The sequence below is a fragment of the Microbacterium xanthum genome, from assembly GCF_034531355.1.
GTDB lineage: Bacteria > Actinomycetota > Actinomycetes > Actinomycetales > Microbacteriaceae > Microbacterium > Microbacterium xanthum.
Window position 1 is genome coordinate 449,751 of record NZ_JAWHUE010000001.1, and the last position, 57,348, is coordinate 507,098.

Annotated in this window: 49 protein-coding genes (2 of these 49 running past the window's edge); 17 read left to right on the top strand and 32 right to left on the bottom strand. The window is 69.4% G+C overall.

Annotated elements, in window-relative coordinates:
- The 7 genes from treY to RZO50_RS02270 form a co-directional block, all read right to left on the bottom strand.
- Nucleotides 1–1,963 carry the 5' portion of a malto-oligosyltrehalose synthase gene (gene treY / locus RZO50_RS02240; protein ID WP_322598073.1) on the bottom strand. The gene continues 413 nt to the left of window position 1, outside the view, so only the first 1,963 of its 2,376 coding nucleotides appear in the window; it begins with the start codon at nucleotides 1,961–1,963; its stop codon lies off the left edge, out of view.
- 29 nt (nucleotides 1,964–1,992) lie between these two features.
- Nucleotides 1,993–4,236: a glycogen debranching protein GlgX gene (gene glgX / locus RZO50_RS02245; RefSeq protein ID WP_322598074.1), complete on the bottom strand. Its 2,244-nt coding sequence runs from the start codon at nucleotides 4,234–4,236 to the stop codon at nucleotides 1,993–1,995.
- Between the two features lie 83 nt (nucleotides 4,237–4,319).
- Nucleotides 4,320–4,808, bottom strand: a complete 489-nt coding sequence (locus tag RZO50_RS02250) for a glutaminase (protein ID WP_322598075.1) — start codon at nucleotides 4,806–4,808, stop codon at nucleotides 4,320–4,322.
- Nucleotides 4,805–6,007: a cation:proton antiporter gene (locus RZO50_RS02255; protein ID WP_322598076.1), complete on the bottom strand. Its 1,203-nt coding sequence runs from the start codon at nucleotides 6,005–6,007 to the stop codon at nucleotides 4,805–4,807. The genes RZO50_RS02250 and RZO50_RS02255 overlap by 4 nt, the downstream gene beginning before the upstream one ends.
- A gap of 40 nt (nucleotides 6,008–6,047) precedes the next feature.
- Complete coding sequence (locus RZO50_RS02260) at nucleotides 6,048–6,803, bottom strand: GTP pyrophosphokinase (RefSeq protein ID WP_322598077.1); 756 nt, start codon at nucleotides 6,801–6,803, stop codon at nucleotides 6,048–6,050.
- 22 nt (nucleotides 6,804–6,825) lie between these two features.
- Entirely contained in the window at nucleotides 6,826–7,671 is an 846-nt protein-coding gene (locus RZO50_RS02265) for a transposase (RefSeq protein ID WP_322598078.1), read from the bottom strand.
- Nucleotides 7,672–7,721: 50 nt separating this feature from the next.
- A complete protein-coding gene (locus RZO50_RS02270; protein ID WP_322598079.1) occupies nucleotides 7,722–8,615 on the bottom strand; it encodes a siderophore-interacting protein in 894 nt (297 codons plus the stop codon).
- Between the two features lie 74 nt (nucleotides 8,616–8,689).
- On the opposite strand from RZO50_RS02270, the gene RZO50_RS02275 reads away from it, so the two are divergent.
- The gene (locus RZO50_RS02275) at nucleotides 8,690–9,343 is read left to right on the top strand and encodes a ThuA domain-containing protein (RefSeq protein ID WP_322598080.1); all 654 of its coding nucleotides are present in this window, start codon (nucleotides 8,690–8,692) and stop codon (nucleotides 9,341–9,343) included.
- 13 nt (nucleotides 9,344–9,356) lie between these two features.
- Here RZO50_RS02275 and xylB read toward each other — a convergent pair whose 3' ends face one another.
- On the bottom strand, nucleotides 9,357–10,676 hold the full coding sequence (gene xylB / locus RZO50_RS02280; protein ID WP_322598081.1) for a xylulokinase: 1,320 nt from the start codon (nucleotides 10,674–10,676) through the stop codon (nucleotides 9,357–9,359).
- A gap of 91 nt (nucleotides 10,677–10,767) precedes the next feature.
- Nucleotides 10,768–11,958 (bottom strand): xylose isomerase, encoded by a 1,191-nt coding sequence (gene xylA / locus RZO50_RS02285; protein WP_322598082.1) that lies wholly within the window; start codon nucleotides 11,956–11,958, stop codon nucleotides 10,768–10,770.
- 106 nt (nucleotides 11,959–12,064) lie between these two features.
- Here xylA and RZO50_RS02290 point away from each other — a divergent pair, with 106 nt between their 5' ends.
- Together RZO50_RS02290 and RZO50_RS02295 are read left to right on the top strand one after the other, a co-directional pair.
- Entirely contained in the window at nucleotides 12,065–13,243 is a 1,179-nt protein-coding gene (locus RZO50_RS02290) for an ROK family transcriptional regulator (protein WP_322598083.1), read from the top strand.
- Between the two features lie 55 nt (nucleotides 13,244–13,298).
- Nucleotides 13,299–13,910: a DnaJ family domain-containing protein gene (locus RZO50_RS02295; protein ID WP_322598084.1), complete on the top strand. Its 612-nt coding sequence runs from the start codon at nucleotides 13,299–13,301 to the stop codon at nucleotides 13,908–13,910.
- Nucleotides 13,911–13,913: 3 nt separating this feature from the next.
- Here RZO50_RS02295 and RZO50_RS02300 read toward each other — a convergent pair whose 3' ends face one another.
- Complete coding sequence (locus RZO50_RS02300; protein ID WP_322598085.1) at nucleotides 13,914–14,915, bottom strand: LacI family DNA-binding transcriptional regulator; 1,002 nt, start codon at nucleotides 14,913–14,915, stop codon at nucleotides 13,914–13,916.
- A 135-nt stretch (nucleotides 14,916–15,050) separates the two neighbouring features.
- On the opposite strand from RZO50_RS02300, the gene RZO50_RS02305 reads away from it, so the two are divergent.
- The 4 genes from RZO50_RS02305 to RZO50_RS02320 all read left to right on the top strand — a co-directional run bounded on the left by RZO50_RS02305 (nucleotide 15,051) and on the right by RZO50_RS02320 (nucleotide 20,580).
- Entirely contained in the window at nucleotides 15,051–16,334 is a 1,284-nt protein-coding gene (locus tag RZO50_RS02305) for an extracellular solute-binding protein (RefSeq protein ID WP_322598086.1), read from the top strand.
- A 10-nt stretch (nucleotides 16,335–16,344) separates the two neighbouring features.
- Nucleotides 16,345–17,361, top strand: coding sequence for a carbohydrate ABC transporter permease (locus RZO50_RS02310; protein ID WP_322598087.1), 1,017 nt, complete (start codon nucleotides 16,345–16,347; stop codon nucleotides 17,359–17,361).
- Nucleotides 17,358–18,242, top strand: coding sequence for a carbohydrate ABC transporter permease (locus RZO50_RS02315; protein ID WP_322598088.1), 885 nt, complete (start codon nucleotides 17,358–17,360; stop codon nucleotides 18,240–18,242). Before RZO50_RS02310 ends, RZO50_RS02315 begins: the two co-directional genes overlap by 4 nt.
- A 100-nt stretch (nucleotides 18,243–18,342) precedes the next feature.
- Nucleotides 18,343–20,580 (top strand): beta-xylosidase/alpha-l-arabinosidase, encoded by a 2,238-nt coding sequence (locus tag RZO50_RS02320; RefSeq protein WP_322598726.1) that lies wholly within the window; start codon nucleotides 18,343–18,345, stop codon nucleotides 20,578–20,580.
- A gap of 57 nt (nucleotides 20,581–20,637) precedes the next feature.
- On the opposite strand, the gene RZO50_RS02325 is transcribed toward RZO50_RS02320, so the two are convergent.
- Genes RZO50_RS02325 through RZO50_RS02335 form a run of 3 tightly spaced genes read right to left on the bottom strand, consistent with a single transcriptional unit; the run spans nucleotide 20,638 to nucleotide 23,593 of the window.
- Entirely contained in the window at nucleotides 20,638–21,723 is a 1,086-nt protein-coding gene (locus RZO50_RS02325; RefSeq protein WP_322598089.1) for a Gfo/Idh/MocA family protein, read from the bottom strand.
- Nucleotides 21,702–22,400, bottom strand: coding sequence for a ThuA domain-containing protein (locus RZO50_RS02330; RefSeq protein WP_322598090.1), 699 nt, complete (start codon nucleotides 22,398–22,400; stop codon nucleotides 21,702–21,704). The genes RZO50_RS02325 and RZO50_RS02330 overlap by 22 nt, the downstream gene beginning before the upstream one ends.
- The gene (locus RZO50_RS02335) at nucleotides 22,397–23,593 is read right to left on the bottom strand and encodes a Gfo/Idh/MocA family protein (RefSeq protein WP_322598091.1); all 1,197 of its coding nucleotides are present in this window, start codon (nucleotides 23,591–23,593) and stop codon (nucleotides 22,397–22,399) included. The genes RZO50_RS02330 and RZO50_RS02335 overlap by 4 nt, the downstream gene beginning before the upstream one ends.
- Nucleotides 23,594–23,689: 96 nt before the next feature.
- Between RZO50_RS02335 and RZO50_RS02340 the strand changes: the two genes are divergently transcribed.
- From RZO50_RS02340 to RZO50_RS02355, 4 genes are all read left to right on the top strand, one after another.
- Nucleotides 23,690–24,685, top strand: a complete 996-nt coding sequence (locus tag RZO50_RS02340) for a substrate-binding domain-containing protein (RefSeq protein ID WP_322598092.1) — start codon at nucleotides 23,690–23,692, stop codon at nucleotides 24,683–24,685.
- A 63-nt stretch (nucleotides 24,686–24,748) separates the two neighbouring features.
- A complete protein-coding gene (locus RZO50_RS02345) occupies nucleotides 24,749–25,585 on the top strand; it encodes an NAD-dependent epimerase/dehydratase family protein (RefSeq protein WP_322598093.1) in 837 nt (278 codons plus the stop codon).
- A gap of 243 nt (nucleotides 25,586–25,828) precedes the next feature.
- On the top strand, nucleotides 25,829–26,428 hold the full coding sequence (locus RZO50_RS02350; protein WP_322598094.1) for a TetR/AcrR family transcriptional regulator: 600 nt from the start codon (nucleotides 25,829–25,831) through the stop codon (nucleotides 26,426–26,428).
- 18 nt (nucleotides 26,429–26,446) lie between these two features.
- Nucleotides 26,447–28,126 carry an MDR family MFS transporter gene (locus RZO50_RS02355; RefSeq protein ID WP_322598095.1) on the top strand — a complete coding sequence of 560 codons (1,680 nt, stop codon included), beginning with the start codon at nucleotides 26,447–26,449 and terminating at the stop codon, nucleotides 28,124–28,126.
- Here RZO50_RS02355 and RZO50_RS02360 read toward each other — a convergent pair.
- Entirely contained in the window at nucleotides 28,096–28,929 is an 834-nt protein-coding gene (locus tag RZO50_RS02360; protein WP_322598096.1) for an amidohydrolase family protein, read from the bottom strand. The genes RZO50_RS02355 and RZO50_RS02360 overlap by 31 nt on opposite strands.
- Before the next feature lie 100 nt (nucleotides 28,930–29,029).
- Here RZO50_RS02360 and RZO50_RS02365 point away from each other — a divergent pair, with 100 nt between their 5' ends.
- Nucleotides 29,030–30,082 carry a LacI family DNA-binding transcriptional regulator gene (locus RZO50_RS02365; RefSeq protein ID WP_322598727.1) on the top strand — a complete coding sequence of 351 codons (1,053 nt, stop codon included), beginning with the start codon at nucleotides 29,030–29,032 and terminating at the stop codon, nucleotides 30,080–30,082.
- Nucleotides 30,083–30,093: 11 nt separating this feature from the next.
- On the opposite strand, the gene RZO50_RS02370 is transcribed toward RZO50_RS02365, so the two are convergent.
- From RZO50_RS02370 to RZO50_RS02385, 4 genes are all read right to left on the bottom strand, one after another.
- Nucleotides 30,094–31,137 carry a hydroxyacid dehydrogenase gene (locus RZO50_RS02370; RefSeq protein ID WP_322598097.1) on the bottom strand — a complete coding sequence of 348 codons (1,044 nt, stop codon included), beginning with the start codon at nucleotides 31,135–31,137 and terminating at the stop codon, nucleotides 30,094–30,096.
- Nucleotides 31,134–32,039 (bottom strand): carbohydrate ABC transporter permease, encoded by a 906-nt coding sequence (locus RZO50_RS02375; protein WP_322598098.1) that lies wholly within the window; start codon nucleotides 32,037–32,039, stop codon nucleotides 31,134–31,136. Before RZO50_RS02375 ends, RZO50_RS02370 begins: the two co-directional genes overlap by 4 nt.
- On the bottom strand, nucleotides 32,036–32,989 hold the full coding sequence (locus RZO50_RS02380) for a carbohydrate ABC transporter permease (RefSeq protein WP_322598099.1): 954 nt from the start codon (nucleotides 32,987–32,989) through the stop codon (nucleotides 32,036–32,038). Before RZO50_RS02380 ends, RZO50_RS02375 begins: the two co-directional genes overlap by 4 nt.
- 90 nt (nucleotides 32,990–33,079) lie before the next feature.
- Nucleotides 33,080–34,357, bottom strand: a complete 1,278-nt coding sequence (locus RZO50_RS02385; RefSeq protein ID WP_322598100.1) for an extracellular solute-binding protein — start codon at nucleotides 34,355–34,357, stop codon at nucleotides 33,080–33,082.
- Between the two features lie 121 nt (nucleotides 34,358–34,478).
- Between RZO50_RS02385 and RZO50_RS02390 the strand changes: the two genes are divergently transcribed.
- On the top strand, nucleotides 34,479–35,090 hold the full coding sequence (locus RZO50_RS02390; RefSeq protein ID WP_322598101.1) for a hypothetical protein: 612 nt from the start codon (nucleotides 34,479–34,481) through the stop codon (nucleotides 35,088–35,090).
- A gap of 10 nt (nucleotides 35,091–35,100) precedes the next feature.
- Here the strand turns inward: RZO50_RS02390 and RZO50_RS02395 are convergent, their stop codons facing one another.
- From RZO50_RS02395 to RZO50_RS02405, 3 genes are read right to left on the bottom strand one after another with little or no spacing between them, the layout of a single operon-like run.
- Nucleotides 35,101–37,098, bottom strand: coding sequence for a DUF2264 domain-containing protein (locus RZO50_RS02395; protein ID WP_322598102.1), 1,998 nt, complete (start codon nucleotides 37,096–37,098; stop codon nucleotides 35,101–35,103).
- Entirely contained in the window at nucleotides 37,095–37,877 is a 783-nt protein-coding gene (locus tag RZO50_RS02400; protein WP_322598103.1) for a sugar phosphate isomerase/epimerase family protein, read from the bottom strand. Before RZO50_RS02400 ends, RZO50_RS02395 begins: the two co-directional genes overlap by 4 nt.
- A gap of 11 nt (nucleotides 37,878–37,888) precedes the next feature.
- Nucleotides 37,889–38,968 carry a hydroxyacid dehydrogenase gene (locus tag RZO50_RS02405; protein WP_463605616.1) on the bottom strand — a complete coding sequence of 360 codons (1,080 nt, stop codon included), beginning with the start codon at nucleotides 38,966–38,968 and terminating at the stop codon, nucleotides 37,889–37,891.
- 39 nt (nucleotides 38,969–39,007) lie between these two features.
- On the opposite strand from RZO50_RS02405, the gene RZO50_RS02410 reads away from it, so the two are divergent.
- The 3 genes from RZO50_RS02410 to RZO50_RS02420 are packed head-to-tail and all read left to right on the top strand — an operon-like array spanning nucleotide 39,008 to nucleotide 43,029.
- Complete coding sequence (locus tag RZO50_RS02410; RefSeq protein ID WP_322598105.1) at nucleotides 39,008–40,381, top strand: sulfatase-like hydrolase/transferase; 1,374 nt, start codon at nucleotides 39,008–39,010, stop codon at nucleotides 40,379–40,381.
- 55 nt (nucleotides 40,382–40,436) lie between these two features.
- The gene (locus tag RZO50_RS02415; RefSeq protein ID WP_322598106.1) at nucleotides 40,437–41,576 is read left to right on the top strand and encodes an ROK family transcriptional regulator; all 1,140 of its coding nucleotides are present in this window, start codon (nucleotides 40,437–40,439) and stop codon (nucleotides 41,574–41,576) included.
- 19 nt (nucleotides 41,577–41,595) lie between these two features.
- Nucleotides 41,596–43,029 carry a sulfatase family protein gene (locus tag RZO50_RS02420; RefSeq protein ID WP_322598107.1) on the top strand — a complete coding sequence of 478 codons (1,434 nt, stop codon included), beginning with the start codon at nucleotides 41,596–41,598 and terminating at the stop codon, nucleotides 43,027–43,029.
- A 69-nt stretch (nucleotides 43,030–43,098) separates the two neighbouring features.
- Here RZO50_RS02420 and RZO50_RS02425 read toward each other — a convergent pair whose 3' ends face one another.
- The 8 genes from RZO50_RS02425 to RZO50_RS02460 all read right to left on the bottom strand — a co-directional run bounded on the left by RZO50_RS02425 (nucleotide 43,099) and on the right by RZO50_RS02460 (nucleotide 51,494).
- A complete protein-coding gene (locus tag RZO50_RS02425) occupies nucleotides 43,099–44,364 on the bottom strand; it encodes an extracellular solute-binding protein (protein WP_322598728.1) in 1,266 nt (421 codons plus the stop codon).
- 144 nt (nucleotides 44,365–44,508) lie between these two features.
- Nucleotides 44,509–44,838 carry an L-rhamnose mutarotase gene (locus tag RZO50_RS02430; protein WP_322598108.1) on the bottom strand — a complete coding sequence of 110 codons (330 nt, stop codon included), beginning with the start codon at nucleotides 44,836–44,838 and terminating at the stop codon, nucleotides 44,509–44,511.
- Nucleotides 44,835–45,584, bottom strand: a complete 750-nt coding sequence (locus RZO50_RS02435) for an SDR family NAD(P)-dependent oxidoreductase (protein ID WP_322598109.1) — start codon at nucleotides 45,582–45,584, stop codon at nucleotides 44,835–44,837. The genes RZO50_RS02430 and RZO50_RS02435 overlap by 4 nt, the downstream gene beginning before the upstream one ends.
- The gene (locus RZO50_RS02440; protein WP_322598110.1) at nucleotides 45,581–46,423 is read right to left on the bottom strand and encodes a fumarylacetoacetate hydrolase family protein; all 843 of its coding nucleotides are present in this window, start codon (nucleotides 46,421–46,423) and stop codon (nucleotides 45,581–45,583) included. Before RZO50_RS02440 ends, RZO50_RS02435 begins: the two co-directional genes overlap by 4 nt.
- A complete protein-coding gene (locus RZO50_RS02445; RefSeq protein WP_322598111.1) occupies nucleotides 46,420–47,760 on the bottom strand; it encodes an L-fuconate dehydratase in 1,341 nt (446 codons plus the stop codon). The genes RZO50_RS02440 and RZO50_RS02445 overlap by 4 nt, the downstream gene beginning before the upstream one ends.
- Complete coding sequence (locus RZO50_RS02450) at nucleotides 47,757–48,770, bottom strand: aldo/keto reductase (protein ID WP_322598112.1); 1,014 nt, start codon at nucleotides 48,768–48,770, stop codon at nucleotides 47,757–47,759. Before RZO50_RS02450 ends, RZO50_RS02445 begins: the two co-directional genes overlap by 4 nt.
- Entirely contained in the window at nucleotides 48,757–49,479 is a 723-nt protein-coding gene (locus tag RZO50_RS02455) for a FadR/GntR family transcriptional regulator (protein WP_322598113.1), read from the bottom strand. Before RZO50_RS02455 ends, RZO50_RS02450 begins: the two co-directional genes overlap by 14 nt.
- A gap of 2 nt (nucleotides 49,480–49,481) precedes the next feature.
- Nucleotides 49,482–51,494: a beta-galactosidase gene (locus RZO50_RS02460; RefSeq protein WP_322598114.1), complete on the bottom strand. Its 2,013-nt coding sequence runs from the start codon at nucleotides 51,492–51,494 to the stop codon at nucleotides 49,482–49,484.
- A gap of 280 nt (nucleotides 51,495–51,774) precedes the next feature.
- Here RZO50_RS02460 and RZO50_RS02465 point away from each other — a divergent pair, with 280 nt between their 5' ends.
- The gene (locus RZO50_RS02465) at nucleotides 51,775–54,246 is read left to right on the top strand and encodes an alpha-L-fucosidase (RefSeq protein ID WP_322598115.1); all 2,472 of its coding nucleotides are present in this window, start codon (nucleotides 51,775–51,777) and stop codon (nucleotides 54,244–54,246) included.
- A 59-nt stretch (nucleotides 54,247–54,305) separates the two neighbouring features.
- Here the strand turns inward: RZO50_RS02465 and RZO50_RS02470 are convergent, their stop codons facing one another.
- The 3 genes from RZO50_RS02470 to RZO50_RS02480 form a co-directional block, all read right to left on the bottom strand.
- Nucleotides 54,306–55,145, bottom strand: coding sequence for a carbohydrate ABC transporter permease (locus tag RZO50_RS02470; protein WP_322598116.1), 840 nt, complete (start codon nucleotides 55,143–55,145; stop codon nucleotides 54,306–54,308).
- On the bottom strand, nucleotides 55,142–56,008 hold the full coding sequence (locus RZO50_RS02475; protein ID WP_322598117.1) for a carbohydrate ABC transporter permease: 867 nt from the start codon (nucleotides 56,006–56,008) through the stop codon (nucleotides 55,142–55,144). Before RZO50_RS02475 ends, RZO50_RS02470 begins: the two co-directional genes overlap by 4 nt.
- A 101-nt stretch (nucleotides 56,009–56,109) precedes the next feature.
- Nucleotides 56,110–57,348, bottom strand: the 3' portion of a protein-coding gene (locus RZO50_RS02480) for an ABC transporter substrate-binding protein (protein ID WP_322598118.1). Its footprint extends 93 nt past the window's final position; only the last 1,239 of its 1,332 coding nucleotides appear in the window; the start codon falls outside the window, past its right edge; it ends in the stop codon at nucleotides 56,110–56,112.

Consider the following 57,348-nt stretch of genomic DNA (forward strand, 5'->3'; position numbering starts at 1 on the left):
GGCGCCGGTTGTCGGGGTCGACGAGGGAGGTCTCCCACAGTTCCGAGCCCTGATACACGTCGGGCACGCCGGGGCCTGCGAGCTGCAGGAGCTTGGCCGAAAGGGAATTCGACCACCCGGCGTCGCGGATCTCCTCGACGAACCGCGAGACGATCGGTTCGGCGGGGCCGAACGCGGCATCGACGAGATCGTGCATGCGCTGCTCGAACACCTTGTCCGGCTGCCACCATCCGGTCTGCTCCGCTGCCTCGCGTGCCGCCTTCTCGGCGTAGGCGTGCAGACGCTCCGGCGATGCCGGCCAGGCTCCGACGATCGCCTGCCACAGCAGGTTGTCGAAGGGGCCGTTGCCGGTCGAGGCGACCTCGCGGAGCGCATCAAGGGTCTGCCCCCACCTCCCGGGCAGCTCCGCCAGCACATCCAGGCGGGCGCGCACGTCCTCGCCGCGCTTGGTGTCGTGGGTCGAGAGGGTGGTCATCGCGTGGGGCCACGAGGCCTGCCTGCGCTGCCATGCCGCGTGGAACCCGGGCACGGACAGGGAGAACACCGCCGGGTCACCGCCGACCTCGGTCAGCGAGCCGAGGCGCGTGTAGCGATAGAAGGCGGTGTCCTCCACCCCCTTGGCCATGACCGGTCCGGTGGTCTGCTCGAAGCGCCGCGCGACCTCGAGGGAGCCGTCCGAGAGCATCGGCACGAGCGCGGCGACCGCGTCGGCGAGGTCGGGCCTGCGGCGCACGGCCTCGTCGACGGCGTGGTGGAGGTCGTCGATCCCGGCCGGCAGGTACGACCGGTAGGTCGGAAAGCATGCGAGCAGCTCGGCGAGGGCGTCCTCGGCGTCGTCGACCGGTTCGGGCAGGCAGCGCACGAGCCGGCGGATCTCGGCGACCTGGATGCTGTCGGCGATCATGCGCTTGGTGTCGTGGATCATGTCGGCCCAGACCGGGACCGTGCCGCGCAGCACACCGTCGAGGGCGGTCAGCGGGTGCTCGCCTGCGGGGTCGACGAGCACCCGTTCGATCTCGGCGAGCGCGTCGTAGCCGGTGGTCCCGGCCGTGGCCCACCACGCCGGGAGGGCCTCCGAGGCCTCGGCACCCGGCTCGTGGGCGCTGCGTTCGAGGATCTTCTCGACGAGCACATACGCGCCCTCCGTGGCCTCGGCGAGCCGGGCGAGGTAACCCCCCGGGTCGGCCAGGCCATCGGGGTGGTCCACCCGGAGACCGTCGACGAGTCCCTCCCGCAGCCACCGGAGCACCTCGGCATGGGCGGCGTCGAAGACCTCGGGCCGCTCCACACGGACGGCCGCGAGGGTCGTCACCGCGAAGAAGCGGCGATAGTTCAGATTTGTCGCCTCGTCCTGCCAGAAGCGCAGCTCCCACTTCTGGCGATCGAGCACCGCGCGCACACCCTCCGAGGTGGACAGGTCGTCCTCCTCGCGCACCGAGCCGGGTGCGAGCGGAAGCATGTGCTCGAAGTACCGCACGAGCCCCGATGCGGATTCCGGCGGCGGGTCGGGCTCGATGCGAATGTCCGCGAGCACCTCCGACAGCGGAGCACCCAGGACCGGCACGAGGACCCTCCCGTCGCCGTGATCCCAGTCGATGTCGAAGGCGGGGGCGTGCGCCGACGCGCGCCCGTGGGTGAGCACGTCCCACCACCACGGATTCTCGTGCGGCTGCGAGATTCCCATGTGGTTCGGCACGATGTCGGCGAGGATCCCGAGCCCGGCCTCGCGCGCCGCCTCTGAGAAGCGGGTGAGGGCCTCCGGTCCGCCGCGATCGGCATCCACCCGGGTGGGGTCGGTCACGTCGTAGCCGTGGTCGCTTCCCCGTGTGGCCTGGAGCAGCGGCGACAGGTAGGCGGTGTCGACGCCGAGGTCGGCGAGGTAGCCGGTGACGGCCGCTGCCGCGTCGAGGTCGAACCCCGCGCGGATCTGCAATCGGTACGTCGACACGGGATGCGCGGGCATGGGCGTCCTCTTCCGGTTCGGTCGGAGCGTCAGTCGGCGCCGCCGGCGCCGTCCGCAGACGCCGCCGAGGACGGGGCCGGCGGGGTGATCACGGGCATCTCCGCGGTCCGCGAGTGCACGAGCATGCTCAGCGACGCCGCGACGGAGTGGTCGACCTCGGGGTCGGGGAGGTCGTGTTCGCGCAGCACGATGAGGGCCTTGGGCTGCAGCGGGATGCGGGACCCCGGGGCGACGGGATCGGTGTTGGCCCATTCGCCGGCCGTATCGACCATGACGTCCCACTCCGGGCCGTAGCGGGGTGCGGGGATCTTGAAGTCGACCGGTTCATCGCCCGCGTTGAACAGCACCACGAAGTGCCGGTCGGTGATCTCCTCCCCCCATTTGTCGCGCTCGCGGATGCCACGGCCGTTGAGGAAGATCCCCACGGTGCGACCGAACCCCGAGTCCCAGTCCTCGGGCTGCATGAGGGTGCCATCCGGCCGCAGCCACACGACATCCGGAATCGGCCGCCCTTCCTCCATCTTCACGGGGCGCCCGTCGAAGAAGCGCGTGCGCCGGAAGGTCGGGTGGTCCTTGCGGAGGCGGGCGAGCGCGGCGGTGAACTCGATGAGCGGCTGATCCACCGCTTCCCAGTCGATCCAGGTGAGCTCGTTGTCCTGCGCGTAGCCGTTGTTGTTGCCGTACTGGGTGCGCCCGAGCTCGTCCCCGTGCGAGAGCATCGGGACACCCTGGCTGAGCAGCATCGTGGCGATGAAGTTCCGCTGCTGCTGGGCACGGACGGTGAGGATCTCGGGGTCGTCGGTCGGCCCTTCCACCCCGTGGTTGTAGGACCTGTTGTGGGATTCGCCGTCGCGGTTGTCCTCGCCGTTGGCTTCGTTGTGCTTGTCGTTGTACGACACCAGGTCGCGCAGGGTGAACCCGTCGTGGGCTGTGACGAAGTTGATCGAGGCGACGGGGGCGCGTCCGGAACGCTCGTACAGGTCGCTCGAGCCGGTCAGGCGTGAGGCGAACTCGCCGAGGGCCTGCGGTTCGCCGCGCCAGAAGTCGCGCACGGTGTCGCGGTACTTGCCGTTCCACTCCGTCCACTGCGGCGGGAAGTTGCCGACCTGGTAGCCACCGGGACCGACGTCCCACGGCTCGGCGATCAGCTTGACCTGCGAGACCACCGGGTCCTGCTGCACCATTTCGAAGAAGGTCGACAGGCGGTCGACATCGTAGAACTCGCGCGCGAGCGTCGAGGCGAGATCGAAGCGGAAACCGTCCACGTGCATCTCCAGCACCCAGTAGCGCAGCGAATCCATGATGAGCTGCAGCGAGTGCGGGTTCCCGACGTTCATGCTGTTGCCGGTGCCGGTGTAGTCGGTGTAGTACCGCTTGTCGTTCTGCTCGAGACGGTAGTAGGCCTCGTTGTCGATTCCCCGCATCGACAGGGTGGGACCGAGGTGGTTTCCCTCCGCGGTGTGGTTGTAGACCACATCCAGGATCACTTCGATGCCCGCCTCGTGGAGCGAGCGCACCATCGCCTTGAACTCCTGCACCTGCTGACCGTTGATCCCGGTCGAGGCGTAGGAGTGGTGCGGGGCGAAGAACCCGATCGTGTTGTAGCCCCAGTAGTTCGACAGGCCCTTCTCCTGAAGGGTCGAGTCGTTGACGAACTGATGCACCGGCATGAGCTCGATCGCGGTGACGCTGAGCTTCTGCAGGTGGTCGATCACAGCCGGGTGCGCCACGCCGGCGTAGGTGCCGCGCATCTCTTCGGGAACCGACGGGTGCAGCTGCGTGAGTCCCTTGACGTGGGCCTCGTAGATGAAGGTCTCGTGCAGGGGCGTCTTCGGGGCTCGGTCACCCTGCCAGTCGAAGAAGGGGTTGATGACGACGCCCTTCATCATGTCGGCGGCGGAATCGTCGTCGTTGCGCGAGTCGGGGTCGCCGAACGTGTAGCTGAAGACCGACTGCCCCCAGTTCACCCGTCCGTCGACGGCCTTCGCGTAGGGGTCGAGAAGCAGCTTGTTCGGGTTGTAGCGCTGACCGTTCGCCGGATCGTAGGGTCCGTGGACCCGATACCCGTAGCGCTGGCCGGGCTGCACGTTCGGCAGATAGCCGTGCCAGACGAACGCGTCGACATCGAGCAGCTCGACGCACGTCTCGGTGCCGTCCTCGTCGAACAGACACAGTTCGACCTTGTCGGCGCCTTCACTGAAGAGCGCGAAGTTGGTGCCGTTGCCATCGAACGTCGCACCCAGCGGATACGCGGATCCGGGCCATACCTGCACAGAGAACCCCCTCGAGTTCGGGACCTCAACCATAGAGGATCCACGTGACGCGAAGAGGTCCTCCCGGAGTCGATCACTCGTCGCTATGATGCCCCGCGCGGCGGGTCGAGAAGCAACGCGATGCGGTCCTCGAGGTATCCCGCGAGCGGCGCGAACCCGGCGGCAGGGCTCCATCTCACGCTCGGCACGCCGTCGATCATCGCGAGCGGGCCGGAAGGGGACCCGCGCTCGACGGCGTCCAGGTCGACCTGATCCCACCCGACGTGGACCGCCACCCCCTCGGGGAACCCGCCCCGGAACGCCGCCGCAGCCAACGCCGCGCGGTCCCGCTGCGACTCGGCCGCGAACCCCCGCCTGGCCTCCTCGCGCGAACGCACCACCTCTCCGACGGCGAACACCGCGTCGTCGGAGAGCAGGAGAACACCCAGGTGCCAGGCGTCGCCGTGCGGCACGATCCGCGGCGCACGACGGACCCCCAGCACCCGCCGAGGCTCGACGACCTCGCCGAGCTGCTCCCGAGGGCACCCGTTCAGGCGGGCCCGGGCGTCGTCGAAGACCCGCGCGATGCTCACGCCATGTCGTCCAACGTGGGTGCCACGCGCGCGGCGCGCTCGCCGCGCAGCCGCATGGCGATGAGCGGGAACAGCAGCACCGACAGCATCCCCCCGCCGACCAGCAGCGCGGCCTGGACGGTGCTGAGGATTCCCTCGTCCAGCCCGATCGAGGTGACCGCGACGATGATCGGCAGACCCGTCGCCCCCATGAAGGCCATCGCGAGACGTTCTTTGCCGGTCGATCCCACCGGGGAGGCGAGCATCGAGGGCAGTCCGCGGATGACGAACAGGGCGACCAGCACGATGGGCAGGCCGAGGAACAGGATCGGGTCGGCCAGCAGGGCCTCGAGGTCGAAGGTGACACCGGTGTAGATGAAGAAGATCGGCACGAGGAACCCGAAGGCCACCGCCTCGACCTTGCTCTCGACCGCCTCCCGGTCGGACTCGTCCGCGTCTCGCATGATGAGACGCCAGACGATCCCGGCCGCGAACGCGCCGAGGAGGAAGTCCAGGTCCAGCAGCACGCTCACCGAGATGAGCCCGCCGAGGATCAGGAGGATCACCCGGATCGCGAACTGGCCCGAGGTGTGCAGCGTCGCACTGACCGCCTGGTGCATGGCTCCGTGCGGGATACGGAACGCCAGCCAGATCGCCAGACCCGCGATCAGCATGAACAGCAGCAGTACGAGGGTGGACAAGCCGATGTCGCGACTGCCGAGGAAGAGCGAGATGGCGATCAGCGGCCCGAACTCCCCGAGCGCGCCCACCGCCCCCACCGCCTGCCCGAAGGGCGTCTTGAGCTCGCCGGCATCGCGCAGCACGGGCAGGAGGGTGCCGAGCGCGGTGGAGGACAATGCGATGCCGATGACGACGGCGGCCTCCCAGGGGGTGAGCAGCAGAACGGCCAGGATCCCGGCACCCAGACTGAGCATCCACCCCAGGCTCGCGCGTCGCCCCAGCCGACCGCGGAACGCGCCGAACTCGATCTCGGTCCCGGCGACGAAGAAGAGCGTTGCGAGCCCGAAGTCGGCCATCAACTCGATGAACGCCGATTCCCCCACCCATCCGAGCACGGCGGGCCCGATGAGGATTCCGAGGACCAGCTCGAAGACGACGACGGGCACCCGCACCCATCGCCCCAGTCCCCGCGCGAACAGCGGGGCCAGCACCGCCAACAGCGGGATGAGCACCAGTGTCTGCGGCTGAAGGTCGTTCACCGCCTCAGGCTACCGACTCCCGGCGCCCGTCCCGGCGCGTTCAGGCGTCGAGCACAGGCGAATCCCGCAGGACGGGCGGGACGGCGAACGGCGGCGCGGGCGGCGTGGGCGCACCCGCCGCAGCCGAGCCGCGGATCTCTCGGTGCAGGCGCTCCATCCGCTCGTCGAGTTCGGCGGCGCTGTCCGCGGCGCCCCGCAGGTCGTCGAGCAGTTCGGCCGGCACCTGACGGTCGTACTTGTAGTAGATCTTGTGCTCCAGGCTGGCCCAGAAGTCCATGGCGATCGTGCGGAACTGCACCTCCACGGGGACCTCGATCCGCCCGGTCGACAGGAACACCGGCACCTGGAGGATCGCGTGCAGGCTCTTGTAGCCGTTGGGCTTCGGCGCCGCGATGTAATCCTTCACCTGCAGGACCTCGATGTCGTCCTGCGCGGTGAGCAGATCGAAGATCCGATAGGCGTCGGTGACGAAGCTGCACGTGATCCGCACCCCGGCGATGTCGGTGATGTGCCGCCGGACCGATGCGAAGTCCTGGGCGATCCCGCGGCGCCGCACCTTCTCGACGAGGCTGTCGGGAGACTTCACCCGACTCGAGACGTGTTCGATGGGGTTGTAGTCGTGAAGCTGGAGGAATTCGTCCCGCAGGATCGAGATCTTGGTCTCGACCTCCTGCATCCCGAACCGGTACTCCATCAGGAACTGCTGGAACTCGTCCCGTGCGGTGCGCAGCTCGGACGGACTCAGCAGCACGGGGAGGTCGTCGGTATCGGCCGCTTCGGGTCGTGGCGTCGCCATGCCCCCACCGTAGGGGCGGCCGCTACGAGAGTTCTGTGAGGGACCGTCGAGCAGCCTCGGCGCGAGTCGTCGCCGACCGGGACGCCTGCACGGCCTCACGCACCCGGTCCTCGAGCCCGGCGAGCGCGTCGACCGCGGCCGACTCGTCGCCCTCGAGCCGGGCGATGTCGCGGCGGAGGTCGTCGAGGCGTTCGCGCACATGATCCAGCTTCTGGCGGGCACGGTCGCGGCGTTCGATGAGCTTCGCCTCGTCGCGAGCAGCGTCGGCGGCAGCGCGCTCGGCCTCCCGCGCGGACTTCTCCGCCGCTCGCCGGGCACGCCGTTCGGCGAGATCGTCCCGCGGCGGAGCCTGCTCGGCGCCGGGAACCGATCCGCCCACCGACGCGGCGAGATCCGCGGAGTCGCCCCCGCCGAATCCAGCGGCCTCGAGCGGCCGCACCAGCCGCGCCGTGCGCACCGCCGCCGCGGCGGCGGCATCCGTCACGGCGGCGTTGAGAGTTCTTCGGACGTCGTCGCGGGCCGCGGAGCTCACGGCCACGCCCGCTGCTTCGGCGAGGGCGACGGCCTGCGCGGTCAGCGCGGCGACCAGTTGTCGACGCTGACCGCCCAGTCGCGACAACTCCGCGGAATCCAGGTCGTCCTGTGCCTCCCGCAGCGCCGCCGCAAGGTCCAGCGCCTCACCGAGATCCCCTTCTCGGGCGAGCAGATCGACGGCCCAGGCTGCGACCGTGGGCTTGCGCAGCTCTTTGATGCGGGCGCCCACTTCGCCGCCGACCGCCGCGGCGCGCGCGTTGCGCGCGGCCGTGAACGCGTCGGGCGGCAGGGCGTACAGCTCCGCCGCGACCTCGTCGACCTGATCCTGCGACACGGCACCATTGTGCCCGGACCGCCGCCGGACCGGACGAGCCTGCGCCCGGCTCAGTCGGCGAAGATCTTGCCGACCGCGTCGCGCTTCTCGGCCTGGAAGGCGTCCTCCGCCCGTCCGTGGGCCCAGTACGCCGACACCGACATCTCCTGCCGGGCGATGCCCCACTCTCCGTGGAAAACGGCGCCGAGACGCTTCATGGCCGCCCGCTCCCCGTGGGCGAAGACGTCGACGACGCCCTCCGGGCGCGAGAGGGCTTCGACGGCCGCGACCAGGAGGGTTCCCGGGTGCGCCGCTCCGGCCGAGCCCACCCGGTGCAGCCAGCGGACCTCCACCCCGGACGGCGCGTCGAGGGGCACGTGCGACTCCTCATCGTCGACCTCGACGATGACCACGCCGCGCGCGTCTGCGGCGAGGGCGGCGACGGCACGCGCGATCGCCGGGAGAGCCGAATCGTCACCGACGATCACGTGCGTGACATCGCCCGCCGCTGGGGCATAGCCGCCTCCGGGGAGCGACATCGCGAGGCGATCCCCGGGCTCCGCGGACGCGGCCCAGGGCCCCGCGAGGCCCTCGTCGCCGTGCACGACGAAGTCGATGGCGATCGTTCGGGCGTTGCGGTCCACGTCACGGATCGTGTACGTGCGTCGCGACGGCAGATCCTCCCGCGGAAGCTCCGCACGGAGCGCGTCGAGATCGTAGGGCGGTTCGAGTCCGAGGCCGGGCTTGGCCAGCAGCAGCTTCGTGTAGGTGTCGGTGAGGTCGAGCGTGGCGGGGTCCGCTCCGTCGAGGAAGTCGTCGAACCCCGGCCCGCCGAGATGCAGGCGGACCAGGTGCGGCGTGAGGGACTCCCGACGCACCACCTCCAAAACGACCTGCGCGCCGCGCGGGCGGCGCGGGACGGTCGCGGAGGCAGGCTGGTCGGAAGCGGCGTCTGCGGATGTCATCGCTCCGACACTACGCGGCACGGTCGGCTTACGATGGGAAAGCCCTCTCCCATCGTCTCGCCCAGGAGGACGCCATGAAGGCTCTCATCGCCAGCGGCAGCGGCCACTACGCCGACCCGTGGCATCCGTTCCCGCAGACCTCGCCGGAAGTGACCGAGATCCTCACCGAGGCGGGATTCGAGGTCACCGTCGACGACGACGTCGACCGAGCGATGACCCGCCTCGACGGCGTCGACCTGCTCGTCGTCAACGCCGGCGATCCGTGGCGGGGCGAGGGCGCCGTGCCGGCTCCGCACTCGTCCGTCGACGGCCTCTCCCGGGCGCTGGATCGAGGCATGGGCGTCCTCGCGCTGCACTGCGCCGTCGCGAGCATGCGCGATTACCCCGACTGGGCTGCCGCGATCGGCGGGATGTGGGTTCCGCAGCTGTCGTGGCACCCGCCCGCCGGCGACATCCACGTCCGTGCGCTTCCGTTCCCGGACGGCGACGCCCTCCCGGACTTCACGGTGTTCGACGAGCAGTACGCGCGCCTGCAGGCCATCGGTGATCGGCACGTCGTCGCCGACTTCACCGTCGACGGAGAGCGCATGCCTGCGGCATGGGTGCGCACGTATGCCGCGAGCCGCGTCGCCGTCGACGTCCTCGGCCACGATGCGCGGTCGTATTCCTCCGCCGGCCACCGGGATCTTGTGAAGCGCCTCGCCCGGTGGGCGACCGCATCCCGATGACGGTGCCGGCGGCTCAGGCCCCCGCGATGCGGGCGGCCTGGCGGGCGGCGCCGAGGGCGACGTACTCACCCGGGGCGGGCACCTCGACGGGAAGACCGAGAACAGTCGGCGCGATCTGCCGCACCGCCGCGGATTGCGCCGCGCCGCCGATGAGCAGGGCACGCTCGAGGGGCACACCCACCTCGCGGAGGGCGTCCAGTCCCGCGCCGAGCCCCGACAGCATGCCCTCCACCGCGGCGCGGGCGAGATTCTCGCGCGTGGTGGAGGCGAGGGTCATGCCGGTGAGGGATGCGGTGGCATCGGGCAGATTCGGCGTGCGCTCGCCCTCGAAGTAGGGAAGCAGGGTGAGACCGGCCGCGCCGGGATGCGCGGCGAGCGCGAGGTCGCTGAGTGCCGCGTGGTCGACACCCAGCAGCCGGGCGATCGCATCCAGAACCCGGGCGGCGTTGAGCGTGACGACGATCGGGAGGAAGCCGCCGTTCGCGTCGGCGAAGCCGGCCACCGTCCCGGACGGATCGACCGTGCGTTCCGCGCTCACGGCGAAGACGGTGCCGGAGGTTCCGATCGAGACCACGACGTCACCGGTACCCGCACCGACGCCGAGGGCGGCGCCGGCGTTGTCGCCGGCACCCGGCGCCACGCGGCGTCCGGCGCCGTCGGCAACCCACTCCGCCGGGCCGAGCACGCGCGGCAGCACGGCGTCGTGGCCGAGGGCCGCGATGAACACCTCCCGGTCGTAGCCGTCGCGGCCCGGCGCCCACGCGTCGGGGCTCCAGTAGCCGGTCCCGGACGCGTCCGATCGATCGGTCACGAGCTCTTCGAGCACGGGCCCGGCGGCCGACTCGCCCGCGGGGCCGAACCCGCGCAGGCGCCACGTGAGCCAGTCGTGCGGAAGGGCGACGGCGGCCACCCGCGCGGCGTTGTCGGGTTCGGCGTCGCGCAGCCATCGAAGCTTCGTGATCGTGAAGGATGCGACCGGGACGAGTCCGGTCCGCTGTGCGAGCGACTCGGCGCCGAACTCGTCGATGAGCGCTTCGGCGGCGCCGGCGGAGCGGGTGTCGTTCCACAGCAGGGCGTCGCGGATCACCCGCCCTTCCGCGTCGAGGGCGACCATCCCGTGCTGCTGGCCGCCGATGCTCCACGCGGCGACGTCGTCGAGTCCACCCGCGGCGGCGATCGCCTCTTCGAGCGCCCGCCACCAGTCGGCCGGGTCGACCTCGGTGCCCTCCGGATGGGTCGCTCGGCCCTCCCGCACGACGGTGCCGGTCTCGGCATCCATCACCACGACCTTGCACGACTGGGTCGATGAGTCGACCCCCGCGACGAGTGTCATCCCGTCTCCTCTCGGTGAGACCCGGCTCCGCGTCGGAGACCCGCCCGCATGCGGCGGGGTCTCGGACGCCGGCCCGGGTCTCGGTAGCGGGTCAGCCCCGGGCGCCCATGAGGTGCTCGGTGGCCAGCTGCTGCAGACGGACGAACCCGAAGCCCTTGCCGCCGAGGTAGGCGGAGGCGTCGAAGTCCTCGTAGGCCGAGCGGTCGGCGAGAAGGTCGTTGTACGACTCCCCCTCGGCCAGGGTCGACTGGGACAGTTCCGCGACCTTCGCGGCCGCGAGGGCCTCCTGCACCTCGGGGTCGGCGCGGAATGCGGCCGCACGCTCTTTCAGCAGCAGGTAGGTGCGCATGTTCGCGGCCGCTGAGTCCCACACACCGGTCTCGTCTTCGGTGCGGCTGGGCTTGTAGTCGAAGTGGCGCGGCCCGTCGTAGGCGGGGCCGCCCTGGACGCCGCCGTTCTCGAGGAGGTCGACCAGCGAGAAGGCGTTGTGCAGGTCGCCGTGGCCGAACACGAGGTCCTGGTCGTACTTGATGCCGCGCTGCCCGTTGAGGTCGATGTGGTAGAGCTTGCCGTGGTAGAGCGCCTGGGCGATGCCGGCGGTGAAGTTCAGCCCCGCCATCTGCTCGTGGCCGACCTCGGGGTTCAGACCGACCAGCTCCGGCCGCTCGAGCGACTCGATGAAGGCCAGCGCGTGTCCCACGGTCGGCAGCAGGATGTCGCCGCGCGGCTCGTTGGGCTTGGGCTCGATGGCGAAGCGGATGCCGTAGCCCTTGTCGGTGACGTAGTCGCCGAGCAGGTTCACCGCCTCGCGGTAGCGCTCGAGCGCCGCGCGCACGTCCTTCGCGGTGTCGTACTCGGCGCCCTCGCGGCCGCCCCACATCACGAAGGTCTCGGCGCCGAGCTCCGCGGCCAGGTCGATGTTGCGCAGCACCTTCCGGAGGGCGAAGCGGCGCACCTGACGGTCGTTGGAGGTGAAGCCGCCGTCCTTGAACACGGGGGCCGAGAACAGGTTCGTGGTGACCATCGGGGTCTTCAGCCCCGTCGCGGCCAGTGCCCCCTTGAGTCGGTCGATCTGGGTCTGCCGCTCGGCGTCGGTGGAGCCGAAGGCGAACAGGTCGTCGTCGTGGAAGGTCAGCCCATACGCGCCGAGCTCGGCCAGCTTCTCGACCGCGTGCACGACGTCGAGGGGACCGCGCGTGGGTCCGCCGAACGGGTCGGTGCCGTTGTAGCCGATGGTCCAGAGGCCGAACGTGAACTTGTCGGCAGGGGTGGGGGTGGGCATGTCGTCTCCACGTCGAGTGAGGGAAATGTTGCGCTTGACAACGTATACCACCGCTCGGCGCGGGTCAACGCGTGCGGCCACCGGCCCTGCGGCTAGGCTCATCGGCATGCTGAGCGCCGTGTCGACCGTCGAGGACATGCGCCGCGGCAACCTCGCCCGATTCCTCGAGCTGGTCCACCGCGAGCGCGCCCTCTCCCGTGCGCAGCTGACCACCGCGACCGGGCTGAATCGGTCGACCGTCGCCGCCCTGGCCGCCGAGCTGGTCGACCTCGGGTTCGTCACCGAGCGGGCGCCCGATCCCACCAAGCGCGTCGGCCGCCCGTCGCCCGTGGTCGCGGCGAACCCGGACGTCGTCGTCCTCGCCGCTAACCCCGAGGTGGATGCGCTCACGCTCGCCGCGGTGGGCTTGGACGGCACGATCCGCGTGCGGGAGCGGCACGAGACCGCCGCGCTCCCCACGCCCGAGGAGACGGTGGCGCAGCTGACGGACGCCCTCGCCCGGTGGAAGGCGGATACGCTGGCCGGCGCCCGGTTCGTCGGAGTCGGGGTGGCCGTGCCGGGTCTCGTGCGAGCGGCGGACGGCGTCGTGCGCCACGCGCCGCACCTCGGGTGGCGGGATGCGCCGCTGCGAGCCATGACCGAGCGGGCGACGGGACTTCCCGCGGCCGTCGACAACGATGCGACGCTCGGGGCGATTGCGGAGCACCGCTTCGGCGCCGGCATGGGCGTGGACAACCTCGTCTACCTCAACGGCGGCGCGTCGGGTATCGGCGGCGGGGTGATCGTCGCCGGGATGCCGCTCGGCGGCGCGTCGGGATACGCCGGAGAATTCGGGCAGAACCGCCCGGGCATCGCCTCGGCGACCCACCGCCGCGCCGACGACGGTGTGCTCGAAGACGAGGTGAGCCGCGCGCGTCTGCTCGCCGCGGCACGCCTGTCCGCCGCCGACGAACCGACCCTCGCGGCCGCCCTGACCGCGTCACCAGAGATCGACGTCCGCGACGAGATCACCCGGCAGCGCGGCATCCTCGCCACGGCGCTGGCCAACGCCGTGAACGTCCTGAACCCTTCGGTCGTGATCCTCGGCGGGTTCCTCGCGACCCTCGCCGACAGCGACCCCGCCGCCCTCGTCGAGGCGATGCGCGCTCAGTGCATGCCGGCGGCCGCCGACGACGTCGAGATCCGCACCGCCGCACTGGCCGAGGACCGCCTCCTCATCGGCGCATCGGAGGCAGCCTTCGCGTCCCTGCTCGCCGATCCCGCGGGGGCGCTCGCCTCGGCGTGACCGCACCTCCAGGCCATCCCGCACGGCCGCCGGAGCCGCGTGGCAGGATGTCACGATGACGGAGGACCCTCGCGATCGGGCCGCACGCTATCGCTTGCGGAAGTGGGCGCGCGAACAGGGGATCGCGGGCGACGACTCCGACCATCGGCACCCGGACGACCCCGGCGCGGACTCATCCGCGTCCGGCGACACGACATCCGCGACGCCCACCGCGTCGGACCGTGCAGCCTTCGTCGAGGTCGCGATCCAGCAGGCGATCCGCCGCGGCGAGTTCGACGATCTCCCCGGTGCGGGCAAGCCACTCGACCTCGGCCGCCCGAACGACCCGGACTGGTGGATCCGCCGCAAGATCGAGACGGAACGACTCACCGGCCTCGGACCGCCCGCCCTCATGCTCCGGGTCGAGGATGCCGAGCTCGACGCCCACCTGGACACCCTCGCCTCGGAAGCGGAGGTGCGCGAGCATCTCGAGGACTTCAACCGGCGGGTGCGGCACGCACGCCTGCAGCTGCTCGGCGGACCGCCGGTGGTCACCGCGCTGCGCGAGGTCGAGACCGAACTGACACGCTGGCGGGAACGCCGCGCTGCCCGCACCATCGAGGCGGCGCGGGAGCGCGGCGCCGCCGACGCGAGCCGGCGCCGCCGGTGGTGGTTCGGTCGGCGGTGATCCTCACGCCTCGGGCGGCGCGGTGGTCGCGCGGGTGACCAGTCGCGTCGGAAGACGCAGGTGAGTCGTCTCCGGCGACTCACCTGCCATGAGCGCCAGCACCAGCCGAGCGGCCTCGCCGCCGAGCCGTTGCATGGGCTGCCGCACAGTCGTGAGGGCAGGAACGCTCTGTGACGCGTCGGGAATGTCGTCGAAGCCGACCACGGACAGTTCCCGCGGCACGCGCAGCCCGATCTCGGCGGCGACCTCGGTGACCGCCAGCGCCGAGACGTCGTTGGCGGCGAAGACGGCCGTCGGCCGATCGGCGCGCCGCAGGAGTGCCGCGGTCACGCCGCGCACGGTGTCCGCCTCGTAGCCCCCCTCTCCCACCAGCGACGGGTCGAACGGCAGGCCCGCGTCGGCGAGCGCCCGCCGATAGCCTGCGTCGCGTGCGATCGAGGACCGCAGATCGGGTCGCCCTGCGACGAAGGCGATGCGCCGGTGGCCGAGCTCGACGAGGTGGCGCACGGCCTCCTGCGCCCCGCGGAAACTGTCGGATTCGACGGTGGGCAGATCGGCGGGTCCGGTATGCGGGTCGATGGCGACGACGGGGACCTCGGCGACGATGTTGATCACGGTCGGGGTGACGATGATGGCCCCGTCGATGAGGGTGCCGCTCAAGCGGCTGAGCGAACGCCGCTCCCACCCTTCACCTCCGGCGTGGCGTGCGCCACTGTAGGCGAGAACATCGAACGGCCCGTCACGCAGCGCCGCCCCCACACCCTTGAGCACCTCCGCACTGAAGGGCTCGAAGTCCGCCACGAGCACGCCGATCACGCCGGTGGTGCGCGAGCGCATGCTGCTGGCGACCAGGCTCGTCTCGTATCCCAGCGTGCGGACCACCTCGAGCACACGGTCGGCGGTGGAGGTCTTGACGCCGTAGCGACCGTTGATGGCTTTGGAGACCGTCGCGACCGAGACGCCGGCCTCACGTGCGACGTCGTGGATGGTCGGACGACGGCTCATATCGTGTGATCATAGTCCGCTTGAAAATGATTTCGAAAACGTTTGACACTCTTTGTCGCCGGCCACAACATGGTCGAGCACTCACCTCGCGTCTCACCGTTCGAGACGCCCTCAACGAAGAGAGACAGGAATCACATGAACGCGAAGAAGCTCCTCGCGGGCACAGCGGCTCTGACCTTGGGCGCTGTCAGCCTTGCGGCATGCAGCGGCGGCGATGGAGGCGACTCCGGCGATGCGACGACGCTGTCGTTCTGGCACAACTCCACCACCGGCGACGGCAAAGCGTACTGGGAGGACATGGCCGCCCAGTTCGAGGAGGCCAACCCGGGCGTGACGATCGAGATCCAGGCCATCCAGAACGAAGACATGGACGGCAAGCTGCAGACGGCCCTGAACGCCGGCGACGCACCCGACGTCTTCATGGCGCGCGGCGGCGGGAAACTCGCCGACACCGTCGCCGCCGGTCAGGTCATGGATATCAGCGACGCCATCACCGATGAGACTCGCGCCGGGCTGGGCGGCAGCCTCGCCGCCTTCGAGGTCGACGGCAAGAACTACGGCGTGACCTCCTCGGTTCTCCCCGAGGGCATCTTCTACAGTCAGGACCTCTTCGACGCTGCGGGCATCACCGAGACCCCGGGCACCATCGACGAACTCATCGACGCGAACGAGAAGCTGCGCGAGTCGGGCGTGGAACCGATCGCCGTCGGCGCGAAGGATGCCTGGCCCGCGGCCCACTGGTACTACAACTTCGCCCTCCGCGAGTGCTCGCAAGACGTTATGAACGCCGCCGCCGAGACGCGTTCGTTCGAGGACGACTGCTGGCTCCGCGCCAGCGAGGACCTGCAGGACTTCGTCGAGACGGATCCGTTCAACAGCGGCTTCCTCACCACTTCCGCACAGCAGGGTGCGGGATCCTCGGCGGGCCTCCTGGCCAACCACCAGGCCGCCATGGAACTCATGGGCGGCTGGAACCCCGGGGTCATCGCCTCCCTCACCCCGGATGAGCAGCCGCTGGCCGACCTCGCCCTGTTCCCCTTCCCGGAGATCTCCGGAGGCGACGGCGCTCCGGGCGCGATCATGGGCGGTGCCGACGGCTACGCCTGCTGGGTGAACGCGCCGGACATCTGCGTGGACTTCCTCAACTTCATCTCCACGAAGGAGGCGCAGGAAGGCTACGCCGAGGCCTTCCAGACCATTCCGGCCAACGTCGACGCACAGGGCGTCGTCACCGACCCCGCCCTGCAGGACCTCGCAGCCGCATACGCCGAGGCGCCCTACGTGATGCTGTGGCTGGACACCATGTACGGCCAGAACGTCGGCAACGCGCTCAACCTCGCGGTGGTCGACATGCTCGCCGGCAACGGATCGCCCGAAGCCATCGTGCAGGCTGTGAACGACGCCGCACTGCGCGGCTGAGGCGCCGACCATGACATCCGTCAACCAGACGCTCGTGACGCGCGCCGAATCGGCGGATGCCGCCCCGAGCGGGGGTGGCACACCGCCCCCGCTCCGGGAATCTCGACGCCCGCAGAGACGCTCCGGCGCCTGGCGCACCCGCGGTGAGATCGCGATCCTCGCGGGCCCCGCCCTCCTGGTGTTCCTGGCCTTCGTGATCTTCCCCGTCGTGATGGCCGCCTACTACGGCTTCTTCCGCTGGAACGGCTATGGCCCCGCCACCGACTTCGTCGGTCTGCAGAACTACATCCTGATCCTCCAGGACCCGGCCTTCCAGGCGGCGCTGTGGCACAACGCGGTCATCGTGGTGATGTCGCTGGTGATCCAGGGCCCCATCGCCATCGGGCTCGCGCTGCTCTTGAACCGCCGGATGCGCGGCCAATCACTCATCCGCGTGCTCATCTTCATCCCCTACGTCATCAGCGAAGTCGTCGTGGGCACCGGGTGGAGCCTCATGCTCGCCACCAACGGCGCTCTGAACGACCTGCTCGCCAAACTCGGGCTCGACTTCCTGGTCAACGACTGGTTGTCCGATCCCGACCTGGCGATCTGGACGCTCATGGCCATCATCACGTGGAAGTACATCGGGTTCGCCGTGATCCTCTTCCTCGCGGGCCTGCAAGGCATCCCGGAGGAGCTCTACGAGGCGGCCGCGATCGACGGTGCGAGCTACTGGCAGATCCAGCGCCGCATCACCTTCCCCCTTCTCGGCCCGACCCTGCGGATCTGGGCGTTCCTGTCGATCATCGGCTCGCTGCAGCTGTTCGACCTCGTCTACATCATCTGGGGCCAGTACGTTGCGGCGACCGCAGGCACCTCGACGATGGCCACGTACATGGTCGCGACCGGACGCAATGCCGGCAGCTACGGATACGGCAATGCCGTCGCCGTCGTCATCTTCCTCATCTCCCTCGCCGTCGCACTGATCTACCAACGGTTCGTCCTCCGGCGCGACACCGAGGGCGCCGTCACCGGAGGTGCCCGATGACCGCCACAGCCACCCTCGTCACCGGGCGCCCGACCACGCGCCGCGCTCCACGCCGCACACCCCAGCAGCGGGCCTCGACGGCAGCGATCTACACCCTGGCCGCGCTCCTGGTCACCGCGATCCTCGCGCCCGTCGTCTACATCATCGTCGGCGGCTTCCGCAGCAACGCCGACATCACGACCGACCCGTCGGGAATGCCATCGGAGTGGCGGTTCGCGAACTATCTCGAGGTGCTCGTCAGCGACGTGTTCTGGCGCGAGGTGCTCAACTCGACCGTTGCCGCGGTCGGCACCACCGTCTTCGTGGTGGCGCTCGGGCTCATGGCTGCCTACGTGCTCGCCACCTACCGCTTCCGCGGGCGGGGACTGCTCTACGCCACCTTCGCAGCGGGCCTGATGTTCCCCATGACGGTGGCGATCACGCCGCTGTACATCCTCGTGCGGAACCTCGGCCTCATGAACTCGCTCGGTGGCGTCATCATCCCCCAGGTCGCGTTCGCGCTGCCGGTGACGATCATCATCCTCGTGCCGTTCCTGCGCGCCCTGCCGAACGAGATCCAGGAAGCTGCGTTCATCGACGGATGCTCGCGGCTGGGCTTCTTCTGGCGCATGGTGGTGCCGCTGTCGATGCCCGGCGTGATCACCGTCGGCATCCTGGCTTTCATCACGAGCTGGAACAGCTACATGCTGCCGCTGTTCATCCTCAACGACGAAGCCGCATTCACTCTGCCGCTCGGGGTGCAGGCGTTCGCGTCGCAGTATTCCGTCGACACCGCCAAGGTGCTCGCGTTCACCTCCCTGTCGATGATCCCCGCACTGGTCTTCTTCAGCCTGTTCGAACGACGTATCGTCGGCGGCCTCACCGGCGCCGTCAAGGGCTGAGCCCCGTACCCGCGCACGCCGCGAGAGAGAAGTGACCGTGTACTCACCCGACACCGCCCTGCCCGCCGCCTCCCCCCGCGTGGAGGACCTCCTCGCCCGTATGACCCTCGATGAGAAGCTCGCGCAGCTCGTCGGCTACTGGGTCGACAAAGGCGACGAGGTGGTCGCCCCGATGGCGGGGGAGATGGGGAACCCGACCCCATACGAGAACGCCGTCGCGCACGGGATCGGGCACCTGACCCGCGTCTACGGCACACGCCCCGTCGAGCCGGCGGACCGCGCGGCATGGCTGTGGGACCAGCAGCGCCGACTCGTCCGCGAGACACGGCTGGGGATTCCAGCGATCGTGCACGAGGAGTGCCTGACCGGCCTGGCCGCGTGGAAAGCCGCGACCTTCCCGACGCCGCTGGCATGGGGCGCCGCCTTCGATCCCGAACTGACCGCGCAGATGGCCGAGGTCATCGGTGATTCGATGCGGCAGCTCGGCGTGCATCAGGGACTCGCTCCAGTCCTCGATGTCGTCGTCGACCCCCGCTGGGGGCGCGTGGACGAGTGCATCGCGGAGGATCCGTATGTGGTGGGGACGATCGGCACCGCATACGTGCAGGGCCTGCAGCGGGCGGGGGTGCACGCCACTCTGAAGCACTTCGCGGGCTACTCGGCCTCGCGCGCCGGCCGCAACCACGCGCCCGTGCACGCGGGACCCCGATTCCTCGCCGACGTCGTGCTGCCGCCGTTCGAGATGGCGGTGCGGACCGGGGGCGCACGTTCGGTGATGAACTCCTACGCCGAGATCGACGGGATGCCCGTCGCCGCCGATCCGGAGCTGCTGACCGGCGTGCTGCGGGAGAAGTGGGGCTTCGACGGCACCGTGGTAGCCGACTACTTCGCTGTCGCCTTCCTCCACACGATGCACGGTGTGGCCGCCGATCTGGGTGAGGCCGCGGCGCTCGCCTTGGCGGCCGGCATCGACGTGGAGCTGCCGACCGGGGACGCCTTCCTCGCGCCGCTGCGCGAGCGTCTGGCGTCGCACTCCGACGAGATCGCCCTCGTCGACCGGGCGGTCCGCCGGGTCCTCGCCCAGAAGGAGGAGCTGGGCCTGCTGGACGAAGACTTCACCGCCCCGCCCGCGATCGTCGATCTGGACGGACCGATGCACCGGACGGTGGCGCGTCGGGCCGCGGAGGAGTCGATCGTGCTGCTGAGCAATGATGGCGCCCTCCCGCTCGCCCGTGATGCGCGCCGGGTGGCGGTGGTCGGGCCGAACGCGAGCGCAGCGGAGGCGCTGATGGGCTGCTATTCGTTCGCCAACCACGTCCTCGCACATCACCCGGGCACACCGATCGGGTTCGAGATCCCCTCGGTGCTCGACGCGCTCCGGAGCGAACTGCCCGAGGCGGACCTCGTGCACGTGCACGGCTGCGATGTCGAGGGGTCGGATGCGTCCGGGATCGCCGATGCGGTCGCCGCGGCATCCGACGCGGAGGTCGCCATCGTGGTCATCGGCGACCGCGCCGGTCTCTTCGGCCGAGGCACCGTGGGTGAGGGCAACGACGTCGATGACCTCGAACTGCCCGGACCCCAGCGGCGGCTGGTCGAGGAGGTCGCCGCCACGGGCACCCCGACGGTCGTCGTACTGGTCACGGGGCGGCCCTACGCGATCGGATGGATGCTCGAGGGCACCGCCGCGGTCGTGCAGGCCTTCTTCCCCGGCGAGGAGGGCGGCGCGGCGATCGCCGGAGTGCTCTCGGGGCGGGTGAACCCCTCGGGGCACCTTCCGGTTTCACTCCCCCGCTCGGCGGGGTCACAGCCCTACAGCTATCTGCACCCGACCCTGGGCGGTCCGACGGAGATCACGAGTGCTGACAACACCCCCGCGCTCCCCTTCGGCCACGGCCTGTCGTACACGAGCTTCCGGCGCACGGGGTTGACCGCGCAGGACACCGCGACGGACGGCACGGTCACGGTCACGGTCACGGTCGAGAACGACGGCGCGCGGCCCGGCACGGACCTCGTGCAGCTGTACGCGCGTGATCTGTTCGCGCAGGTCACGCGACCGGTCGCGCAACTGCTGGCCTATCGTCGTGTCGACCTCGCCCCCGGCGAAAGAGTCGAGGTGCGATTCGACGTCCCGACCTCTCGGCTCGGCTTCACCGGCCGCGGCGGACGACGCCTCGTCGAACCCGGCGAGGTGGACCTCTGGGTCGGACCCTCGTGCGCGACCCGCGACACCGGCGCTCGAATCGTCCTGACCGGCGAGGCCCACCCCCTGGCGAACGTCCCACCGGAGCCGGTGCCCTCGCACGTGACCGCTCTCACGGTGGCCCGGTCCGTCTGACCCCTGCCCCCCGACGGATTCTCCGATCGCAGGGAAGGGGTCAGCGGCGTCGGTCGGTCAGCGCCAGGCCGATGCGGGCGTGAGCGGCACGAGCGAGGGACGCTCGACCGATGTCGTCAGTTCCTGCCGTGTACGCGTCGTCGCCGCGGCGTGCAGCGACTCCATGACCTCCAGGACATGCAGGGCCATGGCGCCCCCGACCCGGTCGTGTCCGGCGACGAAGTCCAGCAGACCCACGCCGCGTGCGGCCTCCTCGTAGCCTGCTGACGGCGCGAGAGCATCCCATGCGTCACCATCACGCCGGCGGAGGGCGACCTCGCCGGCATGGTGATTCGGGTCGGGGAGGACCAGCGCCCCCTCGGTGCCGTAGATCTCCAGCGGCCGGGCCGAGGTGGCGACCCCGTCGAAGCTCATCGTGACAGTCGAGATCGCACCGTTCGCGTGCTCGAGCACGCCCGCGATGTGGGTGTCGACCTCCACGGGCACACGCTCGCCGGCGCGCGCGCCGGATCCGATCTCGCGCGTCGCGTGCGCACGCGACGCGGCACCCGAGACGGCGACGATCGGGCCGAGCAGCTGCACGAGGGACGTGAGGTAGTACGGCCCCATGTCCAGCAGCGGGCCGCCGCCGGCACGGTAGTAGAAGTCCGGTTGCGGGTGCCAGTGCTCGTGGCCGGGCGACACCCACGTCGCCGTGGCTCCGACCGGGGCGCCGATGAGCCCCTCGTCGACGGCGCGACGCGCGGTCTGCACGCCGGTGCCCAGGACCGTGTCGGGGGCGCACCCGACACGCACATCGGCGCGCGCAGCGGCATCGACGACCTCGCGGGCCTCGGCGAACGTGGCCGCGAGCGGCTTCTCCCCGAACACGTCCTTGCCGCCGCGGATGGCCGCCAGCGCGACCTCCGCGTGGGCTGCCGGAATCGTCAGGTTCAGCACCGTGTCCACGCCGGGGTCGGCGGTCAACTCCCCCGTCGCCAGTGGGCGGCACCCCTCGATCCCCGCCGCGACCGCCTCGGCGCGCGAGGCGTCGAGGTCGGCGACGGCGGTGATCCGGATGCCGTCGACGCCCGCGAGCGTGTCGAGGTAGGCGCGGGAGATGACCCCGAGTCCGACGATCCCTATCGAGTGCGCGCCGCCCACAGCATCCCCCTCTCCACGATGGTCCGCACATTGTCGTCGCGCAGGATGTCGACGCTGTGACCGGGGGTGGCCACGAACACCCGACCGGCGCCCCAGGACCGCGTCCAGACGGCGGGAGAGGTGATCGGCCGATGCCACGGATGATACGGCTGGACCGGATGCGTCGTGGTGGCCAGAACGTCGATGAGGTCGTCGTGCAGCACCCAGTACTGCTCCGTGTGCAGCGAGAAATCGCCGATGCCGCGGGTGATCTCGTGGTCGCGGCCGAGGTCGGTCATCTCCACGCGGTACGTGAGGTAGTTGTCGGTCTCGTCACCGCACACCTCATCGGGGTGTTTGGCCGGATGCGTCGCGAACTGTCCGCCCACCAACTGCAGGTAGTCGGCACTGCCGCGATACGAGTCGGCGATGCCGCCGTGCCACCCCGCGAGACCGGTGCCGGCCTCGACGGCTGCGCGGAGTCCCTTGACGGCGTCCCCGGAGATCTCGGACATCGTCATCGACTGCACGATGAGATCGGTCCCCGCCATGCGCTCGGCGTCGGCGTAGACGTCCGGGGTCTCCTCGATGGCGACGTCGAAACCCTCCGCCGCGAGGAAGGGCAGGAACAGCTCGGTCGCCTCGACCGGGTGATGGCCTTCCCACCCGCCGCGGACGACGATCGCGCTGCGGGTCATGATGCGACCGCCTCTCCCCCGCGGCCACGCACGGGTGTCATCACGGCATCCGCCGCCGCGCTCTCGGTCACGGCAGACAGCACACGCTGCACGCGCGCGGCATCGGCGAACGTCGGAACGTCCACGTCGCGGTCGCCGGCGATCGCCCGTACGACGTCGACGACCTGATGGGTGAACAGGTGCTCGTAGCCCAGCCCGTGCCCGGGTGGCCACCACGCGCCGGCGTACGGGTGCTCGGGCTCGGTCACCTGGATGCGCCGGAACCCCTGCGCCCCGGCGGGGTCGTCGGCCCGGTAGTACTCCAGTTCGTTCATGCGCTCGAAGTCGAACGCGACCGACCCCCGGGAGCCGTTGACCTCGATCCGGTTCGCGTTGCGACGACCGGTCGCCAGGCGCGACGCCTCGAAGACACCCAGCGCCCCGCCGGCGAAACGCGCGGTGAAGGCCGCGGCGTCGTCGACGGTGACCTCGACGCGCTCGCCCGCTCCGGCGACACCGCCGAGACCGGCCTGGTCGCCCATCGGCGGGCGGGTGGGGACGAAGGTGCGCAGCACCGCCGAGACGGCCGTGATGTCGTCGCCGAGCAGCCACTGGGCGGTGTCGATCGAGTGCGCGCCGATATCACCGAGAGTGCCGGACCCGGCGCGCTCGCGATCCAGCCGCCACGTATAGGGCGCGTCGGGGTCGCTCAGCCAGTCCTGCAGGTACTGGGCGCGCACGTGGCGGATCTCGCCGAGCGCTCCCTCGGCGATGAGCGCGCGGGCGGCGGCCAGCGCCGGAGTGCGCCGGTAGCTGAACCCGCACAGGGCGACGCCGGTGGCCGCCGCGGCGGCATCGACCATGCGGTCCGCCTCCTCGACGGAGTTGGCCAGCGGCTTCTCGCACAGCACGTGCTTTCCGGCGGCGAGTGCCGCCTCGGCGATCTCCGCGTGCGTGTCGCCCGGAGTGCAGATGTCGACGAGGTCGATGTCGGACCGCTCGACCACGCTGCGCCAGTCGGTGGCGTACTCGGGCCAGCCGAGATCGCGTGCGGCGGCGGCTCCCTCGGGTCGGCGCCCCACCAGGACCGCGGGTTCGATGTCGCATCCCAGGTCGAAGAAGCGGGGGGCTGTGCGCCATGCCTGCGTATGCATGCGCCCCATGAACCCGTTGCCGATCACGGCGACGCGCAGGGGGGTGTTCGGCATCGTCATCGATGTTCCTTTCGTCGTTCCGCGTCGAGCGTGCCAGGAGACCCCGCCTCTCCCCACCTTCTTGCGCAAAACCTCGCTCACCCGGATGCTGGACGCATGACCGAGACCACGCTCGCCGATGTCGCCGCCGCCGCGGGCGTGAGCGTGGCCACCGCATCCCGCGCGATGTCCGGTCGGGGCGACCTCGCGGCGGACACGCGCCGCCGTGTGCGTGAGGCGGCGACGGCACTGGCCTACCGACGGCGGTCCACGCGAGGCGGCCGTCCGGCCGCGAGCGCTCGCCTCATCGACCTCGTCCTCGGCCGGTTCCACAACCCGTGGGCCGACGAAGTCACCACCGGCGCGCACGGGGCTGCGAGCGCGCGCGGCTACGACCTGGTGCTCACCGAAGAGAGCGACTTCCCCGGCGACGACTGGCCGGTCCGCATCCGCCGGCGGGGCTCGGCGGGGGTCGTCCTCGGTCTCATCTCCCCCACCGCGACGCAAGTGGCCGGGGTGCGCGAGGCCGGCACCCCCCTCGTCCTGCTGGATCCGCCCGCCGAGGGGACGCACGGTCTGCCGAGCGTCCGGACGACCGACACCGCCGGCGCCGCAGCCGCCGCACGCCACCTCGCTGCGCGCGGTGCGACGAGGTTCGTCGTCCTCGGGGGCGACCCGCCGTTCCGCTACGGCCGGGCACGACGGGACGGTTTCGTCGAAGAACTCGCGCGCCACCTGCCGCACGCGATCGTGGATGCCGCGACGAGCCCGTGGCGCGCCCCCGCGGCACGCGACGCGGCGCTGCCCCTCTTGCGCCGACGGGAGCCGGGAGAGCGGATCGGGGTGTTCGCCGTATCGGACGAACTCGCCGCCGGCGTGTACGCGGCGGCGGCGATCGAGGGCCTCCGCATCCCGGACGACGTCCTGGTGGTCGGTTTCGACGACGTGCGGGGCGCGCGCTGGTTGAGCCCACCGCTGACGACGGTGCGACAACCGATTCGCGATATGGCCGCGGCTGCCGTGGACCTCCTCGCCGACGCCGCCGACGGTGGGGCACCCGCCCTCGCACCCGTCACCCTGCCCACGACTCTCGTCGTCCGCGCCTCCACCTGAGTCGGCACCTCGCGGACGCGGGCTGAGGGGTGCGGCCCTTCGCGAGTGTGACAGGGTGGCGACATGCGTATCGCTCTGACCGGTGTCACCGGAAAGCTCGGCTCGGTCGTCGCTCGCGAACTGCGCGCCGCGGGACACGACGTCACCGGATTCGACGTCGTCGGCTCCCGTGCCGCCGGGTTCGTGCAGATCGACCTCACCGACTACGGGCAGGTCGTCGATGCCCTGGGGGGCGTCGATCGGGCCGACCCGTTCGACGCGGTCGTCCACCTCGCCGCCATCCCCGCGCCGGGGCTGCGCACCGACGTCGCGACCTTCCACAACAACATGCCCTCGACGTTCAACGTGTTCTGGGCCGCCGCGCGGCTGGGCATCCGCAGGATCGTCTACGCCTCGAGTGAGACCGTCCTCGGTCTGCCCTTCGATGTGCCGCCGCCCTACATCCCCGTCGATGAGGAGTACCCGCCGCGCCCGGAATCGGTCTACTCGATCGTCAAGACGCTGGAAGAGCAGCTGGCTCGCGAATTGGTGCGCTGGCACCCCGACCTGTCGGTGAGCGCTCTGCGCTTCTCGAACGTGATGGCCCCCGAGGACTATGCCTCGTTCCCGGACTTCCAGCACGATGCGCTGGTGCGCAAGTGGAACCTGTGGGGGTACATCGACGCGCGCGACGGCGCGCAGGCGGTCGAGAAAGCGCTGCGGAACGCCCCGGCGGGCTTCGAGGCGTACATCATCGCCGCGGCCGACACCGTGATGGAACGCCCCAACGCCGAGCTCATCGCCGAGGTCTTCCCGGGGGTCGACGTGCGCGGCGAGCCGGGACCGCACGAGACGCTGCTGTCGATCGACAAGGCCCGCCGCATCCTCGGCTTCTCCCCTCAGCACTCCTGGCGCCCCTGACCTGGCACCCCCACTCCGCGGCATCCCCCTCCCCGCATCCCCCTCCCCGCGAACCGCCCCTTTACCGCCGAGCCGGCCCTCTCTTCTCGGGAGGAAGGGGCCCGCTCGAGAACAATGGGCCGGCTCGGCGACAACCGGGGCGAGATGCGCGGGGCGGGGGATGCGCGGGGTGGGGGATGCGCGGGGTGGGGGATGCGCCGGCGGGTTTCGCACTTCTGGGGGGATAGTGCAAAGATGCACTTTATGGGCCAGAGTGCAATTTCTCCGCGTGAGCAGCGCGCTCGGGAGACCGAGCGCGCGCTGCGGCGGCGCGCGCGGGAACTCACCGCGGAGCGCGGACTCGGCGGCTACACCGTGGACGAGCTCTGCGCCGACGCGGGTGTCTCGCGCCGCACGTTCTTCAACTACTTCGCGAGCAAGGAGAACGCCGTGCTCGGCGTCGGCCTGCGGAGCGACTCCACGGACGCGGATGAGGCGTTCGCGGCCTCCCGCGGCGACCTCCTCGACGAGCTCGCGACGCTCATGGTCGCGCGCTGGGAGGCCGGGGAGATGGACCTCACCGAGGCGCGGCTCGTCGGCGCGGCGGTGGAGCGATCCCCCGAACTGCACCGCACCTTCTTCGCGCACATCGCCGAGGCGCAACGCGCCGACCGGGCCCTCGTCGCCCGCCGCGAGGGCTGGGGCGACGACGACGAGCGCGCCGCGGTCGCGGTGGACCTCGTCGGCTCCCTCATGCGCCCGTGCGTGGACGAGTTCTTCGCCCACGACGCACACATCCCGTTCGCCGAGATCTTCCGACGCCGCCTCGCCGTGGCCCGGTCGCTGCTCGCCGTCTCCGACTGACACCCGACAAGGACCCGAATGACCTCCACGACCATGGAGCAGCCCTTCCTGCTCACGAAACGGCGCATCTGGATCATCTTCAGCGCGCTGATCGCGGGCATGCTGCTGGCCAGCCTCGACCAGACGATCGTCTCGACCGCCATGCCCACGATCGTCGGTCAGCTCGGCGGCGTCGAGCACCAGGTCTGGATCGTGACGTCGTACCTGCTCGCCACCACGATCGTCATGCCGATCTACGGCAAGTTCGGCGACGTCCTCGGCCGTCGCCACCTGTTCCTCATCGCGATCGGCCTGTTCACCGTCGCCTCGGCGGGTGCGGCCTTCGCCGGCGACTTCTGGAGCTTCGTCGCGTTCCGCGCCATGCAGGGGCTGGGCGCCGGCGGCCTGATGATCCTGTCGCAGGCGATCATCGCCGACATCGTCCCGGCCTCCGAGCGCGGCAAGTACCTCGGGCCGCTCGGCGGCATCTTCGGCCTGTCGGCGGTCGCGGGACCGTTGCTCGGCGGCTACTTCGTCGACCACCTCACCTGGCAGTGGGCCTTCTACATCAACATCCCGATCGGCATCGCCGCGTTCATCATCGCGCTGGTCGCCCTGCAGCTTCCGTCGAAGAAGGCCACCAAGCCGATCGACATCCTCGGCGTGCTCCTGCTCTCGGTGGCCACCACGTGTCTGATCTTCTTCACGGACTTCGGCGGCGACGCGGCACACGGCTGGGACGCCCCCGAGACGTGGATGTGGGGCGCGGGCCTCGTGGTCGCCGCCGGCCTGTTCGTGTTCGTCGAGTCGCGCGCGGCCGACCCGATCATCCCGCTGAGCTTCTTCCGCAACCCCGTGTTCGTCAACGCCACCGCCATCGGGCTGATGATCGGACTGGCGATGTTCGCGGCGATCGGATTCATCCCGACGTTCCTGCAGATGGCCTCGGGCACCTCGGCCGCCGTCTCGGGTCTGCTCATGCTGCCGATGATGGTGGGCCTCATGGGCACCTCGATCGCGTCGGGCCTGATCATCACCCGCACCGGCCGCTACAAGGTCTTCCCCATCGCCGGCACGCTCACCACGGGCCTTGCGATCGTGCTCATGGCGGGGATGACCGCCGAGACGGCGATCTGGCTCATCTGCGTCTTCCTGTTCATCTTCGGCGCGGGCCTCGGCCTCATCATGCAGGTGGTCGTCCTCGTGGTGCAGAACGCCGTACCCGCCGCCGACATCGGGTCGGCGACGAGCACCAACAACTACTTCCGCGAGGTCGGCGCGGCGCTCGGAACCGCGGTGTTCGGCACCTTGTTCACGACGCGCCTCAGTGAGAACCTCATGACGGTCTTCGCCGACGCCGGGGCGAACCCCGAGCAGGCCGCCGAGGCGACGGCGACCATCGACCCGCAGATCCTCGACCAGCTTCCCGAGGCGGTGCGCGACGGCGTCGTCAGCGCCTACGCCGACGCCCTGGCGCCGGTGTTCTGGTACGTGCTGCCCTTCATCGGCGTCGCCTTCCTGTTGAGCCTGTTCCTCAAGCAGGTACCGCTCTCGGACGTCGCCGGGCTCGTCGCTCGAGGCGAGGCTGTCGGCGGCGAGGAGGCTGAGCGCCTTGAGGCGGCCCAGCGCGACCGCCGGTCGGTGGTCGCCGATGACGACGCCACCGCGCGGAGCGCACGATCAGGAACTCAGTCCGCAGAGGATGCCCCGACGCGGTAGACCCGCGCCGCGTTCGCGTGGGAGACGCGGTGCCATTCGTCTGCACCGAGGCCGAGTGCGGCGCGCACGGCGGCGAACCATGCGGGCCGCCCGAATCCGCGATCGGCTGAGACGGGCCAATCGCTGCCGACCATCGCACGGTCGGCACCGAAGAGCTCGAACGCCGCGCGCAGCCAGGGCGCGAGGTCGACACGGCACTCGCCGTCGACGGCGGCGCCATCCTCCGCGGGCAGGCCGGACAGCTTCACCGAGACGTTCTCCCGCGCACAGGCGGCGAGAGACCTCCGCCAGGACGCGAGCAGCTCGGGTCGTGCCACCGGCGGCTTCCCGAGATGATCGATCACGAAGTGGACATCGGGGTGCGCTCGGACCACGTCGGCCACGACCTCCAGCTGCTCCCACCGGACGCACACGTCGAAGACGAGACCTCGCTCCGGCAGCAGGCGGAGCCCGCGCGCCGTTGCCGGCGAGCGCAGCATGTCGGCCGGCTGGTCCTGCCACAGGCGGCGGATACCCGTCACTCCGGGCACCCCCGCGAGAGCATCGAGCTCGGCTGCCACACGTGCCGACTCGATTCGGGCGAAGGCGACGATCGCGGCGGGACCGTCGGCGCCGAGACCCGCGACCCATCGCGCCTCGGCATGCCCGGAAGCACAATCGGCCTCGACGAAGACATACGGGACGGCTCCGTCGCGCTGCAGATCGCGCGGAAGGAAGGTCCGGGGAAGGTGGGGCGCGTCATCCAGCCACGGGTACCGCAGCTCGGTGGTGTCCCAGACATGGGCATGGGCATCGATGGTCATGCGTCCTCCGTCGTCCGCGTGGCAGCGCGCGATCGTGTCGCCGAGCGGTAATATCGGCAAGCGCTTTCAAGACGCAATGATGCCAGAGGGGGAAGACGTGATGGACAGTCGCTCACCGCGCCTGGTCGACGTGGCCCGCCGCGCGGGGGTATCGACGGCGACGGCCTCTCGCGCCTTGAACCCGACGACCCGGGGCGTGCGAGATGCGAACCGCGCCCGCGTCCTGGCCGCGGCCGAAGAGCTCGGCTATACGACCAACCTCGCCGCGCAGACCGTCGCACGCGGCCGCACACGGGGGGTCACCCTCATCGTCAAGGCGATGCCCGACGACTACGCGAACCCGATGGTGGCCGGGGTGGTCAACGCCACGCACCGGGAGGGTCTGCCCCTGAACCTCGTCGTCGCCGGATCCGGCACCGACGACCTCGTGCGTGCGATCGACGCGGCGCGCGGCCGACGGGCACAGGTGCTCATGACCATCGGCGGCCGCTTCGTCGACGACCGCGGCACCGACAAGATGGTCACCGCTCTGGAGCGGTACGAGGCCGACGGCGGCCGCGTCGTGCTGATCACCCAGCCCGGACTGCCCTTCGACACCGTGGCCTACGCCAACCGCGAGGGCGCCAAGGAGCTTGCTCGCACGCTCGTCGAGCTCGGCTACGAACACTTCGCGATCCTGGCCGGATTCGCCAACGGCCTGACCCAACGCGATCGAACCCAGGGGTTCCTCGAGGGGCTGGCCGAGAGCGGCGTCGAGCTGTCGGCGGACCGGGTCGTCACGGGGGACTTCACGCGCGACGCGGCGTACGCCGCCGCCGGCGACCTCGTCCGCCGCGGGATCCGGCTCGACGCGATCTTCGCCGTCAACGACGCGATGGCTCTGGGCGCCCTGTCACTCCTGCGCGACGCCGGTCCGCGCGGCCAGGGGGTCGCCGTGGCCGGGTTCGATGACATCAAAGCGCTGCGAGACGTCACTCCCGGGTTGACCACCGTGCATCTGCCCTGGGACGATGTCGCCGCCGAGGCGATCCGGCTCGCGCTCTCCGAGCGCCCCGCCGAACCTCGCGTCAGTGTCGTGCGGGGTCACGTCGTCGTACGCGAAAGCACCCCCGACCGCCGGATGCATCCGACGGCCGAGGGTGAGACGACCTGAAGTCGAGCCCGCTAGCGAGCGGGTGATTCGTCGGCCTCCAGCGGTTGGCCACGCAGTGCGCGTGAGAGCTCTTCGGCGACGTGAGCACCCATGCGGCGCAATTCGGTGCCCATGGATCCGGCCACATGCGGCGTGAGCACGAGGTTCTCGCACGCCCACAACGGTGAATCCGCCGGCAGCGGCTCGAACGGGTCCGTGACATCGAGGATGGCCTCGATCCGGCCCGCCAGCAGTTCCTCCTGCAGCGCGGCGAGATCCACGATGCCGCCGCGTGCCGTGTTGATGAGGGTGGCACCGTCGCGCATGAGCGCGATCTCCTGCGCGCCGATCATGCCGCGCGTCTCGTCGTTCAGCGGCGGGTGCAGGGAGACGACGTCGCTTCGGCTCATGAGTTCCTCGAGCGGGACGAGCTCGACCCCGAGGGTGAAGGCGTCTTCGGGCGTGATGTAGGGGTCGGCCAGCAGGACGTTGACGGAGAACGGGCGCAGCAGATCGATCACCCGCCGACCGATCCGGGAAGCCCCCACCAGGCCGACGGTCTGTCCGTACAGACCGGCGGCGGGGAAGGTCTGCTCCCGATCCACCCGCCCGCGCACCGCGCGGTAGATCCGCTGCGAGGCGAACACCTGCCGGCAGGCCAGCATGATCATCGCGAGGGAGTACTCCGCGACGGGGATGGCATTGATGGACCCCGCATTGGAGCGTTGCAGGAGCGGTCGCACATCGGAGGCGATGAGGGCATCCGTGCCCCCACCGGCGTGGATCACCGTCGACAGTCGCGGAAGTCGCTCCAGCACGTCGGCGGTGATCGCCGGGGCGCCCCAGCCGGTGACGAGGATCTCCACGTCGGCCAGGCGCGCGAACGTCTCGTCGTCGAAAGTCGTCACCACGGGCAGCTCCGGGATGCCGGGAGCTCGCCGCAACATCTCGAGATCGGGCCCGAACAGGCGCTCGGCGAGATCATGCGAGCTCATCGCGACGGCGTACCGCCCCGTCATGGGCTCGTCCACGTCCGCCCCGGCCCGGGTGGCCTGGGGCACGTCGACGCGGGTCATCCCTTCAGCCCCGAACTGGCAAGGCCCTGCACGAAGTACTTCTGCGCGGCGATGAACAGGATGATCATCGGCACGGTGGCAAGGGTCGCCCCCGCCATCAGATAGTTCCACTGCACGTTCAGTTCGTCCTGCGCGAAGATGGCGAGCCCGAGCTGCAAGGGGCGCAGGTCCGGGGAACTGGTGACGATCAGCGGCCACAGGAAGCTGTTCCACGCGGCTTCGAGCTGGAACACCGTGATGGTCACCAGAGCGGGCTTGACCAGCGGCAGCATGATGCGCGCGAAGATCCCGTACTCGGTCACGCCGTCGATTCGTGCTGCCTCCCCGAGCTCATCGGGCAGAGACGTGAAGAACTGGCGCGACAGGAAGATGAACAGCGGTCCCATCGACAGCGGGACGATCAGGCCCCACCAGCTGTCCAGCCAACCGCTCCCACCCTGACCGAAGATGTCGTTCCCGCCGAAGAGGGGGATGCTCTTGACGACCAGGAACAGCGGGACGATGACCACCTGGAACGGCACCATCAGCATCGCGATGACGTACCACATGATGTAGGTCTTGCCCGGGATCGGCATCTTCGCCAGCGAGTATCCCGCCGCCGTCGCGAAGATGAGAGTCAGCAGCGTCATCGAGATCGCGAGGATGAAGCTGTTGCGGAAGTAGTCGAGGAACGGCGCAGCCGTCATCGCGGTGACGTAGTTATCCCAGTGCAGTTCCGAGGGGAACCAGGTGAAGGAGTTCACCTCGGCGGGGGATTTCAGGGAGGTCAGCACCATCCAGATGAACGGCACGACCATGGCGAAGGCGGCGACCGACAGGACGATGTAGAAGATCGTCCAGCGGATCTTCGACCCCAGCGACTTCTTCTTGGTGCTGGGGTAACGGATCAGTTCGGTGGTCATTCTGACTTGCTCCTCTGCAGCCACAGCCCGGCGGCGATGAAGACCGCGATGAGGGCGAACATGAAGACCGACTCCGCCGAGGCGTAGCCGAGTTGCAGGCGCGAGAACGCGTTCTGGTAGATGTCGTAGACGAGCACGCGCGTGGCGTTGGCGGGGCCACCCTGCGTGGTGACGTAGACGAGGTCGAACACCTGGAACGACGCGATGATCGAGGTGACGAAGACGAAGAAGTGCGCGGGGCCGAGGCTGGGCCACGTGACGTTCCAGAACACCTGCCAACGGTTCGCCCCATCGAGGCGAGCGGCCTCGACGAGGGCCGGGTCGACACCCTGCAGCGCGGCGAGGTAGATGACCATCTTCGCGCCCAGTCCCTGCCAGATCCCGACCATCGCGAGGCTCATCAGAGCCGTGTCGGGTGAGTTGAGCCACTGCGACGGCGGCAACCCGAACAGGGCGAGGATCTGGTTGGCCAGGCCGAAGGAGGGGTTGAGGATCCACAGCCAGACCGTTGCGACCGAGACCGTCGCGGTGACGACGGGCACGTAGAACATCACGCGGTAGGTGCCGCGAGCCCGGATCGGCATGTTGAGGGCCAGGGCGACGATCAGCGCGAGTGCCATGGCGACCGGCACGACCATGATCGTGTAGACGATCGTGTTCACGACAGAGATCTGGAAGTCCGGGTCCCCGGCCATCTCGATGTAGTTGTCGATGCCGATGAACTCCGGCGGCGCGAAGAACCCGTAGTCGGTGAAGCTGAGGATGAACGCCAGGATCAGGGGCAGGCCCAAGAAGATCGAGATGTTCACCATCGCCGGGGCCATCAGCACATACCCTGCGCGACGCTGCGAGCGCACCATCCCCGAGTGCTTGCGGCGGCGCCTCGGCGCGGCCGGCGGCGGCGCCTCGGAAGGTGACGGCGTCACCTTCTCATCCATGCTCGTCGTCATCGCGAGCCTCCTTCATGGTCTGTTCCGAGAGTGCGCGGGGTCGGGTGAACGGATGACTCCCGACCCCGCACGATCAATGACGGCCTGCGGTCACTCGGACTCGGCCGCGAGGTACTCGAGCACCTCGACGGAGCTCGCTTCCTCGAGCAGCGCCTTCTGCAACTCGGTGTTGAAGGTGTCGCGCAGGTCGAGCCAGTTGGCGGCACCACCCTCGAACACGACCTTGTCGAGGTTCGCGTACGTCCACTCGCTGGCGGGGTTGCTCGTGACGACCTCGGCGTCCTCCGAGCCGGCGATGGCCGGCACGGCGAAGTTCATCGACGCCATCGCGGCCTCGGCTTCGGGAGTGGCCATCGCTTCGATGAAGGCCCAGGCGGCCTCGGGGAGCTCCGTGCCCGCGCCGATGGACGCAACCTGACCACCGGTGAACATCACTTCGCGCTCGTCCTGGAGGTTGAAGAAGACCAGGTCGTCGCACAGTTCCTGACCGAGCTCATCACAGTCGATGTAACCACCGACCATGCCCATCGCCGCTTCTCCCGTGTACATGAGCGGGGCGCCGGATGCAGAGGCGAGGCCGAAGTCGGTGATCTTCGAGTCGTTCACCGCCGAGACCATCCAGTCCAATGCCTCGACGCCTTCGGGGCCGTCGAAGCCGGGTACGCCGTCTTCGTAGAGATCCGGGCCGGTCGCGCCGAGCAGTGCGACGTATGCATGCCGGGGGTCTGCACCCCAGAAGTCGAAGCCGGCACGCTCGAGGTTGCCGTCCTCGTCACGGATGGTGAGCTGTTCAGCGACCTCCATGAGCTCGTCCAGCGTCGTGGGCGGCGAGTTCGGGTCGAGACCGGCCTCCTCGAACGCGGACTTGCTCAGCGCCACGGGCTTGGCGCCCAGGATCAACGGCCAGGCGTACACGTCGCCGTCGTAGGTCACGGCCGGAACCATCGCCTCGGAGGTCTCCGTGCCGACCGTGTCGGCCGTGACACCGAACTCGTTCAGGTCGAGGAAGGCTCCCTGCGAGGCGAAAGGCGGAACCCACCCGATTCCGGTGACGAGGACGTCATAGGGCTGGCCGCTCGCGAGTGAGGTCGAGATCTTCTCGTTCAGCGTGCCGAACGTGGCGAAGTCGGGTTCGATCTCGACACCCGGGTATTCCTCGTTGAACGCGGCGACGACCTCGTCGAATGCCGCCTGACCCTCCGTACTGGCGGGGTAGCTCGGCGTGAGTACGCGAAGCGTGCCCGTGACCTCGTTCGGGTCGTCGGACGATCCTCCGGACTCACCGCTGTCACCCGAGCATGCGGTGACGGTGAGCGCGGCGACGCCGAGAGCTGCGATGGCGGAAAACAGCCGGGTGCGCTTTTCCACGGAAACCTCCTAGTGACTGCATTGTCTGTCGCAATCTTCTTGAAAGCGATTGCCTTGAGAATATGGAAAGCGCATACCGTTCGTCAACCCCGTGATCGATTCGTGATGCGAGACTGAGTGCATGCCTCTGGACGCGACCTCCTCACGCCCCCCTCACCGGTGGACGCTCTTGGGCGTGATGACCGTCGCCGGCGATCTCATCGTGATCTCCATCACCCTGCTGATCCTGTGGGCCGGACTGCTCACGGCCGGGCCGGGCTCGACGGCCGCCATGCGCGCACGCCGCCGCGTCAGTCAAGACGCCCCCTCCCACCCGTTCCGCAACATGCTCGCCGATACCCGGCGCGACTTCCGAAAGCAATGGAGCTACGGACCGATCATCGCCTTGATCGGGGCTTCCTCCTGGATTTCCACCGCATTCTGGCTGGTTGCCCCGGCCCCGTTCGGCGTGATCATGATGGCCGTCGTCCTCGCGCTGGCAGCCGTGGCGGCTCTGGTCACCCTGGCCCTGCCGACCGCCTCGGCCAGGACGAATGGCTTCCGTGCCGCGATCGTCGACGCCGCCCGCCTGGTGGCGTTCCGACCTTTCGTGAGCATCGTCGCCCTCGCCGCCGCGGTCGCCGCCGGCATCCTCTGCGTGTGGATCCCGACGGTCGGTGTCGTCGCGGCCGGCATGGCGCTGGTCGAGATCGCGTGGCGCGCGTGGGGGAAGGCGGCGCTCGGGCCCGCGTAGATGGAAATCGCTATCCGCTGGCGAAGACACGATCGAGGTCGAGAACCGAATCCGCCGTGCCGTCGGCCCACACGGCGGTGATCGTCGACCCGCGGACGTCCACGCGCACGGCACGCGAGAGATCGGCCGACGAGATCGACGTCGACAGCGAGGCGAGACTGACGAACAGGTCGGAGCCGGTCGTGGCCGAGAGCTCGGGCATCGTCGCCCATGGCCCGAACGCCGTCCCCCAGGTCGCCGGCCGGCTCGTCGCCTTCTCCCAGCCGATCACACCGACCAGGCTGGACCGCAGCGCGTCGGGACCGAGGACGTCGGCCGCGGCCCCGTCGACGGTCGCGGCGAGTCCTTCCGGCCGCTCCGCGGCGACGGCCCACCCGGAGCTCCTCACCACGCACCCCGGCGGAGCGAAGCGCAGCCGGTGGATCCGCACTTCCACCGGGCCGCGAGCGATCGTCACCGCCTCGATCCGAGCCGACGGCGGCACCGAGCCGTGCGATGCGTCGTCGCTTCCCGGCAGCGGCTGGAAGTGCGGGAACCGCACCGCCGACCATGATGCGAGCCAGTCGGATCCGGCCCCGGCACGGTGGATGCGACGTCGAGCGCTCCATCGGTCGCGGAAGAGGATCTGGATGTCGTTGTCACTGGGGTTGTGCACGGCCGTCGGCCCCGTCCGCGTGGAGTATCCGTAGCGCGCATACAGCGGATCGGGCACGCCCGCGTCGGCTTCGAAGGGCCGGATGTTGTCGCTGCCGTGGTTGTGGACGCGCACGATGCCGTCCGAGGCGGTGGTCTGCAGCAGAAGCCCGACGGGCGCGATCACCTCGACCGTGTCCTGGGCATCGGTGGGCAACGGCTCTTCGACCGCGGTCCACAGCGGCGACTCCTCGGCCGCGAGGAGACCGAAGAAGCCTTTGGAGGCCCAATAGGGGGAAGCAGGCCCCGAATAGCGTTGCACCGTCGGCTCGTGCGGGCCGTACCAGCCGGGCACGAGGATGCCGTCGCGGCGCACCTCCCGCGTGAGGAAGTGGCGGAGCGTGGCCGACAGCAGGCGGCGCGACTGCCCGGGCGACAGCGGGCTGCGGCCGGTCACCGCACCGAGCGCGACAGCCGCGCCGGCCGCGGTCCGGTACGTCATCGACCGCCCCAGGTACAGCGGCGCGCCGTCCCGGTCGAAGGTGCGCGCGAAGGTGTGGAGGAACTCCTCCAGACGCTCTCCGAGCCGCGCCGCCAACGCGCTGTCGCCGCGCAGATGCGCATGCATCATCGGGTAGAGATGGAGGGCCCACCCGACGTAGTGGTCGTACGCTTCGCCGTCGCCGTCGCTGTACCACCCCCGCCCGCGGTACCACTGGTCGATCAGAGCGAGGCCGCGACCGATGACCTGACGGGTGAGGTCGTCGCCGCGCCCGACGGCTTCGAGAAAACTCGCCACGGTGAGCGGGAAGAGATACCAGTTGTTCGGCGACGGCTCCTTGTCGAGAATTCCCCCCAACCACGCCGCGACAGCGTCCTGAACGGGCGGGTCCAGGCGCTCCCACGTGACCTCGCGTGACAGGTGCAGACTGAGCGCGATGCCCGCAGCCTCGACCTGCGGTTGACCGCCCGGGCTGTCGACATGCCCGATGGGCCCCCAGGCCTCCCCTGCTCCGTCTCGCGGATCGGTCCCCGCGGCGAGCCCGGTGAGATATGCGGCGACCAGCTGCCGGGTCTGCGCGGAGTCATCGGCGACTCCGAGCAGGGCGACGAGCTGGAAGGTGCGGGCGAACCCCTCGAGCCCGTCCACCGCGACCCCCTGGCGCGACGGCCGGCCGGGAAGATCGAGCCGCGCACCGCCGGCGGATCGGTAGCGCACAGCCGAGGTGACCAGGTCGCGCGCGGCGGCGATCCAGTGAGCTCGGGTGAGTCCCGTGTACGGGCTCAGCAGCCGATCCTCGGGCGGGGTCGGCCCGGAGACCAGTCGGAGCCCTCGCGCGCCGAGCGGCGGCAGCGCGTGCGCGGGGAGGCTCATGCCATCACCGACCGAAGATGATCCGCGAAGTGCGGGATCACCGTCGCCCCCTCCTCCAGATCGGGATGCCAGAACTTCTCCCACTCGAAGCTGAGGTAGCCGGAGTACCCCGCAGCCTGCAGAGCCTCGACGACCTGGGCGATGGGCATGATCCCCTCGCCGGTGCGGACGAAGTCATGCCCCGCGCCCGCCGTCGCCGCATCACGCAGGTGCACGTGGACCAGGCGCGGGAGCACGAGAGCCAGCGATTGCGCGATCCCCTCCCCCGCGCGGAACGTGTGCATCACATCCCACACCACCCCGACCTGTTCGGAGACCCCGTCGAGCGCATCCATCAGGTCGCGTGAGCGAGACATCTCGCCGTGCGTCTCCACGGCCACCCGCACCCCGGCCGCGGCTGCGAGGTGCGCCAGCTCCGCGACCCCCGTCGTGATCGCTTCGGCGCCGGGCCGCGGGCGCCCGGCGAAGACCCGCACGTAGGGAGCTCTCACGCGGGCCGCCAGGTCCAGACTCCGGCGGGCTTCGTCACGCGTCGAACGGTCCAGCGGGCCGTCGACCCGCACGCTCGAGTCCAGACACGCGACCTCCAGACCGGCCTGGGCGAAGCGCTCGGCGGTCGCCGCCGCACGATCGGGCGCGAGATCGGCCACCGATCCGAGGTCGATCGTGCCGTCGACCGCGCGGAGTTCGACGCCGTCGTATCGGGCGCCTCGCGCGAGATCGATGATCTCGGCAAGAGACAGATCCGGGCAACCGAGCGTGCTGAAGGCGAGCTTCATGGGGTCTCCTGTCAGGCGATCGTGTCGTAGATGGATGCCGACACCGGGGCGATCGGGGGCTCACCCCGGAAGAACCGCTCGATCTCGGTCACGGCCATCTCGCCCATCGCGGTGGATGTCTGCGCCGTCGCAGCGCCCCGGTGCGGTGTGAGAAGAACGTTCGGCAGGCTCCACAGCGGATCGTCCTGCGCGAGCGGTTCGACATCGAACACATCGAGTGCGGCCGAGAGACGGCCCGAGCGCAGCTCGGCAACGAGCGCTGCCGTGTCGATCAGCGCCGAACGCGCCGTGTTGATGAGGATGCCGTCGTCGGCGATCGTCGCCAGGCGACGCGCGTCGAGCATCCCGCGCGTCGCCTCGGTGACCGGAGCATGCAGCGCAACGACCGGGCAGCCGGCGAGGAGTTCGCCCAGGCCGGCCCGCTTCACCCCCATTCGGCGAGCATCCGCATCGGCGAGGTAGGGATCGTAGACCGAGACCACCCCTCCCAGTGCCCGCACCGCCGCGATGTAGGCGCGTCCGACTCGGCTCGCACCGATGACCCCGACATGCATGCCCTGCAGGCTCCGCCCGGGGGGAATCGCGATCGCCCCGGACCAGTCCCGCTGCCGCATGCGTTCACCGATCGCGGGCAGCCGCCGAAGGAGGGTGATGGTCTGGACCAGACAGAGCTCGGCGACCGCGGGCGCCATGGCCGAGGAGGTCTGCGTCACCGTGACCCCGGCGTCGATGAGACGGCGGGGCACGAGGAAACGCACCGTACCTCCGGTGTGTGCGACGAGCCGCAGACGGTCCGCATCGGCCAGGCGATCGGGCAGCCTCTTCGAGGCCCATCCGGTGACGACGGCATCCGCGGCCAGACGCAGATCCGGTCCCGACCACTCCCGGTCGAGGTCGCGGACCTCGCCGACGGCGGCGAGACGGGAGACGAGCTCGTCATCGAGGAAGGATCTCCGGTGATGCGGCGGGAGATCGATGAGGATCACCGGTCGCCGTGTCGCCATCACTGCCACCTTCCCGCCCGACCTCGATGTCACTGAGACAGATGGTAATCGCTTTCCATCTCGTGCGCGAGGTGGCACAGTGGACATCGGAGCGCGCAGGACGGCCTCGCGCGGGAAGGACGCGAGGTGGCACCCAGGCCCAACATCATCCAGATCGTCGTGGACGACATGGGCGTCGGCGATCTGTCGCGCGAGAACGGCGGCGCCTCGTCGACTCCGCGGCTGGACGCCCTTGCCGACGAGGGCGTCCGGTTGACCCAGCACTATTCGGGATCACCCGTGTGCGCACCCGCCCGCGCGGCGCTGCTGACCGGGCGTTACCCCCAGCGAACCGGAGTGATCGACACGACCGAAGCCCGCGGGCTCGACCGACTCGCGGTCGAAGAGACGACCCTGGCGGACGACCTCCGCGCCACGGGGTACGCGACGGGACTCGTCGGAAAATGGCACAACGGCGCGTTCGATCCGGCCTTCCATCCGACGGCGCGAGGCTTCGCCGAGTTCGTCGGGTTCCAGGGCGGCTGGCGGGACTACTGGGAGTGGACCCTCGACCGCGGCGGATCGAAGATGACGGCCGACGGTCGCCACCTCACGGAGGTGTTCACCGAAGAGGCGGTGCAGTTCGTGCGGCGACACCGCGACGAGCCGTTCTACCTCCACCTCGCCTTCAACGCACCGCACTACCCCCTCCAGGCTCCCGAGCACCTGATCGAACGATTCTCCGCCCCGGGACGCACGCGCGCGGTGGCAACGATCTACGCCATGCTCGCAATGGTGGATGCGGGTGTGGAACGAGTCCTGGCCGAGCTCGACGTGCTCGGTCTCGCGGACGACACGATCGTCATGTTCACGAGCGACAACGGCCCCGAGGCGAATGGCCTCGGGGATGCATCCACCCACCGCTTCAACCTCGGCATGCGCGGGTCCAAGACGCACGTGTTCGAGGGCGGCGTGCGGGTACCGCTGATCATCCGGTGGCCCGCCGGACTCCCTCGCGGCGGCGAACACGACGCCCTGGTCCACTTCATCGACTGGCGCCCCACCCTCGCGGCCGCCGCGGGGGCCACGCACGTCGGGACACTGCCGGTCGACGGCACGGATGCGTGGTCGGCGCTGCGCGGCGAGCGCCCCGCGGCGGGCGCCCGGTTCTGGCAATGGACCCGGTACGCTCCGCAGGTCGAATCGAACTGTGCGATGCGCGACGGCGATTGGAAGATCGTGTGGCCCGCATGGCCGGGCTCGCTGGATGTCACACCGGAAGACGCCCGCCGCGACGTCGAGATCAAGACGAACCCGCCCGCGACGATCGACACCACCCCCGCCCCGGAGGTCCCCCGCCCCACCGAGGTCGCACCCCTCCTGTTCGATCTCGCCGAGGACCCCCTCGAGTCCACGGACCTCTCCGCGACCCACCCGGAGCGGGTCCGCGTGATGACGGACGCCGTGCACGACTGGTTCGACGACGTCGAACGCTCACGCCGGGCGGCTTCGTCGCTCTGATCCGCGCCGGTGGCACATACTTGCCCCGAAGCACACTGGACGTTATTTTCTTTCTGTGAGCAATCGATCAGAGCGCGATGGTGTCACGCTGACCGGCACGATCCTTCGCACCCTTCGCGACCACGGCACGCTGTCGCGCGTCGAACTGACCCAGCACACGGGGTTGTCGGCGGCGACGATCACCCGGAAGATCGCCGTGTTGCTCGCCGACGGCACCGTCGAAGAGCGGGAGGTCGTCAACGGCGGCGCCCTCGGCCGCCCCGCGATCGGCGTAGCCCTGACGCGCAGTTCCAATCGGGTCATCGGCGTCCAGATCGGCGTGGGCACCGTCACCATCGCCGTCGTGGACGTCCTCGGAGGTACCGAGCACGTGCGCACCATCCCGTATGACGCGGCGTCCACGGCCGACGATGTCATCTCCCTCGTCGTCGAGACGGTGCGTCCTCTCGCCGACCCATCGGTCGTGGGCGTCGGTGTGGCCGTTCCGGGTCCCGTGGATGCCGCGGGGCGAAGGATGCTGATGCCCATCAACCTCGCGTGGCGCGATGTGCCGATCGCCGACGACCTCGAGGCCGCGCTGGGCATCCCCGTCGTCGCCGAACACAACGTCCGGTCCATGGCGCTGGCCGAAGCACGCTTCGGCGAAGGTCGCGCGCGCCGCAGCGTCGGCTTCATCTACGCCGGAGCGGGTATCGGCGCCGGCGTCGTCGTCGACGGGGCACCCCTGAGCGTCGGGGTGCACGGCGCGATCGAACTCGGACACCTCCGCGTCGAGGCCGAGGGTGCACCGTGCGTCTGCGGCGGCCGCGGGTGCCTGGAGACCATCGCCTCCGCGGATGCGCTGCGCCGTCGACTCGACGGCCTCGGCATCGCCCACCGCGAGGACGCGCACCCCCTGGTCACCCTGTGCCGCGCGGAGGACGCGTCCGCACGACGCGAAGCATCCGTCGTCCTGAGCCATCTCGCCACCGGTGTCTCGACGGTGACCAATCTCCTCAATCCCGAGCTGCTCATGCTCGGCGGGGGGCTCGCCGACCTCCCCGACGCAGCACGGGACGAGCTGATCGCGCGCGCGCGGAACGCGACCTTCCCGCTGATCCGTGACTCGATCGACATCCGCCCGTCGAGCCTGGGACCGACGGCGGGTGTGATCGGTGCCGCGTGCGCCGCGCTCGACCGCCTGCTCTACGCATAGACCGCCACCGGGAGGACCCATGGAACCCGCAACCCGCCGCCCCAACGTCGTGATGATCCTGACCGATGATCACGCTTCGCACGCCATCGGCGCCTACGGTTCGGTCGTGAACCGGACGCCGCACATCGACGCGCTCGCCGACGGCGGCGCGTTGCTGGAGAACTGCTTCGCCACCAATGCGCTCTGCTCGCCGAGCCGAGCGAGCATCCTCACCGGCACGTACAGCCACATCAACGGGGTGACCACGCTGGTCACCCCCATCGACGCGTCGCAGCCGACGTTCGTCTCGCTGCTGCGCGAAGCCGGCTACCGCACCGCCATCATCGGGAAATGGCACATGGGCGAGGGAACGGGTCACGACCCGGAGAACTTCGACTACTGGGATGTCCTCATCGATCAAGGGGAATACCACAACCCCCGTTTCCTCTCGCGCGACGGGCTGCGCACCGTCGAGGGCTACGCGACGGAGGTGATCACGGACCTCGCCCTGGAGTGGCTCGATGAGCTGGACGGGGAAGCTCCGTGGTGCGTGCTGATCTACCACAAGGCTCCGCATCGGCCATGGGAGCCGGATGAGGCGCACGCCGACCTCTACTCCGACCCGATCCCCGTTCCGGAGACCTTCGACGACGACCTGTCCGGCCGCAGTTCCTCCGCGAAACGCGCGGCGATGCGCGTGGCCGAGCACCTCAGCAAGGAGGATCTGAAGCAGGATCCGCCGAGCGGGCTCAGCGAGGAGCAAGAGGCGCTGTGGAAGTACCAGCGCTACATGCAGGACTACCTGCGCTGCGTCGCGTCGGTCGACGACAACGTCGGACGCGTCGCCGAGCACCTGCGACGGCGCGGAGAGTTCGACGACACCGTCTTCATGTATGCCTCGGACCAGGGCTTCTTCCTCGGCGACCACGGCTGGTTCGACAAGCGGTTCATGTACGAAGAGTCCATCCGCATGCCGTTCGTGATCTCCTATCCGCGGGCGGTCACCGCCGGACTCAGACTCGACTCGATCGTGACGAACGTCGACATCGCTCAGACGATCCTCGAGGCCGCCGGTGTCGAGGACCACCCGAGGATGCAGGGCACCAGTTTCTGGGGCCAGCTCACAGCAGGCGAGGAGTCGGACCGTGACGGCTTCTACTACCGCTACTGGGAGCACGACGATGTGTTCCACAAGGCCCCGGCTCATTACGGCTACCGGACCGACCGCTACAAGCTCATCTTCTATTACAACGACGGGCTCGACCTGCCCGGGACGGGACCGTTCACCTACTCACCGGAGTGGGAGCTGTTCGACCTCGAGACGGACCCGCACGAGCTGAGGAATCTCGCCCACGACCCCGCCTACGCCGGCGTGCGGCGCGACCTCGAAGCCAGGATGTGGCGCGAGCAGGAGCGGCTCGCGGATGCCCCCCACCCCGCCCAGCCTCGACCCGCCGCCATCCGCACGGACTGAGTGGGGGGGCCGGGACGCGGAACGAGGGGCCACGCAATGCGTGGCCCCTCGTTCGTCGTCCGCGGGCGGCTACTCGGACTGCTCGGCGAGGTAGGTCAGAACCTCCTCGGCGGTGGCCTGCCCCAGAAGCACCTTGTCGAGCTCGTTGTTGAAGGTGTCGCGCAGGTCGAGCCAGTTCGTCGCGCCGCCCTCGTAGACCGAGTACTCGAGGTTGGCGTAGGAGAACTCGCTCGACGGGTTGCTGAGCACCGCTTCCGAGTCGGCCATGCCCGCCAGCGCCGGGACCCCGAAGTTCATCGATGCCAGAACGGTCTGCGCCTCCGGCGTCGACATTGCCTCGATGAAGGCCCATGACGCCTCCGGAAGGTCGGTCTGGGCACCTACCGAGGCGAGCTGCCCACCGGCGAACATCGCCGGTCGCTGGTCCTCCAGCAGGAAGAACTCCAGGTCGTCGCAGATCTCCTGCCCGACGTCGTCGCAGTCGATGTACCCGCCCAGGAATCCCATGGCGGCGTCGCCGCTGAGAAGCATCGGTGCACCGGAGGCCGACTTCTGCCCGTACCCGATCACCTCGCGCTCGTTGATCATGTCCGACATCCACTCCAGCGCCTCGACGCCTTCGCCATCCATGTAGCCCGGCTCGCCGTCTTCGTAGAGGTCGCGACCGAGCGCGCCGAGGACGGAGACGAAGCGATGACGATAGCCGTTGGCAGCCGCCCAGAAGTCGAAGCCGGGTCGGATGATCGTTCCGTCGTCGTCACGGATCGTCAGCTGCTCGGCCATATCGGCGATCTCCTCCAGGGAGCTCGGCGGCGAGTCCGGGTCCAGGCCCGCCTCCTCGAAGGCCGAGCGGCTGAGCGCGAGTCCGCCTGCACCGATCAGCAGGGGGTAGGCGTAGACCTCACCGTCGTACAACGCCGGTGAGACCGCGGCAGGGTTCGCCTCTTCGGCGATGGTCTCAGCGGTGACGCCGAACTGATCGAGGTTGAGGAACGCCCCCTGAGAGGCCAGCGGCGGCACCCAGCCCATGCCTGTGACCACCACGTCGTAGAACTGGCCGCCGGCCAGGGCGGTCGAGATCTTCTCGTTCAGATTCCCGAACGTGGCGAAGTCCGGTTCGACCTCGACACCCGGATACTCCTCCTGGAACGCCGCCACGACGTCGTCGAAGGCTGCTTGCCCTTCGTTGCTGGCCGGGAAGGTCGGGGCGAGCACCCGGATCGTGCCGGTGACCTCCTCCGGCGCCACTTCCGATGCCGTCGGCTCTCCCGACGAACACGCGCCCGCGACCATTCCGATCGCGGCGAGGCCGGCGATCGCGCCGGCGAACCTCATCTTCTCCACGGGGAACCTCCTTGTGACCTACGCGGATATCGCCGGCGCCCGCGCCGACGTTTTCAGCGTACGGAAAGCGCGTTCCGTTTTCAATGAGAAATTAAGTCGATTCCTCGGGTCTCGTTCCCGCGCGCTCCGGCGGACTCAGTCCGTGTGGAAGACCTCGGGGAGAGCCTTCCACCACTCCCCCTCGGCCCGGTCGTCGAGAGGGCGCTGCAACGGTTCCATCACCGACCACCACTCCTGCGTGATCGGGTCGGCGGCGATGCCGGCCATGTCGGCGTCGTAGTCGTCGCCGGTGTACTCCATGTAGGAGAACAACAGATCTCCGTGGCGATAGATCGAGTAGTTGGAGACGTGGTGTCGGCGAAGTGCGTCCAGCACCCCGGGCCACACGTCGGCGTGGTAGCGGTCGTAGACCTCCACGTTCTCCGGCGGCAGACCGATCACCGAGGCGATGCGACGCACGCTCACTCCGGCCTCACGCGCAGATGCGTCACGCCGCCGTCCACCTCGAGGGCGGTCCCGGTGATGGAGGCCGATGCGGGGCTCGCGAGGAAGACGATCGCGTCCGCCACTTCTTCGGGCGTGACCATGCGGCCGGTCGCCTGGCGCGCGTCCAGCGCCTTGCGCTCGGCCACCGGATCGGGGAACTTCTGCAGCATCCGCTCGACGAAGGGTGAGGAGACGGTGGCGGGGCTGACCGCGTTGACGCGGATCCCGTCGCGGACATGGTCGGTCGCCATGGCGTAGGTGAGTGAGAGCACCGCCCCCTTGGAGGCGCCGTAGAGTGCACGCTGCGGCAGCCCGTTGAGCGCGGCGATCGAGCAGACGTTGACGACGGCGGCCGCCGACGAACGACGCAACCACGGCATCGCCGCAGCGCTGACCCGCGCCATGCCCACCACGTTGATGTCGAGGACGCGCGCCCATTCGGCGTCGTCGTTCTCCTCGACGGTGCCGACGGCGCTGATGCCGGCGTTGTTGACGACGATGTCGATCCCCCCGGCGGACTCGGCCGCCGACTCGACCGCCGTATCGACGGATCCGCGGTCGGTGACGTCGGCGACGATCCCGCCAAGCCGCTCGTCGAGACCGTCGATGGAGATGTCGAGCACCGTCACGCGCGCTCCGGCGGCATGCAGCGCCAGCGCCGTGGCATTGCCGATGCCGGAGGCACCACCGGTGACGATGGCGTGGAGCCCCTGCAGGGCGCTCATGCCTGCACCATCACCTGTCGCGCGCGCCCGAGACCATCGATCTCCAACTCGACCACGTCGCCCTCCTTCAGGTACGGCTTCGGGTCGGCATGGCCGAGCGCGACGCCCGCGGGCGTGCCCGTGTTGATCACGTCGCCGGGATTGAGCACCATGAACTGGCTGAGGTACCAGACCACGTGGTCGATCCCGAAGATCATGTTCGCGGTCGTGCCGTCCTGCATGAGCGTCCCGTTGACCCACAGACGCAGCCGCAACGATCCGGGGTCGCCGACCTCGGCTGCGGGCACGAACCAGGGACCGAGGGGGTTGAACGTCTCGCAGCTCTTTCCCTTGTCCCACTGTCCGCCGCGCTCGAGCTGGAACTCGCGCTCGGAGACGTCGTGCGAGAGCACGTACCCGGCGATGTGCGCCGCGGCATCCGCCGGCGCGTCGAGATACCGTGCCGTGCGCCCGATGACGACCCCGAGCTCGACCTCCCAGTCGGTCTTGGTCGATCTGCGGGGCACGAGCACCTCGTCGTACGGACCGACCACCGTGGACGGGTCCTTCATGAACACGACGGGTTCGTCAGGGTAGGCCGCACCGGTCTCATCAGCGTGGTCACGGTAGTTCAAACCGATGCAGACGATCTTTCCGGGCCGTTCGAGCGGTGCTCCGACCCGCGCATCGTCGATCGAGACCTCCGGCAGCTCGCCCGCCGAGGCCGCCGCGGCCACCCGCTCGACGCCCCCCTCGGCGAGGAACGCCCCGTTCAGGGCCGCCCCGACGGCGTAGACGCGTCCATCGATCTCGACGACGGCTTCCTCGGCACCGGGGGCGCCGATCCTCATGAACTTCATCGCTGTCCTTCCAGAACGGGTTCGGGGGCTGTGACCGCACCCTCTGCGCGCCAGAAAGCGCCATCGGGGAACCGGTACTCCGCCACGGATGCGGCATGCATCTGGGCGCTGTAGCCGGGCTGCGACGGCAGCCGGTACGCGCCGTTCTCCACGATGCAGGGGTCGACGAAGTGCTCGTGGAGGTGATCGACGAACTCGGTGACGCGATTCTCCAGGGTGCCGGACACGGCGACGTAGTCGAACACCGACAGGTGCTGGACCAGTTCGCACAGGCCGACCCCGCCCGCGTGGGGGCACACCGGCACGTCGAACTTCTTGGCCATGAGATACACGGCGAGGATCTCGTTGATGCTCGCCAGGCGCGCCGAGTCGAGCTGGCAGAAATCGATCGCCTCAGCCTGGAACATCTGCTTGAACAGCACCCGGTTCATCCCGTGCTCGCCGGTGGCCACCCCGATCGGGGCAACAGCCGCGCGCACCGCGGCATGTCCGAGCACGTCGTCCGGGCTGGTGGGCTCTTCGATCCACAGCGGCTTGAACTCCGCCAACCGCTGCACCCACTCGATCGCCTCCGGGACATCCCACACCTGGTTCGCGTCGATCATCAGCGCGGCGTCCCACCCAATGACCTCCCGCGCGATCGAACAGCGGCGGATGTCATCGTCGAGATCGCCGCCGACCTTCAGTTTGATGTGCTTGTAGCCGGCATCGACGGCCTCCTGGCAAAGCCGACGCAGCTTGTCGTCGGAGTACCCGAGCCACCCCGCGCTCGTCGTGTAGCAGGGGTATCCCGAGGTCTCAAGCTGTGCGATTCGCTGTCCGCGCGTCGGCGCCATCTCCCGCAGCAGGGCGATCGCCTCCTCGCGGGTCAGCGCATCGGAGAGGTATCGCATGTCCGCGGCGTCGACGAGCTGCTCGGGGGTCATCTCGGCCAGCAGACGCCACAGCGGCACGCCCGCCCGGCGCGCGGCCATATCCCACACGGCGTTCATGACGGCGGCCAGCGCGAGATGGACCACGCCCTTCTCCGGGCCGAGCCAGCGCATCTGCGAGTCGCTCTGGAGCTCGCGGTAGACACCGCCGAGATCTCCGACGACGTCGTCGACGTCACGACCGATGAGCGGAAGAGCACGCTGCCGGGCTGCCTCGACGCACAGGTCGTTGCCCCGACCGATGGTGAAGGTGAAGCCGTACCCCGACAGCGCCGGGTCGTCGGTGCTCAGCTCGACGTACGCCGCCGAATAGTCGGCGTCCTTGTTCATGGCGTCGGATCCGTCAGCCGATGCCGAGGTCGGGAACCTGACGTCGCTGACGGTGACGGCGGTGATGGTCGTCATCGGGTCTCTCCTGTCGAGGAAGGGAAGTCGGGATCGATGAGCCCCTGCGCCTGAAGATCGCGCCAGAGCTCTTCGGGGACGGATGCGCCGAATCGCGCGAGGCTGCTGTCGACGTGCGAGACGGTGCGCATACCGATGACCACCGACGCGACGGCCGGGTGGAGCAGCGGGTACGCCACAGCGGCCTCCGGCAGCGTCACGCCGTGCACCTCGCAGACCGTGGCGATCGCCCGGGCGCGCGCGATCAGTTCAGCCGGAGCCTGCTGGTAGTCGAACTTGGCGTCATCGGGCACCGTCTCGGCACTGAGCAGGCCGGAGTTGTAGACCCCCGCGACGACGACATCGACGCCGTCGTTCGCGGCCGTCGGCAACAGTTCGCGCAACGCCTCGGGGTCCAGGAGCGAGAACCGCCCCGCGACCATCACCACGTCGACATCGACCTCGCGGATGAAACGCGTCAGCATCGGCGCCTGATTCATCCCGGCTCCGATCGCGCGGATCACCCCCGCCTTGCGAAGCCGCACGAGCTCCGGGAAGGCCTCCGACACCGCCTCATCGCCATGGCCGTCGGGGTCGTGCAGGTACACGATGTCGAGGCGGTCGAGACCGAGTCGCTCAAGGCTCTCCTCGATGGAGCGGCGCACGCCCGCGGCCGAGAAGTCCCACTCCCGCCGCAGAGTCGCCGGTACCTCGAAGTCGGTGTCGGTTCGACCCTCGCCTCCGGGGTTCGGAACGAGCAGCCGCCCTGCCTTGGTGGAGAGCACGAAGTCGTCGCGGGGTTTGCCGGCCAGTACCGAACCCAAGCGACGCTCCGACAGCCCGAGCCCGTAGTGCGGGGCCGTGTCGAAGTAGCGGATGCCGCCTCGCCAGGCCGCCTCCACGGCGTCTTGGGACTCGGCATCGGTGGTCTGCTGGTAGAGATTCCCCAACTGGGCCGCACCGAAGCCCAGGTGCGACAGCGCGAGGCCGGTGCGCGCGCTGCGCGTGCGCGGCGGGTCAGGATGCGTCATCGTCGGGTGTCTCCTGAGGCAGATCGGGATTCCATCCGCCGGCGGCCCCCTGCAACCAGGTCTCGACGCCGGCAATGTGGGTGGTCATGAGTGCAGCCGCCAGATCGGCGTCTCCGTTGCGGATCGCGTCGAGGATCGCGCGGTGCTCGGCCAGGGTGCGCTCCACCGCGCCACCCTGGGACAGGCCCCGCCAGACCCGGGCCCGCACCGTGCTGCTGGAGAGCGTGTCGAGCATGCCCGACAGGTAGCGGTTGCGTGCCGCCGACGCGATCTCGCGGTGGAACACCGTGTCGTGTTCCACCAGGTCGTCGACCGTGTCGGCGCCACGGGAGCTCTCGAGGATCTCCTCCAGTCGGGCGATGAGCGCCGGGGTGGCGCGCGTCGCGGCGGCCCGGGCCGCCGCGGTCTCCAGGACCCGCCGCACACCGAACATCTCGATGAGGGTGGCGTCGTCGTGGATGTCCACCAGGAAGCTGATGCCCTCGAGCAGCAGCGCGGGCTCGAGGCTGGTGACATACGTCCCGTCGCCTCGTCGTACCGAGAGCACATTGATGGTCTCGAGGGACTTGACGGCCTCACGGAGCGAGTTGCGGGAGACGCCGAGGCGCTCGCCGAGCTCGCGCTCCGGCGGCAGGCGGTCGCCGGGATGCAGCTCGCCTGCCTGGATCATCCCCTTGATGGCGGCGATGGCGTTGTCGGTCTGAGACATGTTCACTCCTCTTCGACGACGACGAGGCAGTGCCCGTCGTCGAAAGACACGGTGAAGTGAACGTATCCGTCCTCGACGGAGAACGGCAGCTCGACCCCCTCGAGGGTGCGAACCGCCCGGGGCGAGCGATCGTCCAGCCGTACGCGGACCGCGACGTCGAGGGCCGGAACCGGATCCACGACCGTTTCGATGTCGGCCGACGATCGGCGCGACGGAAGGTAGCTGAGCAGATGGACGATCGACGAGCCGGACCGACGGCCGAGAGTCCCCTCCAGGTGAGCCGCCCCGTCGATCCGGAGCGCCGGACGGGGGAACACCGCCTCGAGGGTCGCCGCAGCGAGGTCTCCGATCTCGGGCACGCCGGTGGCGCCGTACGCCTCGAACAGGCCGAATGCGGCGGTGGCGACACGTTCCCGCGCGACGATCGCCGGGTAGGCGGTCGCGGCTCCCGCCGGGGTGTATTCGTGTCCACTGAAGCGATCCGGGGTGCGGTCGAAGTACGGCTCGGTGACGGTCGCGAGCGTGTGCACGTCGCCCTCCGCACGGACACGGCGCACGGCCCCGGGCAGGACGAAGTCGAAGTCGGGGAGCCCGGTGGCAGCCGCGTTCGGACGGACGAATTCGCGCGCGAACCCGTCAACGTCCGCGGACGAGAGCCCCGTCAGCGGCTGCAGTGATGCGACATCATCCGGCAGGCCCGACAGCACCAGCGCTCCGCCGGATTCGACGTGTAGCGTCAGGGACCGGACGACCCCGTCGTCGATCCCGACCCCTGACAGCACGATCACCGCCCGATAGCCGGCGAGATCGTCGCCGGGGCCGATGAAGTCGAAGTCGATTCCGCGAGAGGTGAGCAGGCGGAGGGCCGCGAGCTCACCGGCGCCCGGCGCGTCGGCGTGGATGACGCCTTCGCCGCCGGTGATGGGCGCGCGCATGACGGCGACCTCAGCCACCCGCTGGGCACCGGTCGCGCACTCCTGCACCGCCTGCACGCGTGCGAAGGTGTCGGCCAGGCGCGCGGTGACCGCCTCGTGCGACCGGCCGGCCGGCGGCAGGGAGTCCCCGATGCAGATGCCGAGCCCGAGCGAGACCATCTGAAGGGACTCGTACTGGAGCGCCGCAGCCGGGTGGATGCTCGCACTGTCGCCCCAGCTGCCGAAGAAGCGTCCGGTCATCCCGATCGCACGCGGTTGGATGGGGATCACGCTGCGGGCGACCGAAGGTGCGTACGCGTACCCCCATCCGCCGGTGGGCAGGGCCTCGATCTCATCGTGGGTGCTGAAGCCGAGCTCGTCGGCGAGGCGGAGCCGTGGCCGCGAGTTGAAGAAGACACTGCGGGGCACACCGTCGTGGCCGTCGCCCGCGACCATGTCGCGCAGTCGGCCCATGTAGTCGTGCGACACGGCAGCGGCGGCATCGAGCCGTCCGGCCGGGGAATCGGGGTCGAATCCCGCCTCGATCGCCGCCGCCCGCGCGGTGGCGCTGGAGGACAGCTGATCGAAACAGATGTCGTAGAAGAAGCCGTCCGCATCCGGGAAGTGACCGAGCACGTCCGTGACCTGCTCGGCCAGGTATGACCGGTAGCCGCTGGTCATGTCGAGCACATGCCACCCGGGCACGCCGTGGGAGTCGACACGCACCGGGCCGCCCTCCTCGTCGACGCAGACCCACTCGGGGTGGGTGGTCGCGGCGTGCTCGTCGAAGAGCACGCTGATGTAGATGGGGGTCCGGATGCCGAGAGGCCTTAGCGCGTCGATCTGCGAGCGGAGCAGGTCGACCCCACCCAGGCCGGGGTGGCGCTCGGCCCGATCGGTGTCGTAGTACAGCTGGCCGTGGTGGCACTTGGCGAACAGCGTCACCGAGTCGACGCCGAGACGGGCGAAACGATCCGCGAACTCCTGCGGGTCGAACTGCTGCGCGATCGGCGTGATCAGCGGAGAGGTGTGGAAATCGAGGTGCACCGACCGGCGCGGCAGGTACGGCACGTTCGATGTGTGCGGCGCGTCATCACGCATGTGGTGCTCCCTCGTCGTCTCCTCTGGGCGAAGACAAGATCAGACTAGACATGGGATGTCTCTTATGTCAAAACGAAGGATGTTTCGCTCACTCTAGGCCCAATTCGTATCAACCATCGGCCAAAACGTATCCGAGACATGGGACGCCCGGATAGCATCCTGGCGCGACCACCGCGACGGCCACTGCTGGCCGGTCGGGCCACGACGGCTCGTTTACGCCTCCCCCGCGGGCCTGGTCAGGTCTGACGCCTCGTCCCGGCCCACACCGAAAGGATGACGCGTGAAACACGCACAGCGCAGGACAACGGCGACGGCGGCAGCCGCCGTCGCCGCCGCGGGCCTCATCGGCTCGCTTCTCGTCTCCCCCGCCGCGGGCGCCGTCGAGGACGCCGTTCCAATCTCCCAGACGGACGCTCCCGACAACCTCGTGATGTTGACCGCGGGACAAGCCGACAGGTCCGAAGGCCTGCCGGTGGTGAGCGCGCCTCGGCCCAAGTACGGCTACGTCACCGGATTCGACAGTGCGCAGGATCACTTCACGTGGACCGTGGACGTTGCGACCCCCGGGGACCACAACATCCGCTTCCAGATGAACTCCGGCGCCGATGACCAGACGTATCGCCTGACCGTGGACGATGAGGCTTCGCAGACGTTCACGGTCGACGAGGCCGGCTGGGCCCACGTGGACGCGGGATCGCTGGATCTCTCCCCGGGTGAGCACGAGATCACCCTCACCCGGGACACCGAAGGCGGCGTCTCGGAGGTCAAGAGCATGGAGGTGCTGCGCAGTGATCTCCAGTCGGGGTACGACGCACGGGTGGAAGCGTTCCGCAACGCGAGCCGGAGCGAGGCGGCACGGTTCTCCGAGATGCCGTACGGCATCATGTTCCAGTACGGCGCGTGGGGGTACCCGCAGTCGGGCGAACCGAAGTCGCTCGACGACCAGGCCGCCGACTTCGACGTCCCCGCCTTCGTGGACATGATCACCGGCACGGGCGCCGAGTACGTCATCTGGTCGGCGTCCTGGTGGACCTATGAGATCAACGCTCCGATCGAGGCCGTCGACGACGCCCTCGGTCACGGCGATCGCACGTCGGAACGGGACCTCATCGGCGACGTGGCCGCCGCGCTCGACGCCGAGGGGATCGACTTCCACCTCTACTACCACACCGGTCAGGACTCGCACCTGGGGTACAACAGCACGGATTGGTGGCAGGCGCAGTCGTGGCCGGGCGAGTTCTCCGCGACGGGGCTCGGCGATCGGTCGACGTTCTTCGAGAACTGGAAGGCCGTGGTCACCGAGATGGGTGAACGCTACGGCGATCTCCTCAAGGGCTGGTTCTTCGATGATGGCCGGATGTACTACCCGGGCGACCTCGAGGAGCTCGCCGAAGCGGCTCGAGCGGGAAACCCCTCCCGACTGCTGTCCTACAACAACGCGAACGCGACGGTCATCACCGACTTCCAGGACACCTCCTTCGGCGAGACGTGTCGATCGGATGACGCCGCGACGGGCGGCGACGGACTGTACGGTCCCGGAGCCGAGGAGGGCCTGCAGGGTCACTGCATGTACAAGATGAACGGCCCCTGGGGTGTCAACGCGCCGGATCAGACGACCGGTGTCAACTTCACCGCCCAGGGCGCCTACGATCTGGTCCTGGCGAACTCGTCGCGGAACGTCCCCACCTCGCTGGACATCATCATGTGGGAAGACGGCACGGTCGACCCCGCCACACTCGACGTGCTGCACGGGCTGAAAGAGCTCATGGCGACCGGCGACGGCTCCAGCTGCACGGACGACTGCGTGCGCCTGAACGACTCGGATCCGCGCATCGAGTACGAAGGCGGGTGGTTCCACTCCGCCAACCGCGGCAGCGGCGACTACTTGGGAGACCTGCACGCCACACAGGGCGCGAACGACTCTTTCTCGCTGACCTTCACCGGCTCCGGGGTCACCCTGTACATGCCGCAGCGCGAGGGGTATTCGAGCTTCCGGGTCGAGATCGACGGTGAGGACTACGGCGAGTTCCACGCGTCGGGTTCGTCGACGTATGAAGCGCGTGTACCGACGTTCTCGGTGGATGACCTGCCGTTCGGGGAGCACACGATCACCGCGACGCGAACGAGCGAGCGCTGGTTCCAGCTGGACTACATCGAGTACCGCACCGACGAGCCGGTCAGCACGCCGGACGAGACACGCCCGACCGTGTCGCTGGTCTCCCCCGGCTCGGAAGGTCCGTTCACGGAGCTCTCCATCCAGATCGATGCCGCCGACGAGGTCGGCCTGCGCCGGATCGTCGCGAACATCTACCAGGACGGCACCCTGGTCGAGAGCACCCAGTCCGCGGTCGCGGACGGAGGGAAGACCGGTTCCCACACGGCGTCGGTGACGCTTCCCGACGGTGCGTACACCGTGAAGTACAACGCCCAGGACCTCGCCGGGAACATCTCCCGGACCAGTACGGTCTCCGTCGTCCTCGACAGCACCGCCCCTGTGGCGACCGTCAAGACCGGAGGGAACTTCACCGTCGGCGCGAGCGGGGGCTACGACACCGTCAGCTTCAAGCTGTTCGACGCCGGCAAGATCGACAAGGTCCTGCTGAACGGTGTCGAGAAGGACCTCACGGACAACACCTGGTCCGACGTGAACTTCATCGCGCCCGGTGTCTTCGGCGCGGTGCAGGGCGAGAACCACCTCGAGGTGTTCGACGTCGCCGGCAACTCGTCGACGACATCCTTCACGCTGAACTGATGTACGGATGACGATGCCCCCGGCCTCGCCCGGGGGCATCGTCATCCGTACGACCGTGCCTACTCCTTGACCCCGCCGGCGGCGAGACCGCGGGTGACGTACCGGAAGGCGAACACGATGATGATCACCGCCGGCACCCCCAGCAGCACGAGCGCGGCGAAGTACTGCGAGGTCTCCAGCGGTGTCGGCGCGAAGGCCCCCCGAATGCCCTGGACCGCCTGGGCGGCGGTGGTCAGTTCCGCAGAGCGCAGCAGCACCGACGGGAAGATGAAGTCCTGCAGAGACCACATGACACTCAGCGCAGCGAGGTTCGCCAGCGGTCCGCGACACAGCGGAAGCGCGACATGCCAGAAGATGCCCCGATGTGTCGCGCGATCGATGACGGCGGCCTCCACGAGCTGCCGCGGAATGTCATCCATCCGGTTGCGCAGCAGCAGCACGGCGAACGGAAGGGTCAGCACCGCCTCGGGCAACGCGACTCCGATGTGGGTGTTGAAGAGGCTGAGGGTGCCGCTGATGAAGTACACCGGAACGAGGATGGCCGTGGCCGGAACGGCGAGGAACAGCAGGACCCCGTAGTAGAGCCATTCCCTGCCGCGGAACTCGATGAAGGAGAAGGCATACGCGGCGAGCGCTCCGATACTGCACACGAGGGCTGCATGCATCACCGCGATGATCGCGCTGTTCACGAAGGTCAGCGGGATGGAGATCCCATTGAGCTCGCGCGTGAGGACCGTCCAGTAGTTGGCGATGCCACCGACCGCGACCGACATCTGCACCGCGTTGATCAGGGGCCAGGCGAACGCGAGGCCGAAAACGGTCAGGAACCCGTAGATGAGCACGCGGTCCACACGGCGCATGTGGAGCGGGAGCTTCTCCTCGTCGATGTGAGCGCTCATGCTGCGAGCCCCTTCCGCCGGACGAGGATCTGGATCACCGAGATCGCCAGGGCGATGATCAGAACGATGATCGAAGCCGCCGCGGCGTAGCCGACGCGGTCGATCCCGAGCGTGGCGTTGTAGATGTACGTTCCGGTGATGTCGGTACGGCCGCCGGGCTGACCGGCCGTCGAGAAGTAGATGATGTCGAAGGCTCGGAAACTGCCGAGGATCACCGACAGGATCACGGTGATATGCGTCGACCGCAGCAGCGGATACAGCATGATCCGGTAGATCTGCCACACGTTGGCGCCGTCGAGCGTCGCCGATTCGACGATCGAGGTGTTCACCTGGGCGACATCGGTCGTGTAGTACATGATCGGCAGACCGATCGTGTACGTCAGCAGGACGGCGACACCCACGTACGCCGCGGTGGGGTCGCCGAGCCAGTCCTGCGCGAGGAACCCGAGCCCGATCCCGCGCAAGAACTCGTTGATCGCCCCGTCCCGGGTCTCGAGCATCCGCCCGAAGACCGTGGCGAACAGCGACATGGGGATCAACGACGGCAGCAGGAAGACGGTGTAGTACCACCGACGCATCCGGATGCCGGAGGCCATCATCATCGCGAGGACGAAGCCGAGTGTCAGCGCGACCGCGACGCTGAAGATGCCGAAGGCGACGGTGTTGAACAGGGACCGTTGGAAGGACGGGTCCGAGAGGACGAGTTCGAAGTTCTGCGTGCCGACGTCGACCGCGTTGCGGAACGTCAGGCCGACCGTCTGCGTGCTGACGACGCCGAGCACGCCGAAGCTGTACACGAAGTACACCGCGTAGAAGACCAGCAAGGGCGCCAGGAAGGCCACGGCATACCAGGGCCCCCTCATCGGCGAGAGCGAGCGCCCCGGCCGGGGGGCCCGACGCGATCCGCGTCGAGCCCCCGTCGCGGGCGCGACGAGCGCCCTCGTGTCGAGATCGGTGCTGCCGGTCACTGGTCCGTACCGTGCGGGTATCGACCGGAGGTCCACTCCTCCTGCATCCGTGCCGCGGCTTCCTCGGCGGACACGGTGCCGCGCAGCACGTCGAGGATCGCGTTGCCTTCGACCTGGTTGAGGAAGTCCTGCTGGCTGTCGCGCTTGGATGTCGGCGCACCGATCACCTCGGCGGCGGCGGCGAAGCCGTCCTGGGCCGCCTCGGTCGTCAGGACCGAGTCCGGAAGCTCATAGCCGTCGAGACTGGGGACCAGCACGAGGTCGTCGGCCCAGATGTCGGCGCCGTCGTAGCTGACCATGAACTCGATGAAGGTGGCTGCGGCATCGACGTTCGACGAGGTCGCCGGGATCCCCAGCCCGCCCTCGGCGAGCGCCCGCACCGAGGGAGCCCCGCCGTCGACCAGCGGCAGCGGCGCCGCACCCACGCCGGCGACGTCGATGCCGTTCTCCGACCGGTACGACTCCGACAGCAGCGAGTTCTGCCACGAACCGTCGATGTAGAACGCCGCCTCGCCGGCTGCGAAGATCTCGCTCGGACGCGTGCCCAACAGGCTGAGGACGTCCGTGTCGACGATGCCGTCGTCGAAGAGGGACTTGTAGGCGTTCAACCCGTCGATCACCGCCGGCTGATCCCACGAACCGTCCCCGCCGATGATCTCATCGGACAGCCCCGGCGCCGTCTGCTCGGCGATGCCGAAGAACATCTCCTCCTGCCACCAGGGCTCGCCGCTGAAGACGACGGGGGTGACGTCGGGGTCGGCCGCGGAGATCGCGTCGACCGCATCCTTCCACTCCGCGGCGGTGGTGGGCACGGCGACGCCCGCGGCGTCCAGGATCTCCGCGTTGTAGTACATGATCGGGCTGCCGATGGAGCCCATCGGCACCGAGTACAGCACTCCGTCGTCAGAGATGTCCGCGGTCTGCTCCACCATGGTGGGGTTCAGCTCATCCACCCAGCCACCGGCCCACTCGTCCACGGGCAGCAGGAAGTCGTTGACCGAGTTGGTCATCGCCGAGACCTGAACGCCGACGACGTCGATGTCTTCGCCTCCGCTGAGCGCGAGTGGCAGCTGCTGCTGGTAGTCGGCCGCCTCGAAGACGCGCAGCTCGACGCTGATGTTCGGGTGCTCGGCTTCGAAGGCCTCGATGGCGGCGTTCAGCGTGGCTTCCGGCGGGAACCAGGTCCAGTACGTCAGATCCGCGGCTTCACCGGTGTTCTGTTCGACCTCGTCTTG

Excerpts from the sequence above, each read along its gene's own strand:
- RZO50_RS02420 (WP_322598107.1), top strand. The coding sequence starts at position 41,596 with ATGGAACCCGCAACCCGCCGCCCCAACGTCGTGATGATCCTGACCGAT.
- RZO50_RS02345 (WP_322598093.1), top strand. The coding sequence starts at position 24,749 with ATGCGTATCGCTCTGACCGGTGTCACCGGAAAGCTCGGCTCGGTCGTC.
- RZO50_RS02470 (WP_322598116.1), bottom strand. The coding sequence starts at position 55,145 with ATGAGCGCTCACATCGACGAGGAGAAGCTCCCGCTCCACATGCGCCGT.
- RZO50_RS02475 (WP_322598117.1), bottom strand. The coding sequence starts at position 56,008 with ATGAGGGGGCCCTGGTATGCCGTGGCCTTCCTGGCGCCCTTGCTGGTC.
- RZO50_RS02440 (WP_322598110.1), bottom strand. The coding sequence starts at position 46,423 with ATGAAGTTCATGAGGATCGGCGCCCCCGGTGCCGAGGAAGCCGTCGTC.
- RZO50_RS02375 (WP_322598098.1), bottom strand. The coding sequence starts at position 32,039 with ATGACCACCGAACTGATCCGTTACCCCAGCACCAAGAAGAAGTCGCTG.
- RZO50_RS02295 (WP_322598084.1), top strand. The coding sequence starts at position 13,299 with ATGACGGAGGACCCTCGCGATCGGGCCGCACGCTATCGCTTGCGGAAG.
- xylB (WP_322598081.1), bottom strand. The coding sequence starts at position 10,676 with ATGACACTCGTCGCGGGGGTCGACTCATCGACCCAGTCGTGCAAGGTC.
- RZO50_RS02445 (WP_322598111.1), bottom strand. The coding sequence starts at position 47,760 with ATGACGACCATCACCGCCGTCACCGTCAGCGACGTCAGGTTCCCGACC.
- RZO50_RS02315 (WP_322598088.1), top strand. The coding sequence starts at position 17,358 with ATGACCGCCACAGCCACCCTCGTCACCGGGCGCCCGACCACGCGCCGC.
- RZO50_RS02305 (WP_322598086.1), top strand. The coding sequence starts at position 15,051 with ATGAACGCGAAGAAGCTCCTCGCGGGCACAGCGGCTCTGACCTTGGGC.
- RZO50_RS02380 (WP_322598099.1), bottom strand. The coding sequence starts at position 32,989 with ATGACGACGAGCATGGATGAGAAGGTGACGCCGTCACCTTCCGAGGCG.
- xylA (WP_322598082.1), bottom strand. The coding sequence starts at position 11,958 with ATGCCCACCCCCACCCCTGCCGACAAGTTCACGTTCGGCCTCTGGACC.
- RZO50_RS02455 (WP_322598113.1), bottom strand. The coding sequence starts at position 49,479 with ATGTCTCAGACCGACAACGCCATCGCCGCCATCAAGGGGATGATCCAG.
- RZO50_RS02435 (WP_322598109.1), bottom strand. The coding sequence starts at position 45,584 with ATGAGCGCCCTGCAGGGGCTCCACGCCATCGTCACCGGTGGTGCCTCC.
- RZO50_RS02290 (WP_322598083.1), top strand. The coding sequence starts at position 12,065 with ATGCTGAGCGCCGTGTCGACCGTCGAGGACATGCGCCGCGGCAACCTC.
- RZO50_RS02370 (WP_322598097.1), bottom strand. The coding sequence starts at position 31,137 with ATGACCCGCGTCGACGTGCCCCAGGCCACCCGGGCCGGGGCGGACGTG.
- RZO50_RS02270 (WP_322598079.1), bottom strand. The coding sequence starts at position 8,615 with ATGACATCCGCAGACGCCGCTTCCGACCAGCCTGCCTCCGCGACCGTC.
- RZO50_RS02335 (WP_322598091.1), bottom strand. The coding sequence starts at position 23,593 with ATGACGATGCCGAACACCCCCCTGCGCGTCGCCGTGATCGGCAACGGG.
- RZO50_RS02310 (WP_322598087.1), top strand. The coding sequence starts at position 16,345 with ATGACATCCGTCAACCAGACGCTCGTGACGCGCGCCGAATCGGCGGAT.
- RZO50_RS02405 (WP_463605616.1), bottom strand. The coding sequence starts at position 38,968 with ATGTCCACTGTGCCACCTCGCGCACGAGATGGAAAGCGATTACCATCT.
- RZO50_RS02320 (WP_322598726.1), top strand. The coding sequence starts at position 18,343 with ATGACCCTCGATGAGAAGCTCGCGCAGCTCGTCGGCTACTGGGTCGAC.
- RZO50_RS02340 (WP_322598092.1), top strand. The coding sequence starts at position 23,690 with ATGACCGAGACCACGCTCGCCGATGTCGCCGCCGCCGCGGGCGTGAGC.
- RZO50_RS02425 (WP_322598728.1), bottom strand. The coding sequence starts at position 44,364 with ATGAGGTTCGCCGGCGCGATCGCCGGCCTCGCCGCGATCGGAATGGTC.
- RZO50_RS02260 (WP_322598077.1), bottom strand. The coding sequence starts at position 6,803 with ATGGCGACGCCACGACCCGAAGCGGCCGATACCGACGACCTCCCCGTG.
- RZO50_RS02300 (WP_322598085.1), bottom strand. The coding sequence starts at position 14,915 with ATGAGCCGTCGTCCGACCATCCACGACGTCGCACGTGAGGCCGGCGTC.
- RZO50_RS02275 (WP_322598080.1), top strand. The coding sequence starts at position 8,690 with ATGAAGGCTCTCATCGCCAGCGGCAGCGGCCACTACGCCGACCCGTGG.
- RZO50_RS02390 (WP_322598101.1), top strand. The coding sequence starts at position 34,479 with ATGCCTCTGGACGCGACCTCCTCACGCCCCCCTCACCGGTGGACGCTC.
- RZO50_RS02395 (WP_322598102.1), bottom strand. The coding sequence starts at position 37,098 with ATGAGCCTCCCCGCGCACGCGCTGCCGCCGCTCGGCGCGCGAGGGCTC.
- RZO50_RS02330 (WP_322598090.1), bottom strand. The coding sequence starts at position 22,400 with ATGACCCGCAGCGCGATCGTCGTCCGCGGCGGGTGGGAAGGCCATCAC.
- RZO50_RS02365 (WP_322598727.1), top strand. The coding sequence starts at position 29,030 with ATGGACAGTCGCTCACCGCGCCTGGTCGACGTGGCCCGCCGCGCGGGG.
- RZO50_RS02400 (WP_322598103.1), bottom strand. The coding sequence starts at position 37,877 with ATGAAGCTCGCCTTCAGCACGCTCGGTTGCCCGGATCTGTCTCTTGCC.
- RZO50_RS02460 (WP_322598114.1), bottom strand. The coding sequence starts at position 51,494 with ATGCGTGATGACGCGCCGCACACATCGAACGTGCCGTACCTGCCGCGC.
- RZO50_RS02350 (WP_322598094.1), top strand. The coding sequence starts at position 25,829 with ATGGGCCAGAGTGCAATTTCTCCGCGTGAGCAGCGCGCTCGGGAGACC.
- RZO50_RS02355 (WP_322598095.1), top strand. The coding sequence starts at position 26,447 with ATGACCTCCACGACCATGGAGCAGCCCTTCCTGCTCACGAAACGGCGC.
- RZO50_RS02360 (WP_322598096.1), bottom strand. The coding sequence starts at position 28,929 with ATGACCATCGATGCCCATGCCCATGTCTGGGACACCACCGAGCTGCGG.
- RZO50_RS02450 (WP_322598112.1), bottom strand. The coding sequence starts at position 48,770 with ATGACGCATCCTGACCCGCCGCGCACGCGCAGCGCGCGCACCGGCCTC.